The organism is Pseudomonas sp. GW821-FHT01C01, assembly GCF_059422645.1.
Genome location: NZ_JBWKXF010000023.1, coordinates 1 through 55,765 on the forward strand (window position 1 = coordinate 1; position 55,765 = coordinate 55,765).

56 protein-coding genes (1 of these 56 cut by a window edge) are annotated in these 55,765 nt (G+C 60.2%); 20 read left to right on the forward strand and 36 right to left on the reverse strand.

Going from position 1 to position 55,765, the window contains the following annotated elements; translation table 11 throughout:
- Positions 1–89: 89 nt before the first annotated feature.
- Entirely contained in the window at positions 90–998 is a 909-nt protein-coding gene (locus AC07XF_RS15630; RefSeq protein ID WP_495027185.1) for a LysR family transcriptional regulator, read from the reverse strand.
- Positions 999–1,129: 131 nt separating this feature from the next.
- Between AC07XF_RS15630 and AC07XF_RS15635 the strand changes: the two genes are divergently transcribed.
- Positions 1,130–2,149: a DUF4917 family protein gene (locus AC07XF_RS15635; RefSeq protein ID WP_495027186.1), complete on the forward strand. Its 1,020-nt coding sequence runs from the start codon at positions 1,130–1,132 to the stop codon at positions 2,147–2,149.
- 99 nt (positions 2,150–2,248) lie between these two features.
- Here AC07XF_RS15635 and AC07XF_RS15640 read toward each other — a convergent pair whose 3' ends face one another.
- A complete protein-coding gene (locus AC07XF_RS15640) occupies positions 2,249–2,791 on the reverse strand; it encodes a helix-turn-helix domain-containing protein (RefSeq protein WP_495027187.1) in 543 nt (180 codons plus the stop codon).
- 159 nt (positions 2,792–2,950) lie between these two features.
- Here AC07XF_RS15640 and AC07XF_RS15645 point away from each other — a divergent pair, with 159 nt between their 5' ends.
- Together AC07XF_RS15645 and AC07XF_RS15650 are read left to right on the forward strand one after the other, a co-directional pair.
- Complete coding sequence (locus AC07XF_RS15645) at positions 2,951–3,733, forward strand: aldolase (RefSeq protein WP_495027188.1); 783 nt, start codon at positions 2,951–2,953, stop codon at positions 3,731–3,733.
- A 26-nt stretch (positions 3,734–3,759) separates the two neighbouring features.
- Positions 3,760–4,647: a dihydrodipicolinate synthase family protein gene (locus tag AC07XF_RS15650; RefSeq protein WP_495027189.1), complete on the forward strand. Its 888-nt coding sequence runs from the start codon at positions 3,760–3,762 to the stop codon at positions 4,645–4,647.
- Between the two features lie 130 nt (positions 4,648–4,777).
- Here the strand turns inward: AC07XF_RS15650 and AC07XF_RS15655 are convergent, their stop codons facing one another.
- The 3 genes from AC07XF_RS15655 to AC07XF_RS15665 form a co-directional block, all read right to left on the reverse strand.
- Positions 4,778–5,122, reverse strand: a complete 345-nt coding sequence (locus AC07XF_RS15655) for a YegP family protein (RefSeq protein WP_495027190.1) — start codon at positions 5,120–5,122, stop codon at positions 4,778–4,780.
- 164 nt (positions 5,123–5,286) lie between these two features.
- Positions 5,287–5,592 (reverse strand): ribbon-helix-helix domain-containing protein, encoded by a 306-nt coding sequence (locus tag AC07XF_RS15660; RefSeq protein ID WP_007982997.1) that lies wholly within the window; start codon positions 5,590–5,592, stop codon positions 5,287–5,289.
- A gap of 14 nt (positions 5,593–5,606) precedes the next feature.
- Positions 5,607–6,188, reverse strand: a complete 582-nt coding sequence (locus AC07XF_RS15665; RefSeq protein ID WP_495027191.1) for a DJ-1/PfpI family protein — start codon at positions 6,186–6,188, stop codon at positions 5,607–5,609.
- A 278-nt stretch (positions 6,189–6,466) separates the two neighbouring features.
- Here AC07XF_RS15665 and AC07XF_RS15670 point away from each other — a divergent pair, with 278 nt between their 5' ends.
- Positions 6,467–7,384, forward strand: a complete 918-nt coding sequence (locus AC07XF_RS15670; RefSeq protein ID WP_495027192.1) for a DMT family transporter — start codon at positions 6,467–6,469, stop codon at positions 7,382–7,384.
- Between the two features lie 60 nt (positions 7,385–7,444).
- Here AC07XF_RS15670 and AC07XF_RS15675 read toward each other — a convergent pair whose 3' ends face one another.
- From AC07XF_RS15675 to AC07XF_RS15685, 3 genes are all read right to left on the reverse strand, one after another.
- Positions 7,445–8,659 carry a class I SAM-dependent methyltransferase gene (locus tag AC07XF_RS15675; protein ID WP_495027193.1) on the reverse strand — a complete coding sequence of 405 codons (1,215 nt, stop codon included), beginning with the start codon at positions 8,657–8,659 and terminating at the stop codon, positions 7,445–7,447.
- Between the two features lie 132 nt (positions 8,660–8,791).
- On the reverse strand, positions 8,792–9,154 hold the full coding sequence (locus AC07XF_RS15680) for a hypothetical protein (RefSeq protein ID WP_495027194.1): 363 nt from the start codon (positions 9,152–9,154) through the stop codon (positions 8,792–8,794).
- A gap of 2 nt (positions 9,155–9,156) precedes the next feature.
- Positions 9,157–9,435 carry an Ogr/Delta-like zinc finger protein gene (locus AC07XF_RS15685; protein WP_495027195.1) on the reverse strand — a complete coding sequence of 93 codons (279 nt, stop codon included), beginning with the start codon at positions 9,433–9,435 and terminating at the stop codon, positions 9,157–9,159.
- A 300-nt stretch (positions 9,436–9,735) separates the two neighbouring features.
- On the opposite strand from AC07XF_RS15685, the gene AC07XF_RS15690 reads away from it, so the two are divergent.
- The gene (locus AC07XF_RS15690; RefSeq protein WP_495027196.1) at positions 9,736–10,161 is read left to right on the forward strand and encodes a helix-turn-helix domain-containing protein; all 426 of its coding nucleotides are present in this window, start codon (positions 9,736–9,738) and stop codon (positions 10,159–10,161) included.
- Positions 10,162–10,182: 21 nt separating this feature from the next.
- Here AC07XF_RS15690 and AC07XF_RS15695 read toward each other — a convergent pair whose 3' ends face one another.
- From AC07XF_RS15695 to AC07XF_RS15720, 6 genes are all read right to left on the reverse strand, one after another.
- Entirely contained in the window at positions 10,183–10,467 is a 285-nt protein-coding gene (locus tag AC07XF_RS15695; RefSeq protein WP_495027197.1) for a phage holin family protein, read from the reverse strand.
- Entirely contained in the window at positions 10,464–10,820 is a 357-nt protein-coding gene (locus AC07XF_RS15700; protein WP_495027198.1) for a putative holin, read from the reverse strand. Before AC07XF_RS15700 ends, AC07XF_RS15695 begins: the two co-directional genes overlap by 4 nt.
- Positions 10,807–11,109: a helix-turn-helix transcriptional regulator gene (locus AC07XF_RS15705; protein ID WP_495027199.1), complete on the reverse strand. Its 303-nt coding sequence runs from the start codon at positions 11,107–11,109 to the stop codon at positions 10,807–10,809. Before AC07XF_RS15705 ends, AC07XF_RS15700 begins: the two co-directional genes overlap by 14 nt.
- A 130-nt stretch (positions 11,110–11,239) precedes the next feature.
- A complete protein-coding gene (locus AC07XF_RS15710) occupies positions 11,240–11,857 on the reverse strand; it encodes a TPM domain-containing protein (RefSeq protein WP_495027200.1) in 618 nt (205 codons plus the stop codon).
- 28 nt (positions 11,858–11,885) lie between these two features.
- Positions 11,886–12,641, reverse strand: coding sequence for a TPM domain-containing protein (locus tag AC07XF_RS15715; RefSeq protein WP_495027201.1), 756 nt, complete (start codon positions 12,639–12,641; stop codon positions 11,886–11,888).
- Positions 12,642–12,678: 37 nt separating this feature from the next.
- Positions 12,679–13,284: a LemA family protein gene (locus AC07XF_RS15720; protein WP_495027202.1), complete on the reverse strand. Its 606-nt coding sequence runs from the start codon at positions 13,282–13,284 to the stop codon at positions 12,679–12,681.
- Positions 13,285–13,533: 249 nt separating this feature from the next.
- Between AC07XF_RS15720 and bglX the strand changes: the two genes are divergently transcribed.
- Positions 13,534–15,825 carry a beta-glucosidase BglX gene (gene bglX / locus AC07XF_RS15725; protein WP_495027203.1) on the forward strand — a complete coding sequence of 764 codons (2,292 nt, stop codon included), beginning with the start codon at positions 13,534–13,536 and terminating at the stop codon, positions 15,823–15,825.
- 141 nt (positions 15,826–15,966) lie between these two features.
- Here bglX and AC07XF_RS15730 read toward each other — a convergent pair whose 3' ends face one another.
- The 5 genes from AC07XF_RS15730 to AC07XF_RS15750 form a co-directional block, all read right to left on the reverse strand.
- Entirely contained in the window at positions 15,967–17,124 is a 1,158-nt protein-coding gene (locus AC07XF_RS15730) for a phospholipase D-like domain-containing protein (RefSeq protein WP_495027204.1), read from the reverse strand.
- A 1-nt stretch (position 17,125) separates the two neighbouring features.
- Entirely contained in the window at positions 17,126–17,716 is a 591-nt protein-coding gene (locus tag AC07XF_RS15735) for a YceI family protein (protein WP_495027205.1), read from the reverse strand.
- A gap of 253 nt (positions 17,717–17,969) precedes the next feature.
- Positions 17,970–18,293 (reverse strand): amidase, encoded by a 324-nt coding sequence (locus AC07XF_RS15740; protein ID WP_495027206.1) that lies wholly within the window; start codon positions 18,291–18,293, stop codon positions 17,970–17,972.
- Complete coding sequence (locus AC07XF_RS15745; RefSeq protein ID WP_495027207.1) at positions 18,290–19,384, reverse strand: serine hydrolase domain-containing protein; 1,095 nt, start codon at positions 19,382–19,384, stop codon at positions 18,290–18,292. Before AC07XF_RS15745 ends, AC07XF_RS15740 begins: the two co-directional genes overlap by 4 nt.
- Positions 19,385–19,549: 165 nt before the next feature.
- Positions 19,550–20,437 (reverse strand): acyl-CoA dehydrogenase, encoded by an 888-nt coding sequence (locus tag AC07XF_RS15750; protein ID WP_495027208.1) that lies wholly within the window; start codon positions 20,435–20,437, stop codon positions 19,550–19,552.
- Between the two features lie 155 nt (positions 20,438–20,592).
- Between AC07XF_RS15750 and olsB the strand changes: the two genes are divergently transcribed.
- Positions 20,593–21,348, forward strand: coding sequence for an L-ornithine N(alpha)-acyltransferase (gene olsB / locus AC07XF_RS15755; RefSeq protein ID WP_007996073.1), 756 nt, complete (start codon positions 20,593–20,595; stop codon positions 21,346–21,348).
- The gene (locus AC07XF_RS15760) at positions 21,348–22,139 is read left to right on the forward strand and encodes a lysophospholipid acyltransferase family protein (RefSeq protein ID WP_495027209.1); all 792 of its coding nucleotides are present in this window, start codon (positions 21,348–21,350) and stop codon (positions 22,137–22,139) included. The genes olsB and AC07XF_RS15760 overlap by 1 nt, the downstream gene beginning before the upstream one ends.
- Before the next feature lie 108 nt (positions 22,140–22,247).
- On the opposite strand, the gene AC07XF_RS15765 is transcribed toward AC07XF_RS15760, so the two are convergent.
- Positions 22,248–22,826 carry an acyl carrier protein phosphodiesterase gene (locus tag AC07XF_RS15765; protein WP_495027210.1) on the reverse strand — a complete coding sequence of 193 codons (579 nt, stop codon included), beginning with the start codon at positions 22,824–22,826 and terminating at the stop codon, positions 22,248–22,250.
- Positions 22,827–22,996: 170 nt separating this feature from the next.
- On the opposite strand from AC07XF_RS15765, the gene AC07XF_RS15770 reads away from it, so the two are divergent.
- The 3 genes from AC07XF_RS15770 (at position 22,997) to AC07XF_RS15780 (ending at position 25,640) form a co-directional block, all read left to right on the forward strand.
- Positions 22,997–23,299 carry an ArsR/SmtB family transcription factor gene (locus AC07XF_RS15770; RefSeq protein ID WP_007976715.1) on the forward strand — a complete coding sequence of 101 codons (303 nt, stop codon included), beginning with the start codon at positions 22,997–22,999 and terminating at the stop codon, positions 23,297–23,299.
- 94 nt (positions 23,300–23,393) lie between these two features.
- Entirely contained in the window at positions 23,394–24,560 is a 1,167-nt protein-coding gene (locus tag AC07XF_RS15775) for an MFS transporter (protein ID WP_495027211.1), read from the forward strand.
- 30 nt (positions 24,561–24,590) lie between these two features.
- On the forward strand, positions 24,591–25,640 hold the full coding sequence (locus tag AC07XF_RS15780; protein ID WP_495027212.1) for an alkene reductase: 1,050 nt from the start codon (positions 24,591–24,593) through the stop codon (positions 25,638–25,640).
- 330 nt (positions 25,641–25,970) lie between these two features.
- Here the strand turns inward: AC07XF_RS15780 and emhR are convergent, their stop codons facing one another.
- Positions 25,971–26,603: an efflux system transcriptional repressor EmhR gene (gene emhR / locus AC07XF_RS15785; protein ID WP_007986303.1), complete on the reverse strand. Its 633-nt coding sequence runs from the start codon at positions 26,601–26,603 to the stop codon at positions 25,971–25,973.
- 276 nt (positions 26,604–26,879) lie between these two features.
- Here emhR and AC07XF_RS15790 point away from each other — a divergent pair, with 276 nt between their 5' ends.
- The 4 genes from AC07XF_RS15790 to AC07XF_RS15805 all read left to right on the forward strand — a co-directional run bounded on the left by AC07XF_RS15790 (position 26,880) and on the right by AC07XF_RS15805 (position 34,352).
- Positions 26,880–28,037 (forward strand): efflux RND transporter periplasmic adaptor subunit, encoded by a 1,158-nt coding sequence (locus AC07XF_RS15790; RefSeq protein ID WP_495027213.1) that lies wholly within the window; start codon positions 26,880–26,882, stop codon positions 28,035–28,037.
- A gap of 3 nt (positions 28,038–28,040) precedes the next feature.
- Positions 28,041–31,202: an efflux RND transporter permease subunit EmhB gene (emhB, locus tag AC07XF_RS15795; protein ID WP_495027214.1), complete on the forward strand. Its 3,162-nt coding sequence runs from the start codon at positions 28,041–28,043 to the stop codon at positions 31,200–31,202.
- Positions 31,202–32,662 (forward strand): efflux RND transporter outer membrane subunit EmhC, encoded by a 1,461-nt coding sequence (gene emhC / locus AC07XF_RS15800; protein ID WP_495027215.1) that lies wholly within the window; start codon positions 31,202–31,204, stop codon positions 32,660–32,662. The genes emhB and emhC overlap by 1 nt, the downstream gene beginning before the upstream one ends.
- Positions 32,663–33,092: 430 nt before the next feature.
- Positions 33,093–34,352: an OprD family porin gene (locus tag AC07XF_RS15805; protein ID WP_495027216.1), complete on the forward strand. Its 1,260-nt coding sequence runs from the start codon at positions 33,093–33,095 to the stop codon at positions 34,350–34,352.
- Positions 34,353–34,472: 120 nt separating this feature from the next.
- Here the strand turns inward: AC07XF_RS15805 and pcaC are convergent, their stop codons facing one another.
- The 11 genes from pcaC to pcaR form a co-directional block, all read right to left on the reverse strand.
- Positions 34,473–34,865 carry a 4-carboxymuconolactone decarboxylase gene (gene pcaC / locus AC07XF_RS15810; RefSeq protein ID WP_007986313.1) on the reverse strand — a complete coding sequence of 131 codons (393 nt, stop codon included), beginning with the start codon at positions 34,863–34,865 and terminating at the stop codon, positions 34,473–34,475.
- 10 nt (positions 34,866–34,875) lie between these two features.
- Positions 34,876–35,667: a 3-oxoadipate enol-lactonase gene (gene pcaD / locus AC07XF_RS15815; RefSeq protein WP_495027217.1), complete on the reverse strand. Its 792-nt coding sequence runs from the start codon at positions 35,665–35,667 to the stop codon at positions 34,876–34,878.
- Positions 35,668–35,678: 11 nt separating this feature from the next.
- Positions 35,679–37,043 (reverse strand): 3-carboxy-cis,cis-muconate cycloisomerase, encoded by a 1,365-nt coding sequence (locus tag AC07XF_RS15820; RefSeq protein ID WP_495027218.1) that lies wholly within the window; start codon positions 37,041–37,043, stop codon positions 35,679–35,681.
- Between the two features lie 45 nt (positions 37,044–37,088).
- Positions 37,089–38,393: an MFS family transporter gene (locus AC07XF_RS15825; protein ID WP_495027219.1), complete on the reverse strand. Its 1,305-nt coding sequence runs from the start codon at positions 38,391–38,393 to the stop codon at positions 37,089–37,091.
- Positions 38,394–38,598: 205 nt separating this feature from the next.
- Complete coding sequence (gene pcaG, locus AC07XF_RS15830; protein WP_495027220.1) at positions 38,599–39,165, reverse strand: protocatechuate 3,4-dioxygenase subunit alpha; 567 nt, start codon at positions 39,163–39,165, stop codon at positions 38,599–38,601.
- A 1-nt stretch (position 39,166) separates the two neighbouring features.
- A complete protein-coding gene (gene pcaH / locus AC07XF_RS15835) occupies positions 39,167–39,871 on the reverse strand; it encodes a protocatechuate 3,4-dioxygenase subunit beta (protein ID WP_108216752.1) in 705 nt (234 codons plus the stop codon).
- A gap of 36 nt (positions 39,872–39,907) precedes the next feature.
- The gene (gene pcaF / locus AC07XF_RS15840) at positions 39,908–41,113 is read right to left on the reverse strand and encodes a 3-oxoadipyl-CoA thiolase (RefSeq protein WP_495027221.1); all 1,206 of its coding nucleotides are present in this window, start codon (positions 41,111–41,113) and stop codon (positions 39,908–39,910) included.
- Complete coding sequence (locus tag AC07XF_RS15845; protein ID WP_495027222.1) at positions 41,110–41,889, reverse strand: CoA-transferase subunit beta; 780 nt, start codon at positions 41,887–41,889, stop codon at positions 41,110–41,112. Before AC07XF_RS15845 ends, pcaF begins: the two co-directional genes overlap by 4 nt.
- On the reverse strand, positions 41,889–42,746 hold the full coding sequence (locus tag AC07XF_RS15850; RefSeq protein ID WP_008054173.1) for a CoA transferase subunit A: 858 nt from the start codon (positions 42,744–42,746) through the stop codon (positions 41,889–41,891). Before AC07XF_RS15850 ends, AC07XF_RS15845 begins: the two co-directional genes overlap by 1 nt.
- A gap of 270 nt (positions 42,747–43,016) precedes the next feature.
- Positions 43,017–44,363 carry a 4-hydroxybenzoate transporter PcaK gene (pcaK, locus tag AC07XF_RS15855; protein WP_495027223.1) on the reverse strand — a complete coding sequence of 449 codons (1,347 nt, stop codon included), beginning with the start codon at positions 44,361–44,363 and terminating at the stop codon, positions 43,017–43,019.
- 124 nt (positions 44,364–44,487) lie between these two features.
- Positions 44,488–45,330 carry a pca regulon transcriptional regulator PcaR gene (pcaR, locus tag AC07XF_RS15860; protein ID WP_495027224.1) on the reverse strand — a complete coding sequence of 281 codons (843 nt, stop codon included), beginning with the start codon at positions 45,328–45,330 and terminating at the stop codon, positions 44,488–44,490.
- A 692-nt stretch (positions 45,331–46,022) separates the two neighbouring features.
- On the opposite strand from pcaR, the gene AC07XF_RS15865 reads away from it, so the two are divergent.
- Together AC07XF_RS15865 and AC07XF_RS15870 are read left to right on the forward strand one after the other, a co-directional pair.
- Positions 46,023–46,223, forward strand: coding sequence for a hypothetical protein (locus AC07XF_RS15865; protein WP_007986337.1), 201 nt, complete (start codon positions 46,023–46,025; stop codon positions 46,221–46,223).
- Between the two features lie 376 nt (positions 46,224–46,599).
- Positions 46,600–48,075, forward strand: coding sequence for an inorganic phosphate transporter (locus AC07XF_RS15870; protein ID WP_495027225.1), 1,476 nt, complete (start codon positions 46,600–46,602; stop codon positions 48,073–48,075).
- 271 nt (positions 48,076–48,346) lie between these two features.
- On the opposite strand, the gene ccoM is transcribed toward AC07XF_RS15870, so the two are convergent.
- From ccoM to AC07XF_RS15885, 3 genes are all read right to left on the reverse strand, one after another.
- On the reverse strand, positions 48,347–48,457 hold the full coding sequence (gene ccoM, locus AC07XF_RS15875; protein ID WP_007976669.1) for a cytochrome c oxidase subunit CcoM: 111 nt from the start codon (positions 48,455–48,457) through the stop codon (positions 48,347–48,349).
- 142 nt (positions 48,458–48,599) lie between these two features.
- On the reverse strand, positions 48,600–48,761 hold the full coding sequence (locus AC07XF_RS15880) for a hypothetical protein (RefSeq protein ID WP_007998358.1): 162 nt from the start codon (positions 48,759–48,761) through the stop codon (positions 48,600–48,602).
- Positions 48,762–48,861: 100 nt separating this feature from the next.
- Positions 48,862–49,203 carry an aspartate-semialdehyde dehydrogenase gene (locus tag AC07XF_RS15885; protein WP_310056556.1) on the reverse strand — a complete coding sequence of 114 codons (342 nt, stop codon included), beginning with the start codon at positions 49,201–49,203 and terminating at the stop codon, positions 48,862–48,864.
- 218 nt (positions 49,204–49,421) lie between these two features.
- On the opposite strand from AC07XF_RS15885, the gene rapA reads away from it, so the two are divergent.
- The gene (rapA, locus tag AC07XF_RS15890) at positions 49,422–52,268 is read left to right on the forward strand and encodes an RNA polymerase-associated protein RapA (protein WP_495027226.1); all 2,847 of its coding nucleotides are present in this window, start codon (positions 49,422–49,424) and stop codon (positions 52,266–52,268) included.
- Between the two features lie 169 nt (positions 52,269–52,437).
- Here the strand turns inward: rapA and AC07XF_RS15895 are convergent, their stop codons facing one another.
- Positions 52,438–53,787 carry a spinster family MFS transporter gene (locus tag AC07XF_RS15895; RefSeq protein WP_495027227.1) on the reverse strand — a complete coding sequence of 450 codons (1,350 nt, stop codon included), beginning with the start codon at positions 53,785–53,787 and terminating at the stop codon, positions 52,438–52,440.
- A 279-nt stretch (positions 53,788–54,066) separates the two neighbouring features.
- On the opposite strand from AC07XF_RS15895, the gene AC07XF_RS15900 reads away from it, so the two are divergent.
- Positions 54,067–54,432, forward strand: a complete 366-nt coding sequence (locus tag AC07XF_RS15900; protein ID WP_495027228.1) for a YkgJ family cysteine cluster protein — start codon at positions 54,067–54,069, stop codon at positions 54,430–54,432.
- Positions 54,433–54,578: 146 nt separating this feature from the next.
- Positions 54,579–55,765: the 5' portion of a putative bifunctional diguanylate cyclase/phosphodiesterase gene (locus AC07XF_RS15905; RefSeq protein WP_495027229.1), read on the forward strand. The gene runs 1,030 nt beyond the window's last position; only the first 1,187 of its 2,217 coding nucleotides appear in the window; its start codon is at positions 54,579–54,581; its stop codon lies beyond the right edge, outside the window.

Consider the following 55,765-nt stretch of genomic DNA (forward strand, 5'->3'; position numbering starts at 1 on the left):
GCGAGCAAGCCCGCTCCCACATTTGGAATGCGTTCCCCTGTGGGAGCGGGCTTGCTCGCGAAGAAGTCGGCCCAGCCAGCGAAGAACTTTCAGGCTGAACCCCGCAAATGCTCAAACAACATCCGGCTCACCGGCGACAGCAACGCCTCATCGCGCACCACTAGAATCAACGCCCGATCGGACCATTCGTCCGTCAACGGCACCGCATGCAAACCCAACGCCCGGCCAAACAGTTCATAGGCCTTGTGCGGCAAAATGCCGATGCCCATGTTGGCCTGGACCATCCGGCACATGGCATCGAACCCCGGCACATGGATACGCAGACGCAACACCTTACCGGCCTGGCGCGCCGCCGCATGGGTACGCATGTTGATCGAGCTGGCCGCATGCAGGCCGACGTAATCGCTGTCCAGCGTGTCGGCGAACGACAGGCTCGACCGGCTCGCCAATGGATGGTGCGGCGGCATCAACACCACCAGTTTGTCCTGGCGATACAGCACGCTGTGCAGGCCCTTGATGTCACTGTCGATGGAACAGATCCCGAGGTCGGCCACCCCGTCGAGCACGCCTTGAATCACCCCGGCGCTGGGGCGTTCTTCGAGGTCGGTCTTGACCTGTGGATGACGCTCGGAAAAATCCCGCAGGTCCTCAGGCAAAAACTGAATGATCGCCGACAGGTTGGCGAGCATCCGCACATAACCACGTACGCCGTGGCTGTGCTCGCCCAGCTCAAGACCCATTTTCTCGACGTTGAACAACATTTGCCGGGCGTGGTGCAGCAACGTTTCACCGGCCGGCGTGAGGGACATGCCCTTGGCCTGGCGCACGAACAGGCTGATGCCCAGCGCCTCCTCCAGCTCCATCAAGCGCTTGCTCGCCGCCGAGACGGCAATCGCTTCGCGCGACGCGGCACGGGTCAGCGTGCCCTCCTCATGGACGGCGACGAACAGTTGCAGAGTGATCAGGTCGAGACGGCGGATCAGGCTTTTTTGCAGCATCGGGTACTCGGCGAAGTCGGCTCAGGCGAAGTCGCAGCATAGCGTTCTTCGCCCGAGTCGTGCCGTGGTCCCGCAGCCGGTCGTGATAAAGTCGCCGCCCATAGACCTTTTGCCGTGAGACGAAGACCGCAATGACCGATTTCCAGGATGTCGATGCCCAACTTGAAGACTGGAACGTCTTGCGCAGCACCGCTTCGTTCAGTGGTTTGCTGGTGGGCAATGGTGCCAGTCGTGCGGTGTGGGACGATTTCGGCTACGAGTCGCTGTTCGAAAATGCCCGCACCGTTGAAGAAAAACCCCTGAGCCCGTCCGAGCTGAGTGTGTTCGATGCGATGCAGAGCCGCAGTTTCGAGCAGGTTCTGAGCGCGTTGAAAACCACCAGCCGGGTCAACAAGGCCCTGGCTGTCAGCTCCGCCGCCCCGCGCAATCGCTACTATGCGATCAAGGAAGCGCTGATCAACACCGTGCATGCGGTGCATATCCCGTGGCGGCTGGTGGTGCCTTCGACACTGGCGACGATCAATCAGGAACTGACCCGCTACCGCACGGTGTTCACCACCAATTACGACTTGCTCAACTACTGGGCGGTGCAACACCAGCCTGAGGCGATCAGCGATCTGTTCCAGGGGGCCGAACCCGCTTTCGACCTGAGCGACACGGCCACCGACAAAACCCGCTTGTTGTACTTGCACGGCGGCCTGCACCTGGTGCGCAACCAGGACGGCACGGCGCGCAAACTGATGTCGACCGAGGGCACGTTGCTGGGTAACTTTGCCATCAACAACACGATCAAGACCCTCGACGACGTGCCGTTGTTCGTCAACGAAGGGCCGAGCGCGGACAAGCTCAAGACCATTCGCAGTTCGGACTATCTGTCGTTCTGCTACGAGCAATTACTCGGTCACGGCCAGGCGCTGTGCGTCTTCGGCCATGCGCTGGGGGAGCAGGACAGCCACATCATTCACGCTTTGCGCCTGGCGAAACCGCAGGTGCTGGCGATCTCGATCTATCCGCGCAGCAAGGCGTTCATCCAGCATCAGAAGCGGCACTACGGGAAAGTGTTTGAGGGGACGGGAGTTGAGTTGCGGTTTTTTGATTCGAAGAGCCATGCGTTGGGTGGCCCCAAGTTATCGGTTCCAGTCGAAGTTTAGTACTGGTCGATCTGACGCTTTCGCGAGCAAGCCCGCTCCCACATTGGAATGCGTTCCCCCTGTGGGAGCAGGCTTGCTCGCGAAGCTTTTGCAGTCAGCTCATTCCTCGGTGCTATGCACCACCACCAGCAACTGCGCCTGAATATCCCCAACCGAACGAATCCGGTGCGGCTTTTGTGCATTGAAGTGCAGCGCATCGCCACGATCGAGCAGTACGCGCTCGTTCATGAAGTCCACTTCCACCTGCCCTTCGTGGACGAATAAAAACTCCTCGCCCAAATGCTCCTTGAAGGATTTGTCGGTGAATTCGGCCGGCGGGTAAATGATGAACGGCAGCAGGCTGCGCTCGCTCACCTGATGGGCCAGCACCGCGTAACCCGAATTGTTGTCACTGGCCCCCAAAGGTTGCCGTTCGTGGCTGCGCACCAGGCTGTAGCTGTCGAGGCTGACGTTGTCTTCAGAGAACAATTCCTCGACTTTCACGTTCAACGCCTTGGCCAGTTTCAGCGCGGCAGCAATCGACGGCGTGTTCAACCCGCGCTCGACTTTCGACAGGTAACTCTTGGTCATGCCGGATTTCTCGGCCAAGGCTTCCAACGTCACGCCAAGTTTTTTTCTGAGTAATTTCAAACGGATAGACATGTAGAGCGATTAATCCATCAAGGAGGCAACGATTTGTCCTTGCCAATGACACAATGTGTCATATAGCCTCTTTAGTGTCATTTGCAGTCACCGACGACTTTGCGAGGAACCGGTGAGCAGCAAACCCGACGTCCATTGAATCACCCAAAGGACACCGATATGGCCAAGACATTAGCACTGCCCAAAGAGCAACTGGTCAAGCACGCGCTGAGCCAAATGCAAAATACCCTGGCAGATAATACGTGGACCGCCCGGCAAAAGCTGGCCCTGACCTGCCGCATCCTGTTCGAACACGGTCACGATTCCGGCCTTGCCGGGCAAATCACCGCCCGTGGTCCGCAACCCGGCACTTACTACACTCAACAACTGGGCCTGGGTTTCGACGAAATCACCACGGGCAACCTGCTGCTGGTCAACGAAGACCTGGAGGTGCTCGAAGGCCACGGCATGCCCAACCCGGCCAATCGTTTTCACAGTTGGGTGTACCGCGCCCGACCGGATGTGAACTGCATCATCCACACCCATCCAACTCACGTTGCAGCGTTGTCGATGCTGGAAGTGCCGTTGCAGATTTCCCACATGGACCTCTGCCCGCTCTATGACGACTGCGCGTTTCTCGAAGGCTGGCCGGGTGTGCCGGTGGGTAACGAAGAAGGCGAGCTGATTGCCGGGGCTCTGGGCGACAAACGGGCGATCCTGCTTTCGCACCATGGCCAATTGTCCACCGGCAGCACCATTGAGGAAGCCTGTGTCATCGCGCAACTGATCGAACGCGCCGCGAAGCTGCAACTGCTGGCGATGAGCGCCGGGACCATCAAGCCGATCATTCCCGAACTGGGCCGCGAAGCCCATGACTGGATCGCGCGGCCGAAACGTCACGCCGCCGCTTTCAACTACTACGCCCGGCAGATCCTGCGCCAACACGCCGATTGCCTGAACTGAACCCATTGATAAAACGGAGAGACGCCATGTCCACCGCAAACATCCACGGCATTATCGGCTACACCATCACCCCTTTTACCGCCCATGGCGAAGGCGTTGACCTGGACGCCCTCGGGCGCTCCATCGACCGTCTGATCGAGGGTGGCGTACACGCCATCGCACCGCTGGGCAGCACCGGCGAAGGTGCCTACCTGAGCGACGCGGAGTGGGATCAGGTCAGCGAATTCAGTATCAAACACGTGGCCAAACGCGTACCGACCGTCGTCAGCGTGTCCGACCTGACCACCGCCAAAGCGGTGCGTCGCGCGCGTTTCGCCGAAGCCCATGGCGCCGATGTGGTGATGGTACTGCCCGCGTCTTACTGGAAACTCAGCGAAGCGGAAATCCTCGCCCATTACCGCGCCATCGGCGACAGCGTCGGCGTGCCGATCATGCTCTACAACAACCCGGCCACCAGCGGCACCGACATGTCGGTGGACCTGATCCTGCGCATCGTCAACGCCGTGGAAAACGTGACCATGGTCAAGGAGAGCACCGGCGACATCCAGCGCATGCATCAATTGCAACGCCTCGGCGAAGGCCAGGTGCCGTTCTACAACGGCTGCAATCCGTTGGCCCTGGAGGCCTTTGTCGCCGGCGCGAAAGGCTGGTGCACCGCTGCGCCGAACCTGATCCCGCAGCTCAACCTGGAGTTGTACGAAGCAGTGCTGGCCAACGATTTGCGCAAGGCACGCGAACTGTTCTATCGCCAGTTGCCGCTGCTGGATTTCATTCTCAAGGGTGGCTTGCCGGCGACGATCAAGGCGGGCTTGCGGGCGACGGGGCTGGAGGTGGGGGATCCGCGGCTGCCGGTGTTCCCGTTGAGTGAGGCCGGTTGCACTCAGTTGCAAGGGCTGTTGAAAACCCTGCGCTGATCTCCAGCCAAACACAGCCCCACTGTAGGAGCTGGCTTGCCAGCGAAAGCATCATGTCAGACGACATCATCGTTGGATGTGCCGGCCCCATCGCCGGCAAGCCAGCTCCTACAAGGGATTGGTGGTGGGATCAAAGCACCGGCAGCGTCTTGTCCTTGACCACTTTGGTCGAGCCGTTGGCCTTCACGCTGGCGATGCCTTTTTCCATGGCGGCAGCGGAGGAATAGGCCTCGCTGCTACCGATGATTTCGTGATTACCCGCCTTGAGGTTGAAATACGGATGGCCATCCTTGGTGGTTTTCTTCTCGTAACGCTCATCCAGCGGGCTGTTGGCCTGGACCGAGGCGATGCCTTTGTCGGCGGCGGCGTGGGTGGTGTACAGCTCGCTGGTCAGAATGGTCTCGGCGTTGGCCGCCTTGAGGACAAACCTGAACTGGCCATTGCTGCTTTTGCTCACTTCATACCATCCGGACATGCTCTTTCTCCTTGGCGATTGAGAGGTTGCGCGCTTCACAGTAAAGACCAGCCAGGTGTTTCTGTCGCCTGTACCGGCCCCTTCGCGAGCAAGCCCGCTCCCACAGGTTCAGCGTAATCCCTGTGGGAGCGGGCTTGCCCGCGAAGGAGTCGACGCAGTTTTGACTACTTCACCACTGCCCGCACCACCGACAATTCCGGCACTTGAGTCCGCCGCTGGCTCAAATACCGCGTACAACTCACCCGCAAGAACGAAGCGAAATTGACCACCTCGCCGCGATAGTCCATCACCTCTTCATATAGCTTGGCGATCAACTGATTGGTGGTCATGCCATCGACCTCGGCGATTTCGCTGAGGATGTCCCAGAACTGATTCTCCAGCCGCAGGGTAGTAACCACCCCGCAGATGCGCAGCGAGCGGGAGCGCGATTCGTAGAGTATCGGGTCGGCTTTGACGTACAGCTCGCACATGGAAACGTCCCTCGTTACAGCGTGATTTGGGTACCCAGCAACCCCAGAAAACCGGCCAGCCAGTTCGGGTGCGCAGGCCAGGCCGGAGCCGTGGCAAGATTGCCCTGAACATGGCCGTCCGTCACCGGAATGTCGATATACGTACCGCCCGCCAGTCGCACTTCCGGAGCACAGGCCGGATAAGCGCTGCATTCGCGACCTTCGAGAATACCCGCTGCCGCCAGCAACTGCGCGCCATGGCACACGGCAGCGATCGGCTTGCCGGCCTTGTCGAATGCGCGCACCAGGTCCAGAACTTTTTCGTTCAGGCGCAGGTATTCCGGCGCACGGCCGCCCGGAATCAGCACGGCGTCATAATCGGCGGCGTTGACCTTGGCGAAATCGAAGTTGAGGGCAAACAGGTGACCGGGTTTTTCGCTGTAGGTCTGGTCGCCTTCAAAGTCATGGATCGCCGTACGCACGGTCTGGCCGGCGGCTTTGTCCGGGCAAACGGCGTGCACCGTGTGGCCGACCATCAGCAGCGCCTGGAACGGCACCATCACTTCATAGTCTTCGACGTAATCACCAACCAGCATCAGGATTTTTTTCGCAGCCATGGGGAGGACTCCTCTGGAAGTGGGCGTGCAGGAATATTCAAGGTAGTCCTTATCCGGCGGGGCGGGTAACAACCGGCTACTACCTGATGGACCGCGTTATCGTTCTTCGCGAGCAAGCCCGCTCCCACAGGCGAATGCATTCCAATGTGGGAGCGGGCTTGCTCGCGAAGAGGCCCGCAAACTGTACGGATAAGTCTGTGCCTAGCTGTAACAGCGCAAACTCATGGTTTATGGCTTTATGGAGCCTTACCCCATCACCCCATATTCTGGTTGCCATCATGTCCTCGCGCGAAAACACCGGCATGGCCCTGGGCCTGCTCGGCGTTGTGATCTTCAGCCTCACCCTGCCCTTCACGCGGATCGTCGTGCAGGAACTCCACCCGCTGCTCAACGGCCTGGGCCGGGCACTGTTTGCGGCGGTTCCGGCCGCGCTGCTGTTGCTGTGGCACCGGGAGAAATGGCCGACCTGGAAGCAGGTCAAAGGCCTGACGCTGGTGATGGCCGGGGTGATCCTCGGTTTCCCGGTGCTGTCAGCCTGGGCCATGCAAACCTTGCCGGCGTCCCACGGTGCGCTGGTCAACGGTTTGCAGCCGCTGTGCGTGGCGCTGTACGCCGCATGGCTGTCCCATGAGCGACCGTCGAAAGCCTTCTGGGCCTGCGCCGCATTGGGCAGTGCGCTGGTACTCGGTTATGCACTGATCAGCGGTGCCGGCAGTATTCAGGCCGGTGACTTGCTGATGCTTGGCGCCATTGCAGTGGGCGGATTGGGGTACGCCGAGGGAGGCCGACTGGCCAGGGAAATGGGTGGCTGGCAGGTGATCTGTTGGGCGCTGGTGCTGTCGACTCCGTTGCTGATCGGCCCGGTGGTGTATCTGGCGCTGCAACATCAGGGCGACATTTCCGCCAAGACCTGGTGGGCCTTCGGCTACGTCTCGCTGTTTTCGCAGTTCATCGGCTTCTTCGCCTGGTACGCCGGGCTGGCCATGGGCGGCATTGCCCGGGTCAGTCAGATCCAGTTGCTGCAGATCTTCTTCACCATCGCCTTCTCGGCGCTGTTCTTCGGTGAACATGTGGAGCCGATTACCTGGCTGTTTGCGGCCGGGGTGATCGTGACAGTGATGCTGGGACGCAAGACCGCGGTCAGCCACTCTGTAGGAGCGAGCTTGCTCGCGAAGGACTTGAAACCGACGCGTTGAATCAGGAAGCACGCGTTATCGTTGACGTCCATCGCGAGCTAGCTCGCTCCTACAACAGGATCAGAGGTAGCCGTCAGCCCGGAGCAGGGTTTCCAGGCAATGCTCGCTGATGTGATAGAAATCCTTCAGCTCCTGAATCTTCGCCAGCAGCTGGGCCGGGTCCACCGGTTCGGCGCGTTTGACTGCCAGGATCATCTTGTTCTTGTTGGTGTGCTCCAGTGAGATGAACTCGAACACCTTGGTTTCGTAACCGCAGGCCTCGAGGAACAAGGCGCGCAAACTGTCGGTGACCATCTCCGCCTGCTGGCCCAGGTGCAAGCCGTATTGCAACATCGGCTTGAGCAACGCCGGGCTCTGGATTTGCAGGCGAATCTGTTTGTGGCAGCACGGTGAGCACATGATGATCGAGGCACCGGAGCGGATGCCGGTGTGGATCGCATAGTCGGTGGCGATGTCGCAGGCATGCAGGGCGATCATCACGTCCAGCTCGCTCGGCGCCACGCTGCGCACGTCACCGCACTTGAACACCAGGCCGGGGTGCTCAAGCCTGGCGGCTGCCGTGTTGCACAGGGTGACCATGTCTTCACGCAGCTCGACGCCGGTCACCTCGCCTTCGGCCTTCAAGGTGTTGCGCAGGTAATCGTGGATGGCGAAGGTCAGGTAGCCCTTGCCCGATCCGAAGTCCGCCACACGCACCGGTTTGTCCAGCGCCAGGGGCGACGAGGTCAGCGCATGGCTGAACACTTCGATGAACTTGTTGATCTGCTTCCACTTGCGCGACATCGCCGGAATCAGTTCATGCTGCTTGTTGGTTACGCCAAGGTCGGCGAGAAACGGCCGGCTCAAGTCCAGAAAACGGTTTTTCTCGCGGTTGTGCTCGGCGGACGGCACTTCACGTAATTGCTGAGGTTTACTCTTGAACAGCGATGACTTGCCCTTTTTGCTGTATTCGAGCTGGGCTTCGTCGGTCAATGCCAACAAATGCGCATTTTTGAACGACGCCGGCAGCAGCTCGGCAATGCTCGCCACGCCTTCGGCCAGCGGCAGGTTCTTGGTGATATCGCGGGTCTTGTAGCGGTAGACGAAAGACAGGCAAGGCTGCGCCTTGACCGTCACCGGTTTGATGATGATCCGCTGCAGCTCCGTTTCATCGCCCACGTACTTGGCCAGCACCAGCTTGATGAACGCATTGTGCTCGAGACTGGTTTGCAGCAGGTCGATGAACTGGGCGAGATGATCCGGCGCGAGGCTGGCGGGAGTGGCGGTGACGGACATGGAAAAACGGCCTCAGGCGATGCAAATCGGAGAATGCCGGTATTTTAAGGGGGACGGGGACTTTGGGCACGGGGTTATTTTGTGGCAGGTCCCAGTCATGCAGGCCAGGACCTCAATACAACCGTTGAAACCTCAGTGTTCCACCAGGCGAAGCCTGCGGCTGTTCGGCGAGTTGATGATGTGTTTGACGATCAGCCCCACTGGCACCGCCCAGGTCAGGCCATTGGCAGGGTCAGTCACCACGGCGACCGTTTCGGAACTGGCATCGATGTCCAGGCGCCGACGGTCATTGCACGATTTGAGTACGCCGTAGGCACGGCTAACCAGCCTTTCCGCAAGGTGCATCGGTACATCCAGATTCTGCAGATGCTTCACCGCGCGACAAAACAGGACTTGATCATCGATCCCCGCGTCACTTTCATGACGCCCCAGAAACGCCTGGGCAATAGCCAACAGCTCCTCATTCAGATCTGCATTTTCATCGATGAACTTCATGTTCACGTCTCCTGCGGCACTTCTTTCGTTGCAGGATTGACTGCAACAGGCCGGGCGGCACGGCGCAAATCGGGTCCGGCGCAAGGCAGGCGTACGGCCGGATTGGGCATGCCACTGGGCGAAAGTTCATGGGTCATTTCAAATTCGGCACGTACCGACCAACCGCACGCTTCCGACGTACATTGCAGATACGCCACCCGCAGGAAAATATGTCGGCCCTCACTGGTGCGGATGCGCATCCTGTTCAGGCAGTGCGGGCACACCATTTTATAAGTACTCATGCTGGATTCCCGGCGGTCATTGGGTGGCAATCGACCTGATCAAACGCAATACTGCTTGAGACATTCATCGCGGTGCTCCGGCCATGCGAACAGTGTCTGCCAGACATAAGGAAGTGCATCGGGCAGACGCGTAATGGGTTCGAGCCATGCTCGTAGGAAATCACCCTGATACCATTAGGAAGTTTCGACATCGTATTCTTCTGACTCATCTTTGATGATTGATTACTTACAAGAAAAAAAGTACTCATTACGCATAAATTAAGCACTCAAAAAGCATATGTCAAAAGGAAGAGGCTCAAATTGCGTAGCAAAAAATCACAAGCTGTTCTGGCTCGGCTAAAGCAAGTTACGGGTACAAAAACCGATGCTTCTTTATCTTCCGCGCTACAAATCAGCCCGCAAACCCTCAGTAGCTGGAGAGGCCGCGACAGCACGCCATACTCATTATGCGTAGAAATCGCTCAAGCCCGGGGTATCTCCCTTGACTGGTTGCTGCTGGGTGAAGGGCCGATCCTGAGACAAACCGTTACTGATTTTTCGGAGGGGAATCAGGAAAGCACAGCCCGGGAAAACACCATTCTCGCGCTCTGGCGGTTGCTCGACGAAGATGATCGCTGCGCCATACAAAACGCATTGGAGGAAAAGCAACGACTGCGTGATATGGAACTCAGGCTTGCCGAAATGGCCTCGATTCTGGCAACACTTAAACCGTCGAACGAAACGTGATGACCTGTGCAATCCGAAGTTTCATTGCTTCAGGGCATGCCACAAAACAATCAGGTTACCGCCACTGCGAACAATCAGTGCACATGACAAAACACTCACCACTGCATGCCCCGGACTAACAGGTAGAAATGTCAGCAACACATCGATGCCGGCTAGACAGAACAGCCCTCCACACAGGCTGATCACTAATCTGTCGCGCCAGCAATGATGTTGTTCATCGCGCTGATAACACGCCAGCCTGAATGCACTGACCAAGTGAGCCACGCCTGTCACCCACACCAGAGCAACCATTTCATGGGGCATCATCCTCGCCCCCTCAGGTGGCGAATGATTTCACCGATGCCGGCGCCATCGATCCATTGCATGAGTTTGATGCTGACAGGAATAACGATCAGTGCGCAAAGAAAGGCCGTTACACCGGCGGTCAGAAAAGGTGCCAGCGGATGTGCGACAGGCGTAAAGAGGTAACCGACACCTGCGGACAGCAACCAGGAACCGATGCGCTGCCAGGCCTTGAAGTTAGAGCGAGTGGTCGTGACCAGCCACGCTCCAAGCGATGCACCGAACAGTATCTCGCCATCAACAACTGGCAGCGTTGCAATACCCATTCCCAACATCAGCCCACTGATGCTGTTGTAGGTCGAATCAGTCAGGCTCATGCGCACCTCGCGCAACAACCGAATCGACGGTGATCGCTCCCGACTCGATCGCCTTGAGTAGTGCGGAACTGCGCGAGCTGACTTCGAACTTTCGGCGAATATTGGTGAAGTGAAAATTGACGGTCGATTCCGAGCAATTCTCGACCCTGGCGATTTCCCAGGAAGTTTTGCCCTTGAAACACCACATCAGGATTTGAATTTCTTTCGCCGTCAGCTTCACCGTGGGCGTATTTCCCTCTCTGCCGGGAGCTACCCGTGCCAAAGAGTCAATCGATTGTCGGGTTGACATAAAAATCCCTCTAAGCGGGAACACCCGTCGCTGGGCGTCCACTGTTAGAGAGAAATACTGACGACAAGGCCGCCCCCGGACAATCAACGGGAGTTGTAGCGGCGCGCGCTACACAACGCCATGAAAAGTCTTAGCCGAGCACCACCAACCGGTTCGGCAACTCATTGCGCACATGGGTCACTGGCACATGCACCTTGAGCAGCTCGCCACAGGCTTCGATACATTGGACGAACCCCTGCAGCGTCTGCCCCTGTTTCACCTGCTGGGTAAACGTGGCGACGATCGCGTCCCAGCTCTTGTTGTCCAGACGACTGGAAATCCCTTCATCCACCAGGATCTCCACATAACGCTCGGCCTCGGAAACGAAAATCAGCACGCCGGTGCTGCCTTCGGTGTGATGCAGGTTCTGCTCCAGAAACTGCCGGCGCGCCAGGTTCGAGGCGCGCCAGTGGCGCACCGAGCGCGGGATCAGATGGGTGGTGACTTTTGGCAGGCGGAACACCAGGCACAGCACGATGAAGATGGCCCATTGCACCAACAGCAGGCTGTGCATGGTCAGCCAACCGGTGAGGTAATGCACGATGCCCGGCACCAGCAGCGCCAGCAGGCTGGCCCACAGCAACGGGATGTACGCATAGTCGTCGGCGCGGGCCGCGAGCACGGTCACCAGTTCTGCATCGGTGTCGCGCTCGACCCGGGCAATGGCCTCGGCCACTTTGCGTTGCTCGTGTTCAGTCAGTAATGCCATGTCGTGAATTGCCTGCTCATTTTTATTATCACCAGCCGCCGGACGAACCGCCCCCGCCGAAACTGCCCCCGCCGCCGCTGAAGCCTCCACCTCCACCGCCGCCGCCAAATCCACCACCGCCAAAGCCGCCTCCGGATCCACCCGAGCCGCCCCGGCCGGCGGGAAGGATACCGAGCATCTGGCACACAAAAACAGTCAGGATGAACAACATCAGCAAAAACACGAACAACCCGGGATGCCGCGAGACGAAATCATCCCCCGGATCGCCTCTGGATTCATACGCCGTGGAGGGTTCGTCCAAGGGGTTGCCGCCCAGCACAACCAGCATCGCCGCCACACCGTCACTGATGCCTTTACTGAAATTGCCGGCCTTGAACGCCGGGGTGATGACCTGATTGATGATCACTGAACTCTGGGCGTCAGTCAGGCGATCCTCCAGGCCATAACCGACTTCGATGCGCAGTCGGCGCTCATCCCGGGCGATGATCAGCAAGGCGCCGTTGTTCTTGTCCTTCTGCCCGATGCCCCAGTGGCGGCCGAGCTGGTAACCAAAATCGGCGATATCGGTGCCTTGCAAGTCCGGCAAAGTCACTACCACAAGCTGCTCGCCGGTGGTTTGTTCATGGGCCTGAAGTTGTTGGGTGAGCTGCTCGCGCACCGATGGCTCGATCATCTGCGCGTTGTCGACCACCCGCCCGGTCAGCGTCGGAAAGCTCAGCTCGGCCCGGGCCGTGATTGTCACCACCCACAACAACAGCAACAGGCCCGCTTTCAGGACGCGCATTGGCAACCTCTTCCGTGGTGACGCCGATAACCGCTTTTCAGAATTTGACCTCGGGAGCCTTTTCCGAACCTGGTGTGGCTTCGAAGGTCTCGCGCACCGGCAGGTCGCTGTACATCACGCTGTGCCACAAACGGCCGGGGAAGGTACGGATCTCGGTGTTGTATTTCTGCACCGCGAGGATGAAATCGCGCCGGGCCACACTGATGCGGTTCTCGGTGCCTTCAAGCTGCGATTGCAAGGCGAGGAAGTTCTGGTTGGCCTTGAGGTCCGGATAACGCTCGGAGACCACCATCAACCGGCTCAAGGCGCCGCTGAGCTGGTCCTGAGCCTGCTGGTACTGCTTGAGTTTTTCCGGGTTATCGAGGGTCGAGGCATCCACCTGAATCGAAGTCGCTTTGGCTCGGGCTTCGATCACAGCGGTCAGGGTCTCCTCCTCATGTTTGGCGTAGCCCTTGACGGTTTCCACCAGGTTGGGAATCAGGTCGGCACGGCGCTGATACTGGTTCTGCACCTGGCCCCAGGCGGCCTTGGCCTGCTCGTCGAGGGTCGGGATGTTGTTGATGCCGCAGGCAGTCAGCAATGTGGCCAGCATCAGCAGCGTGGCGACCTGCAGGTGCGAGCGGTAGGTTGGACTTACATTCATCAGGATGATGCTCCCTTGTACATTTCATGAAAAAACCGACCGTGAATCCTTCTGAGCCGGCTCTTGGGGCATAATCGCCCGCGCCTCTGGATTGCAGCGGGCCAATGGGCTAAAAAGAGGCCCTGCGCGAAAACGCATCCGCCATTTGGCTGTCGTATTCCGAGCCTGCATCCGAACAACAATAGTCGCTCCCTAAATTTTGGCTGGCCGGCGTCTGCATCGCCGTTTGGGCCCTTGAGAAAACTATTCATGAAGAAGCTGTGTTTGCTGGGCCTGTTCGTCAGCCTGGCCAGTCATAACGTATTGGCCGCCACGACCCCCGCACCTCTGGAGAACAAGGACGCCTTCATCAGCAACCTGATGAAGCAAATGACCCTCGATGAAAAAATCGGCCAGCTGCGCCTGATCAGCATCGGCCCGGAAATGCCCCGGGAGATGATCCGCAAGGAAATCGCGGCGGGTAACATCGGTGGCACGTTCAACTCGATCACCCGCCCGGAAAACCGGCCGATGCAGGATGCGGCCATGCGCAGCCGCCTGAAGATCCCGATGTTCTTCGCCTACGACGTGATCCACGGCCACCGCACCATTTTCCCGATCCCGCTGGCCCTGGCCTCGAGCTGGGACATGGACGCCATCGGCCTGTCCGGGCGCATTGCCGCCAAGGAAGCCGCGGCTGACAGCCTCGACATCACCTTCGCGCCAATGGTCGACATCTCCCGTGATCCGCGTTGGGGCCGCACCTCCGAAGGCTTCGGCGAAGACACCTACCTGGTGTCGCGGATTGCCGGCGTGATGGTCAAGGCGTTCCAGGGCACCGGCGCCAATGCCGCCGACAGCATCATGGCCAGCGTCAAGCACTTCGCCCTGTACGGCGCGGTCGAGGGTGGCCGCGACTACAACATAGTCGACATGAGCCCGGTCAAGATGTACCAGGACTATCTGCCGCCGTACCGCGCCGCCATTGATGCCGGCGCTGGCGGGGTGATGGTCGCGCTGAACTCGATCAACGGCGTGCCGGCCACCGCCAACACCTGGCTGATGAACGACCTGCTGCGCAAGGAGTGGGGCTTCAAGGGCCTGGCCGTCAGCGACCACGGGGCGATTTTCGAACTGATCAAGCATGGCGTCGCCGCCGACGGCCGCGAAGCAGCGAAGCTGGCGATCAAGGCCGGCATCCACATGAGCATGAACGACACCCTGTACGGCAAAGAGCTTCCTGGGCTGCTGAAGTCCGGCGAAATCCAGCAGAGCGACATCGATAACGCCGTGCGTGCGGTACTCGACGCCAAGTACGACATGGGCCTGTTCAAGGACCCGTACCTGCGCATCGGCAAGGCCGAGGATGACCCGGTCGACACCTACGCCGACAGCCGCCTGCACCGCGCCGAGGCCCGTGATGTGGCGCGTCGCGGCCAGGTACTGTTGAAGAACCAGAACGAAACCCTGCCGCTGAAGAAAACCGCGAAAATCGCCCTGGTCGGCCCGCTAGCCAAGGCGCCAATCGACATGATGGGCAGTTGGGCCGCCGCGGGTAAGCCTGCGCAGTCCGTAACCCTGTTCGACGGCATGACCAACGCGCTGGGCGACAAATCGACACTGATCTACGCCCGTGGCGCCAACATCACCAGCGACCCGAAAATTCTCGGCTACCTGAACTTCCTCAACTTCGACGCCCCGGAAGTGGTAGATGATCCGCGCCCGGCGAACGTGCTGATCGACGAAGCGGTGAAAGCGGCCAAGGATGCGGATGTAGTCGTTGCCGCCGTTGGCGAATCCCGTGGCATGTCCCACGAATCGTCGAGCCGCACCGACTTGAACATCCCGGAAAACCAGCGTGAGCTGATCCGGGCCCTGAAAGCCACCGGCAAACCGCTGGTGCTGGTGTTGATGAACGGCCGTCCACTGACGATCCTCGAAGAGAAAGAACAGGCTGACGCGATCCTCGAAACCTGGTTCACCGGCACCGAAGGCGGCAATGCCATCGCCGACGTGCTGTTCGGCGACTACAACCCGTCGGGCAAACTGCCGATCAGTATCCCGCGTTCGGTCGGCCAGATTCCGACCTACTACAACCACCTGACCATTGGCCGGCCGTTCACACCGGGCAAACCAGGCAACTACACCTCGCAGTATTTCGATGACACCACAGGTCCCCTGTACCCGTTCGGCTATGGCCTGAGCTACACCGAGTTCAACCTGAGCGACATGGCCCTGTCGTCGACCACGCTGAACAAGACCGGCAAGCTCGACGCCAGCGTCACGGTGAAAAACACCGGCAAGCGCGACGGCGAAACAGTGGTGCAGTTGTACATCCAGGACGTGGCCGGCTCGATGATCCGCCCGATCAAGGAACTGAAGAACTTCCAGAAAGTAATGGTCAAGGCTGGCGAGCAAAAAGTCGTGCACTTCACCATCACCGAGGACGATCTGAAGTTCTACAACTCCCAGCTCAAGTACGCGGCGGAACCGGGCAAGTTCAACGTGCAGATCGGCCTGGATTCCCAGGACGTGACACAGCAGAGTTTTGAGTTGCTCTAATCCCGGCACAACGCAATACAAATGTGGGAGCGGGCTTGCTCGCGAAGACGGAGTGTCAGTCAACGATGATTTCGACTGACAGACCGTCTTCGCGAGCAAGCCCGCTCCCACATTAGGTTTCTGGTACCTGAAAGATCGGGTTCATCCCCTCCGATCCAGCAGATTCACCACCACCCGATCCACCCATCCCCACACCCGCTGCTTGACCCGGCGCCACAATGGCCGGCGCTGCCATTCCTCCAGGCTCACTTGCTGGCTCAGGGCGAAGTCGCGCTCGAAACTCGCCGCCACCGACCGGGTCAATCCGGAGTCCAGTGCTTCCAGATTGGCTTCCAGGTTGAAGCGCAGATTCCAGTGATCGAAGTTGCATGAGCCGATACTCACCCAGTCATCGATCAAGACCATTTTCAGGTGCAGGAAACACGGCTGGTACTCGAAAATCTTCACCCCGGCCTTGAGCAGTCGCGGGTAGTAACGATGCCCGGCATAGCGCACGGACGGGTGATCGGTACGCGGGCCGGTCAGCAGCAACCGCACATCGACACCACGGGCAGCCGCCCGACGCAGGGAACGGCGAACTTTCCAGGTCGGCAAAAAGTACGGCGTGGCCAGCCAGATCCGTCGCTGGCCGCTGTTCAAGGCGCGAACCAGCGATTGCAGAATGTCCCGGTGTTGACGGGCGTCGGCATAGGCCACCCGGCCCATGCCCTCGCCACTGGTCGGTACACGGGGTAACCGCGGCAAGCCGAAATGCGAGGCAGGTCGCCAGGCGCGGCGATGGCGGTTGGCGATCCATTGCCGGTCGAACAGCAACTGCCAGTCGAGCACCAGCGGCCCGGTGATTTCCACCATCACCTCATGCCATTCACTGACATCTTCGCCCGGGGTCCAGAACTCGTCAGTGACACCCGTGCCGCCGACCACGGCCAGGCTCTGGTCCACCAGCAACAATTTACGGTGATCGCGGTAGAAGTTGCCGACCCAGCGCCGCCAGCTCAGGCGATTGTAGAAACGCAGCTCTACCCCGGCGGCCATCAGTCGCTGGCGCAAGGTCAGGGTGAAGGCGAGGCTGCCGTAATCATCGAACAGGCAGCGCACCCGCACACCGCGCTCGGCGGCCTGCACCAATGCCTGGACCATGGCTTCGGCACAGGCGCCGGCCTCCACCAGGTACAGCTCCAGCTCAACCTGTTCTTCGGCGCGGGCAATCGCCACCAACATGCGCGGGAAAAACTGCGGACCATCGACCAGCAGTTCGAAGTGGTTGCCTTCACGCCATGGAAAAACCGCACCGGCCATGTCAGCGCGCCGTGAAAATCAGCACCGCACCCACCGGCACTGAAAGACTGATCGCCGATAAACCGGCCATTTTGCGCAACGTTTCCAGGCCGGGAGCCAAATCGAAATCTTCGGCGTTGATCACCAGCGGTTCGAGGGTCACCACCTGGAAGCGCCGGTCATCGAGACGGGTCGCCAGCAGTTCGGCGTGGTACTCGTGTTGTTTGCCGTGCAGGTCGACGGTCAGCGGCAGGCGCAATTCCAGCTGCGCGCCGGGAGCGAGGTCGTTGATCGGGCGCAAATCGATTTTCGTGGTGATCAAGGCGTCGGGAAACTGGTCGATCTGGAACAGTTCCTTGCGCATGCGTTCATCGCGCAACGGGACGCCGCTGTTGATCGACTCCAGCTCGACTTCCACCTGCGCCAGCCCTTCGGGGTCGACCTTGCCGTGCAGCACCAGAAAACGCTGCACCTCGGAAACATGGGCGTTTTTGGTGCTGACGAAGGACAGACGCGAGGATTCACCATCCAGGTACCAATCGGCCCGGGCCGACAACGCGGCACCGGCCAGCAGCAGGAAAGCGAGGGTTTGCAGGGTGGAGCGCCTGGACATAGAGACTCGTGGGGCAGATAAACCTGTGCTGAACCTTAACCGGCCTTCAGCGCATTGCAAGCCGTGCGTTACTCCAGACCTGCCTTTGTGGCGAGGGCGCTTGCTCCCGCTCGGCTGCGAAGCAGTCGCAAAACCGCCACCCGCATACAGTCTGAAGAAACCAATTGGCTGAGTTTGGGAGCGCTTCGCACTCCAGCGGGAGCAAGCTCCCTCGCCACAAAAGCCCTCCCCTCACCGAGGAACTTCATCGTGCTCAAGGCTGCAAGCGACAACCCTGGTGCTCACCGATCCACACGGCGCTATTGGTGCGCCCCATGCCGCTGACCGTGACACGCTTGCCGGCAGCGTCATCGCTAAAGCCGCTGGCGGGCAGCCACTGCTTCACATAGCTATGGCAGTACCCGGTGTCGTTACCCATCACATAGCGGCACGAACAATATTCCTTGGCGGTGTAAGCGCTGATGATGTCGGGGAACGCCCACAGCGCCACCCGCTCGTGCCAGATCCAGCCCAGCAGGGCTATCAGCACGATCAACAACAGCGAACCGAGCGGTCGGCGGCGAAGGAAATGGATCATGGCTGTACCTTCCCGGCAAACGCCTTGAGCGCGAGTTGGAGCAACTCGTTGTGCCGGTAACTGCCGTCGCGGTCATCGCCGTAGCGGACGATCACCAGCTGTTCGCTGGGGATCACATACATCGCCTGCCCCCAATGTCCCAGTGCGGCGAAGGTGTCGGCGGGGGCATCGGGCCAGGGGCGTGCTGCCCCCTCAACGGCTCGATTGAGCCACCACTGACCACCGGGGACAGCATCGTCTTCATCGGCGTGATAGCGAGCGAACGGCTCGCGATTGAACGCCACCCAGTCCTTGGGCAGCAGTTGCTTGTCTGCCCAGCGACCATCGCGGGCCATCAACAGACCGACCCGGGCCAGATCCCTTGCAGTGAGATAGGCATAGGAGGAAGCGACGAAAGTGCCCGTGTCATCGGTTTCCCAGACGGCATGGCGAATGCCCAGCGGCTCGAACAACGCAGTCCACGGATAGTCGGGATAGCGGCCGGGGCCAACGATGTTTTTCAATGCGGCGGCCAACAGATTGCTGTCACCGCTGGAGTAGCGAAAAGCCTGGCCCGGTGCCGCGTACTCGGCATGCGCCGCGGTGAACGCGGCCATGTCGCGGTGACCGCGGGTGTAGAGCATGGCCACCACCGAAGACTTCAGCGGTGCGTATTCATAGTCTTCCTGCCAGTCGATGCCCGAGGCCCAGTGCAGCAGGTCGGCCATTCTCATGTCGGGGTGTTTTTGCAGTGGCGGATAAAACGTTGCTACCGGATCCCCGAGCTTGAACAAACCTTCGCCATAGGCCACGCCGAGGACAGTGGCCATCAGGCTTTTGCTGATCGACCAGGTCAGGTGCGGTGTCTCGGCCGTCGTCGGGCCGGCGTAGCGTTCGTAGATCAACTGGCCGTCGCGGATCACCAGCAAGGCATCGGTGCGAATGCCCTGGCGAGTGGTGTCATCGCGGGATGGGAAGGCGTAGGCCTCCAAAGCCTGAAGTCCCGGGCCGGCGGGCGTGGGGGCGGTCGGCCATTGCTCGGCGGGCCAGTTTTCGGCTTGGGCCGTGAAGCTGAGCAACAGCAGGAAAATCAGGGACAAGCCTTTGGGCATGGCGGGGGCTCGGAGATTGAAATTGCTGAGCCTAGTCGAGGTTGATGACAGTTCTGAAATTTGTAGCGCCATTAAAGACGTCTTCGCTGGCAAGCCAGCTCCTACAGGGATCTCGCTCACACCAAAGATCCATTGTGGGAGCGGGCTTGCTCGCGAAGGGGCCAGTCAATTCAACGAAAATTCCGCCAATGCCTTGGCCAACCTCTTCCCCCGAGCCCCCGCCGCCAACTCCATCACCGCCTGATCCCGCTGCCACATCATCGCCCACTCTGGAGGCCCTCCAGCCAGTGCCTCATTCACCTCAGCCTTGAGCCCTTCGAACTGCGCAAACAACCCACCAAGCAACACATGCCCGGCCGGATGGGTCGGTGGCTGACGGCTGGACTCTGCACACCCCGCCAACAACCCCAGCAACCGCAATTGCAAGAATTGCGGCCAACTGCACTCCTGGCCGACGCCATACAACCACGCCGTCATGGCGCTCAATACATAGACATCTTCCAGGGTGCGAAACGGTTTGACGTAGGCATCCCAGCCATCCCCAGCGAGCAACTCGCACAACGCGTTATCCAGAATCAATCGACCATGGCTGATATCCGATATCAACGGAATCGGCGCCAGTTTTTCCACCCGTACACCCGGCTCATCGCGATAGATCACTGCCAGGCTCAAGCGCGGATCGGCACCGGGCACTTCGTTGCGCGCCGCTACCAGCAACCAGTCGGCCGCATCGCCGGCGGTGACGAAATCCTTGCTTCCGCTCAGGCGCAATCCGCTCAGTCGGGTTTGCATGTCGGCCGGACGCAGGCTGCGTTGTTCGGTGGCACACAACGCGCCGAGGCTCAGTGGCGCGCTCGGCCAGAGCATGCGCAATGCCGCTTGATACCCCACCAGAAACGCCAGCCCCGGCGTCGCCATCAACCGCCCGCCGAGCACTGCCAATTCGAACGGCGTGACCGTGCCCAACTGCTGCAACAAGGTCGCGAAACCTTCGGCCAGGTCCGGGTTGGCGGGCAAGCGATCACGGCGGTTCAACAGGGTTTGCCAGGGCATAAGAGGCTCCTCGAGGGCTGTCATATAAGCATCACCAAAGCTTAATGGCGATGACACCGGGGCTACATAGCCTGACTTTGCACAACACGGCTAGATAAAGAAAGTCGATCCGCTGTAACCCAAAGACGGGTGAGCAGCCCGCACGGAGATTCGCCATGACTCAGATCGCCCGTATCAGCGACACCGGCAACGAACGCCGCCTGCAAGCCGAACGCCTGGTGGGCGCCGAGGCGTTGCAGGAGGCCCAGGCCTTGCGTTTCAACGTGTTCAGCGGCGAATTCAACGCCAAGCTCAAGGGTGCTGAACTGGGTCTGGACATGGATGACTACGACGTTCACTGCGCCCACATCGGTGTGCGTGACCTGAACACCGGGCGCCTGGTGGCGACCACCCGTTTGCTCGACCACACGGCTGCCAGCAGCCTGGGCAAGTTTTACAGCGAAGAAGAATTCAGCCTTCACGGCCTGGTGCACCTGCAAGGCCCGATCCTGGAAATCGGTCGTACCTGCGTCGACCCGGCCTACCGCAACGGCGGCACCATCGCCGTGCTCTGGGGGGAGCTGGCCGAAGTCCTGAACCAGGGCGGCTACAGCTACCTGATGGGTTGCGCGAGCATTCCGATGCAGGATGGCGGCGTGCAGGCACACGCAATCATGCAGCGTCTGCGCGAACGCTACCTGTGCACCGAACACCTGCGCGCCGAGCCGAAAAATCCACTGCCGAGCCTGGACATCCCGTCGAACGTGATTGCCGAAATGCCACCGCTGCTCAAGGCCTATATGCGCCTGGGCGCGAAGATCTGCGGCGAGCCCTGCTGGGACGAAGACTTCCAGGTCGCCGACGTGTTCATCCTGCTCAAGCGCGACGAGCTCTGCCCGCGCTACGCCAAACACTTCAAGGCGGCTGTGTAATGAGCCGGTTGCGGGTGTACGCGCGAATCGCGCGAGTGCTGATGGTGGTGACGCTGGGCTTGGGCATGGCCAGTGTGTTCGGGGTGTTCGAGCGCCTGGGCCTGGCCCATTCGATGGCGCGTCGTCAGCGCTGGTCGCGGTTTTTCATGGCCCGCCTGAGCAACGCCCTGCCCTTTGACGTGACCGTCCACGGTGAGCTGCCGAAGGCACCGATGCTCTGGGTCAGCAACCACGTGTCCTGGACTGACATCCCGTTGCTGGGCATGCTCACGCCGCTGTCGTTCCTGTCCAAGGCCGAAGTGCGCACCTGGCCGGTGGCCGGCTGGCTGGCGGCCAAGGCCGGTAGCCTGTTTATCCGCCGCGGTTCGGGTGACAGCCAGTTGATCCGCAAGCAGATGACCCGTCACCTGGAACAAGCCTACCCGCTGCTGATGTTCCCGGAAGGCACCACCACCGATGGCCGCTCGCTACGTACCTTCCATGGTCGCCTGCTGTCCGCCGCCATCGATTCCGAAGTGGCGATGCAGCCAGTGGCGATCCGTTATGTACGCGACGGCGAGCCCTGCACACTGGCACCGTTCATTGGCGACGATGACCTGCTCTCGCATCTGATGCGACTGTTTGCCAATGATCGCGGTGGTGTAGAGATTCATCTGCTCAAGCCAATTGAATGCGAGGGCCGGGAACGTGCGGCGCTGGCGTTCGAGGCACAGCAGGCGGTGCAGAAGGCGTTGTTTGGCGCTGTCGTTGAACCTCAGCGCGCACCGATGCGCCCCGCTATCGCAGCATAAACACAGACCCCCTGTGGGAGCGGGCTTGCTCGCGAATGCGGTCTGTCATTCAGCTCAGATGTCAGCTGATACACCGCATTCGCGAGCAAGCCCGCTCCCACATGGGTTTCATGTCGCAGGATAGTTCCGGGCAAAATCCTGAAGCTGCGGATAGAACAACCGAAAGTCCTCGCTCAACGGTTCATACAACCGCCGCAACTCCTGCATCGCCGCCGCCAGTTCCTCCGGCCGGGTCAGGCGCCGCGAGATCCCCCGCAGCACCTGCTCCAGTACTTCGAATTCCTGATACGAACCCAACCAGTCATTGGCCACCATGTGCGGCGCAATCTTCGCCAGTCGTTCCGGCAGTTGCCGTTCGCTGGACAGCACCCGGTAAACGTCCGAGGTGAACAACGCCAGGGGCCGGTCGGCATATAGCGTCCAGTCCCGGGCCAGGCAATGGTCGAAAAACACGTCGAGCACGATCCCCGCGTAGCGACGACGGGTCAGGGAGAAACGCGATAACGCGACGTCCACCAGCGGATGGCGATCGGTGAACACGTCGATACTGCGGTGCAACTGGATCGCCCTCTCGATTTCCGGAGCGAACTGCCCTTGCAGCCGTCCCTTGACGAAATCGCCATACAGACTGCCGAGCAATTGGCCGGGGCGCTGGCCACCGAGGTGAAGATGTGCGAGATAGTTCATGGGCGCAGCTTAGCATCGCCCCATTGCATTGTTACACTCACCATATCGTTATAACCCGATATACCGAAATGTGAGTTGGTCAGAGCCAAATCATATTTGTATATCGCGAAATACCGATTTAAAGTTCGCCTCATCGCGATATAGCGTTTTAAACATCACGAGCCCACATCATGACCATCAATCTCGACGAAATAATAAAAGCCCTGGCACACCCAGTACGGCGAGAAATCCTGCACTGGCTCAAGGACCCGACCGTCGAATTTCCCGACCAGTCCCACAGCAACGAGCACGGCGTTTGCGCCGGGCAGATCGATCAACGTTGCGGTCTGTCGCAGTCCACGGTGTCTGCACACCTGGCGACCCTGCAACGCGCCGGCCTGATCAGCAGCCGCAAAGTCGGCCAGTGGCATTTTTTCAAACGCAACGAGGAAACCATTCAGGAGTTCCTCCGCATCTTCAACAAAGAGCTCTGACCCTGTGGGGGCGTTCTCAATTGGTTTTCACACAGCGCCGGGAAAACCAATTGAGAACGCCCCCCAGGTCAGCCAGCCGAAAAGGAATTAAACAATGCCTCTCTCGCTACTCATCCTGGCCTTGAGCGCCTTCGCCATCGGCACCACCGAGTTCGTCATCATGGGCCTGCTGCCCAACGTGGCGGCTGACCTCGGTGTATCGATTCCCGGTGCCGGCTGGCTGGTGACCGGTTACGCCCTGGGCGTGGCCATCGGTGCGCCGTTCATGGCGCTGGCCACCGCCCGGCTGCCGCGCAAGGCCGCCCTTGTGGCGTTGATGGGCATCTTCATTGTTGGCAACCTGCTCTGCGCGGTGGCCGGCGACTACAACGTGCTGATGTTCGCCCGTGTGGTCACCGCCCTGTGCCACGGTGCCTTCTTCGGCATCGGTTCGGTGGTGGCTGCCGGCCTGGTGCCTGCCAACAAACGTGCCTCGGCCGTGGCCCTGATGTTCACCGGCCTGACCCTGGCCAACGTCCTTGGCGTACCGCTGGGCACCGCCCTCGGCCAGGAAGCCGGCTGGCGTTCGACCTTCTGGGCGGTGACCGTGATCGGTGTCATTGCGCTGATCGGCCTGATCCGCTTCCTGCCGGCCAAGCGTGATGAAGAAAAACTCGACATGCGCGCCGAACTGGCCGCACTCAAGGGTGGCGGCATCTGGCTGTCCCTGAGCATGACCGCGCTGTTCGCTGCCTCGGTGTTCACCCTGTTCACCTACGTCGCGCCGCTGCTGGGCGAAGTCACCGGCGTCTCGCCCCGTGGCGTGACCTGGACCCTGATGCTCATCGGCCTGGGCCTGACGGTCGGCAACATCATCGGCGGCAAGCTGGCCGATAAAGGCATGGCCGCGACGCTGATCGGTGTGTTCATCACCATGGCCGTGGTGTCCACCGTTCTGACCTGGACCAGCGTCGCGCTGATCCCGACCGAAATCACCCTGTTCCTCTGGGCCACCGCGTGTTTCGCCGCCGTACCGGCGCTGCAAGTGAACGTGGTGACCTTCGGCAAAGCCGCACCGAACCTGGTGTCGACCCTGAACATTGGCGCTTTCAACATCGGCAATGCCTTGGGTGCCTGGGTCGGCGGCAGTGTGATCGCCCATGGCTTCGGCCTGACCAGCGTGCCGCTCGCCGCAGCCGTACTGGCGGTACTCGCCCTGCTGGTCACCCTGATTACCTTCCGTCAGAGCGGCAATCCCGAACTGGCTCCTGCTACCAACTAATCACCTGAAACCTCACGAGGGTTGTACTTCATGACGACTATTTTCGATCCAATCAAACTGGGCGACCTCGAGTTGGCCAACCGCATCATCATGGCGCCACTGACCCGCTGCCGCGCCGACGAAGGCCGTGTCCCCAACGCGCTGATGGCCGAGTACTACGTGCAGCGTGCCTCCGCCGGGCTGATCCTCAGCGAGGCCACTTCGGTGACACCGATGGGCGTCGGCTACCCCGACACCCCGGGCATCTGGTCCAACGATCAGGTACGTGGCTGGTCCAACGTGACCAAGGCCATCCATGGCGCGGGCGGCAAGATCTTCCTGCAGTTGTGGCATGTGGGTCGCATTTCCCACGGTTTGTACCTGAACGATGAAGCCCCGGTCGCCCCGAGCGCCATCCAGCCCAAGGGTCACGTCAGCCTGGTTCGTCCGCTGGCCGACTTCCCTGTTCCGCGCGCCCTGGAAACCGCTGAAATCGCCGACATCGTCGACGCTTACCGCGTCGGTGCCGAGAACGCCAAGGCCGCCGGCTTCGACGGTGTGGAAATCCACGCTGCCAACGGTTACCTGCTCGACCAGTTCCTGCAAAGCAGTACCAACCAGCGCACCGACAACTACGGTGGCTCCCTGGAAAACCGTGCCCGCCTGCTGCTGGAAGTGACTGACGCCGCCATCGAAGTCTGGGGCGCCGGCCGTGTCGGTGTGCACCTGTCGCCACGCGCCGACCTGCATGACATGGGCGACGACAACCTGGCTGAAACCTTCACCTACGTCGCTCGCGAACTGGGCAAACGTGGCATCGCCTTCATCTGCTCGCGCGAGAAAGAAGGTGCCGACAGCCTCGGCCCACAACTCAAGGAAGCCTTCGGCGGCCCCTACATTGCCAACGAGCGTTTCACCAAGGACAGCGCCAACGCGTTGCTCGCCAGCGGCAAGGCCGATGCAGTCGCCTTCGGCGTACCCTTCATTGCCAACCCTGACCTGCCGGCACGCTTGCAGGCTGACGCGCCGCTGAACGACGCGCGTCCGGAACTGTTCTACGCCAAGGGCCCGGTCGGCTACATCGACTACCCGACGCTGTAATCAGCAACCGTGGAAACGCAAAAGCCCCGACTCGAATGAGCCGGGGCTTTTTTATACCTGACGGTTTAACACTATCCACTAATGTGGGAGCGGGCTTGCTCGCGAAGGCGGTGTGTCAGCCGACATAGATACTTAATGACAGACCGCCTTCGCGAGCAAGCCCGCTCCCACAAGGTCGAAATGGATTTCGCACAGTCTCGACACAAATTCCCTACAAAATACTGAGCTTGCTACCTGTTATCCCGCCAAGGGTGCGTATATAAAAGCACCCCATTACGGCACATCAAGTGACAAAAGGGTTCACACGCGGAGCCAGTTAAGCATTTTGTTTCATTTGCGCAGGCTGGGGCTCAAGCGCAGCATATCCAAACCGGTATCGACCCAACGCTCGGCTTCGGTGTGCAATTCAAAACCGTCGGGGGCCAGCAACCACTGGTACAAGATGCCATCAATATAAGCATGCAAGCTGATGGCGGCGCGGGCGGTGTCGAGGTTTTCCGGCAACTGGCCGCGATTCACTGCATTACTCAGGGCCAGGCCGATCCGCACATTGCATTCGAGGCTGGCTGACACGCGCTGTTGGCGCAGGTCGCACATTTCATCGGTGAATTCGCACTTATGAAACAGAATCTCATTGATGCGTCGGGTTTTCGGGTCCAGCGCAATTTGATGAAACAAATGAATCAACAGCTTGCGCATGCAGCCCAAGGGATCGAGCTCGTCTTCGCTTTCGCTGGCCTTGGCCATTTCTTCCAGCGGCTCGTGCAAGGTGTCGAGCATGGCCTGCACCAGATCCGCCTTGTTGCTGAAATGCCAGTAAATGGCCCCACGAGTGACGCCGGCCAGAGTGGCGATGTCCGCCAGGGTCGTACGTGCCACGCCTCGCTCGTAAAAGGCCTTTTCGGCCGCCACGAGAATTTGCGCGCGGGTTTCCTGAGCTTCCTCTTTGGTACGACGGACCATGGCAGTACAACCTCAATCAGGGTGCTTCAGCGATGTCTGAACATCAGCTGAATAAAAGTGGGGCGAACGTTCTGGGGGGTCGTCCCCGGCCTACAATTCCAACCTTTCAACGGCTTGTGTAACGGCTGTGTGACGACGTTGATACGCAGTCTGGGTATTTACAAACAGCCATGTACGTAAGTATATTACTTAGCAAGCTACTTATCCACTCGGCAAACAAATTTCAACCTTCCACCTTTCTAGTGCGCACGTTGCGCGCCTGACCCGAGGATTTTCATGCAATTCAAGCCAGCTGTTACCGCTCTGGTCGCCGCCGTCGCCCTGGCATCGCTGCTCAGCGGATGCAAAAAGGAAGAGGCAGCACCGGCCGCCCCACCGCCTCAGGTCGGCGTCGTGACTCTGCAACCGCAAGCTTTCACCCTGACATCCGATCTGCCAGGTCGTACCAGTGCGTTCCGCATTGCCGAAGTTCGCCCGCAGGTGAATGGCATCATTCTCAAACGCCTGTTCAAGGAAGGCAGCGACGTCAAGGCCGACCAGCAGCTGTACCAGATCGATCCGTCGGTCTATGAAGCGACGTTGAAAAGCGCTGAAGCCAACCTGCGTTCGACCAAGTCGATTTCCGACCGCTACAAGCAATTGGTCGACGAACAGGCCGTAAGCCGTCAGGAGTACGACACCGCGGTGGCCAACCGCCTGCAATCGGAAGCGGCGCTGCAGACCGCCCAGATCAACGTGCGCTACACCAAGGTCTACGCCCCGTTGACCGGCCGCATCGGCCGCTCCTCGGTGACCGAAGGTGCATTGGTCAGCAATGCCCAGGTCGACGCGATGGCGGTGATTCAGCAAATCGACCCGATCTACGTCGACGTGACGCAGTCCTCGGTCGAGCTGTTGCAACTGCGCCGTGAGCTGGAAAGCGGTCGCCTGCAAAAGGCTGGCGATAACGCGGCATCGGTCAAACTGACCCTCGAAGACGGCAGCGAGTACAAGCTGGACGGCAAGCTGGAATTCTCCGAAGTCTCGGTTGACCAGACCACTGGTTCCGTCACCCTGCGCGCCATTTTCCCGAACCCTGATCACACCCTTCTGCCAGGCATGTTCGTTCACGCCAAGTTGCTGGCCGGTGTCAACAGCGCGGCGATCCTGGCCCCGCAGCAAGGCGTGACCCGCGACCTCAAGGGAACCCCGACCGCACTGGTTGTCGGCCCGGACAATAAGGTCGAACTGCGTCAACTCAAGGCCAACCGCACCGTCGGCAATCAATGGCTGATCGAAGACGGCCTGAAGGCCGGCGATCGCCTGATTACCGAAGGCTTGCAATTCGTCAAACCTGGCATCGAAGTCAAAGCCAGTGAGGCGACCAACGTTGGCGCAAAGAACCCGGCCCCCGCGAAGACAGCTGAACAGGCTTCCAGCGGCAAAGGGGAGTAAACCATGTCGAAATTTTTTATCGACCGTCCGATTTTCGCCTGGGTAATTGCCCTGGTGATCATGTTGGTCGGGGCACTATCGATCCTCAGACTGCCGATCAACCAGTACCCGAGCATTGCGCCTCCAGCGATCGCCATCTCCGTGGCTTACCCGGGCGCGTCTGCGCAAACCGTGCAGGACACCGTGGTGCAAGTGATCGAGCAACAGCTCAACGGTATCGACAACCTGCGTTATGTCTCGTCGGAAAGTAACTCCGACGGCACCATGACCATTACCGCGACCTTCGAGCAAGGCACCAACTCCGATACCGCGCAGGTTCAGGTCCAGAACAAGCTGAACCTGGCCACCCCGCTGCTGCCACAAGAAGTGCAGCAGCAAGGTATCCGTGTCACCAAGGCCGTGAAGAACTTCCTGTTGGTGATCGGCGTGGTGTCGCGTGACGGCAGCATGACCAAGGACGACCTGTCCAACTACATCGTGTCGAACATGCAGGACCCGATCTCGCGGACCGCCGGTGTCGGCGACTTCCAGGTGTTCGGTTCCCAGTACGCCATGCGGATCTGGCTCGACCCGGCCAAGTTGAACAAATACAACCTGACCCCGATCGACGCCAAAACCGCCATCGCTGCGCAGAACGTCCAGGTGTCGTCCGGCCAGCTCGGCGGCCTGCCGGCCCTGCCCGGCACCCAGTTGAACGCGACGATCATTGGCAAGACCCGCCTGCAGACCGCTGAGCAATTCGACAAGATCCTGCTCAAGGTCAACAAGGATGGCTCCCAGGTACGCCTGAAAGATGTCGCCGACGTCGGTTTGGGTGGTGAAAACTACAGCATCAACGCCCAGTTCAACGGTGCACCGGCATCCGGCCTGGCCGTGAAACTGGCCACCGGTGCCAACGCCCTGGATACCGCCAAGGCCCTGCGCGCGACCATCGACAACCTCAAGCCGTTCTTCCCGCAAGGGATGGAAGTGGTGTTCCCGTATGACACCACCCCGGTGGTGACCGAATCGATCAAGGGCGTGGTTCACACCCTGGTCGAAGCGGTCGCGCTGGTGTTCCTGGTGATGTTCCTGTTCCTGCAGAACTTCCGCGCCACCATCATCACCACGATGACCGTGCCGGTGGTATTGCTCGGTACATTCGGGATCCTCGCGGCAGCCGGCTTCAGCATCAACACCCTGACCATGTTCGGTATGGTGCTGGCCATCGGCTTGCTGGTGGACGACGCCATCGTCGTGGTGGAAAACGTCGAACGGGTGATGAGCGAAGAAGGCTTGTCACCGAAGGAAGCCACCAAGAAATCCATGGGACAGATCCAGGGTGCACTGGTGGGTATTGCCCTGGTGCTGTCGGCGGTTCTGCTGCCAATGGCGTTCTTCAGCGGTTCCACCGGCGTGATCTACAAGCAGTTCTCGATCACCATCGTTTCGGCCATGGCCCTGTCGGTACTGGTTGCACTGATCTTCACCCCGGCGCTCTGCGCGACCATGCTCAAGGCGATTCCGAAAGGCGAACATGGCACTCCGAAACGCGGCTTCTTCGGCTGGTTCAACCGCAACTTTGACCGAGGCGTACGCAGCTACGAGCGCGGCGTGGGCAACATGCTCGCGCAAAAGGCTCCGTACCTGCTGGCCTACCTGATCATCATCGTCGGCATGATCTGGCTGTTCACCCGCATTCCAACGGCGTTCCTGCCGGAGGAAGACCAGGGCGTACTGTTCGCCCAGGTGCAAACCCCGGCCGGCTCCAGTGCCCAGCGCACCCAGGTGGTCGTGGACGAGATGCGTGAATTCCTGCTGCGTCCGGGCAAGGATGGCGGTGAAGGCGATGCGGTGAACTCGGTGTTTACCGTGACCGGCTTCAACTTCGCCGGCCGTGGCCAGAGTTCGGGTATGGCGTTCATCATGCTCAGACCATGGGACGAGCGTAATGCCGACAACAACGTGTTCAAGGTAGCGGCCCGTGCCCAACAGCACTTCTTCACCTTCCGTGACGCCATGGTGTTCGCCTTCGCGCCACCGGCGGTACTGGAGTTGGGTAACGCCACCGGTTTCGACGTGTTCCTTCAGGACCGCGCCGGTATCGGTCACGACAAGTTGATGGAAGCGCGCAACCAGTTCCTCGGTATGGCCGCGCAAAGCAAGATTCTGACCCAGGTGCGTCCGAACGGCCTGAACGACGAGCCGCAATACCAGCTGGAAATCGATGACGAGAAGGCCAGTGCCCTGGGCATTACCATCGCCGACATCAACAACACCCTGTCGATTGCCTTGGGCAGTAGCTACGTCAACGACTTCATCGACCGCGGTCGCGTGAAGAAGGTTTACGTGCAAGGCCAGCCAGGCGCTCGAATGAGCCCTGAAGACCTGCAAAAGTGGTACGTGCGCAACAGCGTCGGCACCATGGTTCCGTTCTCGGCGTTCGCCAAGGGCGAGTGGATTTACGGTTCGCCGAAACTGGCTCGCTACAATGGCGTGGAAGCGATGGAAATCCTCGGCGCCCCGGCACCGGGTTACTCCACGGGTGAAGCCATGCTCGAAGTCGAAGCCATTGCCAAGAAACTGCCGGCGGGTGTCGGTATTTCCTGGACCGGCCTGTCGTACGAGGAACGTCTGTCCGGTTCGCAAGCGCCAGCGCTGTACGCGTTGTCGCTGCTGATGGTGTTCCTGTGTCTGGCGGCGTTGTATGAGAGCTGGTCGATTCCGATCGCGGTGATGTTGGTGGTACCGCTGGGGATCATCGGTGCATTGATGGCCACCAGCCTGCGCGGTTTGTCCAACGACGTGTACTTCCAGGTAGGTCTGTTGACGACCATCGGTCTGGCGGCGAAAAACGCCATTCTGATTGTCGAATTTGCCAAGGAACTGCACGAACAAGGGCGTAGCCTGCGCGATGCGGCAATTGAAGCCAGCCGCATGCGTCTGCGACCGATCATCATGACCTCGCTCGCCTTCGTCCTCGGTGTGGTACCACTGGCGATATCCACCGGTGCGGGTTCCGGTAGCCAGCATGCAATCGGTACCGGCGTGATCGGCGGTATGATCACGGCTACTGTCCTGGCGATTTTCTGGGTCCCGCTGTTCTTCGTCACCGTGTCGTCCATTGGCCAGCGCAAAATCGCCGACCAGGACGCTGCCATTGAACCTTCTAAAGAGGCTGGCTAATGAGCAAGTCGCTACTCTCCCTGGCAGTTGCCGCCTTCGTGCTCGGTGGCTGCTCGCTGATACCTGATTATCAGCAGCCCGAAGCACCGGTGGCGGGCCAGTACCCGCAGGGTCCGGCGTACTCGCCGGCCCAGGCGCCGGCACAGGCCGCCGCCGAACAAGGCTGGAAGCAGTTTTTCCAGGACCCGGCGCTGCAACAGCTGATCCAGGTTGCCCTGGAAAACAACCGTGACCTGCGTGTCGCGGCCCTGAACATCGACGCGTTTGCGGCTCAGTACCGCATCCAGCGCGCCGACCTGTTCCCGGCCGTTTCGGCCAACGGAACCGGCAGCCGTCAGCACGTTCCGGCCAATGCGTCGCAGACCGGTCAGTCTGGCATCACCAGTTCCTACTCGGCCACCGTCGGCATCAGCGCTTATGAACTCGACCTGTTCGGTCGGGTTCGCAGCCTGAGCGAAGAAGCCCTGCAGAAGTACTTCGCCACTGAAGAAGGCCGCCGCAGCACCCAGATCAGCCTGGTGGCCAGCGTGGGCAATGCCTACCTGACCTGGCAGGCCGACAAGGAACTGTTGAAAGTCACCCAGGACACCCTTGCAGCGTTCGAGGAGAGCTACAAGCTCACCGCGCGCAGCAACGAAGTGGGGGTCGCCTCGGCCCTGGACCTGGCGCAGTCGCGGACCTCGGTGGAAAACGCCCGTGCGCAATTGGCCCGTTACACCCGCCAGGTCGCCCAGGATGAAAACAGCCTGGTGCTGCTGCTCGGCACCGGCATTCCGGCCAACCTGCCAGCGGCCAAACCGTTGAACGACGATCTGCTGGCCGAAGTGCCGGCCGGCCTGCCGTCGGACTTGCTGCAACGTCGTCCGGATATCCTCCAGGCCGAGTACAACCTCAAGGCCGCCAACGCCAACATCGGCGCGGCACGGGCAGCGTTCTTCCCGAGCATCAGCCTGACCGCCAACGCCGGCACCCTGAGCCCGGACCTGTCCGGTCTGTTCAAGGGCGGTTCGGGTACCTGGCTGTTCCAGCCGCAGATCAACCTGCCGATCTTCAACGCCGGCAGCCTGAGCGCCAGCCTGGATTATTCGAAAATCCAGAAAGACATTGGCGTGGCGAACTACGAGAAGTCCATTCAAACGGCCTTCCAGGAAGTCGCCGACGGCCTGGCCGCACGCGGAACCTACACCGATCAGGTACAGGCACAGCGTAATCTGGTCAGCGCCAACCAGGACTACTACCGCCTGGCCGAGCGTCGTTATCGCATCGGTGTCGACAGCAACCTGACATTCCTCGATGCCCAGCGTCAGTTGTTCAACTCCGAACAGAATCTGATTACCGATCGCCTGGCGCAGCTGATCAGTCAGGTCAACCTGTACAAGGCACTGGGTGGTGGCTGGAACGAGCAGACGGCGAAGAACGAGCCGTTGAAAGAAGAAGCGCCGAAGATGAAGTATTTCTGATAGCGCTGTGAAAACACGAAGCCCACCGATTGGTGGGCTTTTTGTTGCCTGCCGGGAAAGTTGTGGCGTCAGTAATGCCCCCGTTCGCGAGCAAGCCCGCTCCCACATTCGATCGCATTCTTTCTGGAAAAAATCGGTTAAATGTGGGAGCGGGCTTGCTCGCGAAGAGGCCCGTACAAACACTACAAAACCCTGCCCAATGTTGCGTTCGATAATCGCCCAAAACCCGCTTTCAGCAATTGAACCATCCAGTCCATTCCCCGCACCATCCGAACCACAAAACCAATAACAACAGGTTCGACACCATGCCCCCGCACCCTGCCCTCTCCGGCTGATCCGCTTCACTTTTGATGATTTCGCATATTCGTCTGCAACCCCGGGTTGCGGCATTACCCCGTTTCATCCCCAATAATTAGAGAGACCCGAGACCATGACGCCTTCTCCCGCGCAGTACTTCGTTCCCGGCCTGATCGCCATTGCCCTGGCCAGTGCGGCCTTGCCCGCCAGCGCCGAGGAATCGGGTTTTGTCGAAGGGGCCAAGGTCAACCTGAACCTGCGCAACTTCTACATCAACCGCAACTTCACCAACCCGACCAAGGCCCAGGGCAAGGCTGAAGAGTGGACGCAAAGCTTCATTCTCGATGCCAAATCCGGCTTCACCCAAGGCACCGTCGGATTCGGCATGGATGTGCTGGGTTTGTATTCGGTGAAGCTCGACGGCGGCAAAGGCACCGGCGGTACGCAGCTGCTGCCGCTGGATCATGACGGACGCCCGGCAGACAACTTCGGGCGCACTAACGTGGCGCTCAAGGCCAGGCTGTCGCAGACCGAAGTGAAGGTTGGGGAATGGATGCCAGTGTTGCCGATCCTGCGCTCGGACGATGGTCGCTCGTTGCCGCAAACCTTCCGTGGCGGCCAGATCACGTCGAAGGAAATCAGCGGCCTGACGCTCTATGGCGGCCAGTTCCGTCAGAACAGCCCGCGCGACGACAGCAGCATGAGCGACATGTCGATGACCGGCAAAGCCGCGTTCACCTCCGATCGCTTCAACTTTGAGGGCGGCGAGTACGTGTTCAACGACAAGCGCACCCAGATAGGTCTGTGGAATGCCGAGCTCAAGGACATCTACAGCCAGCAATTCATCAATCTGATCCACAGCCAGCCGATGGGCGACTGGACCCTGGGCGCCAACCTCGGTTACTTCTATGGCAAGGATGACGGCAGCGCCCGGGCCGGCGAGCTGGACAACAAAACCATGTACGGATTGTTCTCGGCCAAACACGGCGGCAACACGTTCTACGTCGGCCTGCAAAAACTCACCGGTGACAGCGCCTGGATGCGGGTCAACGGCACCAGCGGCGGCACGCTGGCCAACGACAGCTTCAACTCCAGCTACGACAATGCCCGGGAAAAGTCCTGGCAGGTACGCCACGACTACAACTTCGTCGCCCTTGGCGTGCCGGGCCTGACCCTGATGAACCGCTACATCAGTGGCGATAATGTGCACACCGGCAGCATCACCGACGGCAAGGAATGGGGACGTGAAAGTGAACTGGGCTACACCGTGCAGAGCGGTGCGATGAAAGACCTGAACGTGAAATGGCGCAACTCGACCATTCGCCGCGACTACAGCAACAACGAGTTCGACGAGAACCGGTTGATCATCAGCTATCCAATCAGCCTGCTTTAAGCTCAATGCACGCCTTCGCTGTAGGAGCTGGCTTGCCAGCGAAGGCGGCCTCAACAATGTCACAACATTCGAAGGCCCCTTCGCTGGCAAGCCAGCTCCTACAGGTGTCAGGCGATCACTCTACTCCCGCGATTCGACTCCCAACTCATCCCAAACCGACTCGGCCAAATGGAACGTTGCATTGGCCGCCGGAATCCCGCAATAGATGGCGCTCTGCATGATCACTTCCTTGATCTCGCCACGGCTGACACCGTTGTTGGCGGCAGCGCGCAGGTGCAACTTGAGTTCCTCGTTGCGGTTCATGCCGATCAGCATGGCAATGGTGATCAGGCTGCGGGTGTGGCGCGGCAGGCCCGGGCGGGTCCAGATGTCGCCCCAGGCGTGGCGGGTGATCATCTCCTGAAACTCCGAGTTGAACTCGGTCAGGGCGTTCAGGCTGCGGTCGACATGCGCGTCTCCAAGGACCGCGCGACGGACCTTCAGGCCCTCGTCATAACGTTGTTTTTCGTCCACGAAAATCCCCTCAATCAGCCGACAGAAACGCCAGCACGCGCTCACTGAACGCATTGCCTGCCTGGACGTTGGACAAGTGCGCGGCGTAGAACTCGGCGTACTCGGCCCCGCGCACATGCTCCTGAATGAAATGCCCACCGGATGGCGGCGTCACCGCATCTTCGGTCCCGGCAATCACCAGCAACGGCACCTTGATCGAAGACAACTGATCACGGAAATCGGCATCGCGCACCGCCGCACAGTTGGCCGCGTAACCTTCGGGCGAAGTGGCCGCGAGCATGTCGGTAATCTGCTTGGCCGCCGCCGGGTTGGCGGCGGAGAAGTCCGGGGTGAACCAGCGAGCAATCGATGCATCACGCAAGGCGACCATCGCGGCAGGACCATCGCGCAGCACCGTTTCAATGCGCGGGTTCCACACCGACGGGTCGCCAATTTTCGCCGCTGTGTTGCACACGATCAGCTTGTTCAGGCGTTCGCCGGCATTGATCCCCAGCCACTGGCCAATCAGCCCGCCCATGGACAAACCGCAGAAATGCGCACGCTCGATGTGCAAGGCATCCAGCAAGGCGAGCACGTCGTGGCCCAGTTGCTCGATGCTGTAAGGCCCTGGCGTCACCAATGACTGGCCATGACCGCGGGTGTCGAAGCGCAACACGCGAAAATGCTCGGAGAACGCCGGGATTTGCGCGTCCCACATGTGCAGGTTCGTGCCCAGGGAGTTGGACAGCACCAGCACCGGCGCATCGACCGGTCCATCGAGTTGGTAATGCAGTTCGCCCTCGGCGAGTTGTACAAAAGCCACAGCAGTCTCCTTCAGGCAGTCAATGCAGAATGTTCAGCCACCGCCCGCTCGACCCAGTTTTGGGCCTGGCCGAGGTAATGGGCGGGGTCCAGCAGATGATCGAGTTCAGTCGCCGACAGTTCGGCGGTCACTTGCGGTTCGTCGCCGAGCACCGCACGCAGATGACGCTGTTCGGCCACGGCACGTTTGCAGCAGAGTTCGAGCAGATGGTGTGCGGTATCGCGGCCGACCCGTTGAGCGAGGACGATGCTCACCGCTTCGGCAAGCACCAGGCCCTGGGTCAAATCGAGGTTGCGCGCCATGCGCCCGGCATCCACTTCCAGCCCCTGGGCGATCAACATCGCCTGCTGCAGGCTGCCCGACACCAGGCAGCAAATCTCCGGCAGGGTTTCCCACTCGGCATGCCACAGGCCGAGGCTGCGCTCGTGCTCCTGAGGCATGGCGCTGAACAGCGTCGAGAGCAAACCGGGTACACGCGTCGCCGCGCCGATCAGCACCGCCGCGCCCACTGGATTGCGCTTGTGCGGCATGGTCGAAGAACCGCCCTTGCCCGGCGCCGAAGGCTCGAACACTTCGGCGGCTTCGGTTTGCATCAGCAGGCTGACGTCGCGACCGAGCTTGCCAAGACTGCCAGCGATCAGGCCGAGCGCGGCGCCGAACTCCACCACGCGGTCACGCTGGGTGTGCCACGGCTGCTCAGGCAAGGTCAATTGCAGTTCTTCGGCCAGCGCCCGGGCAATCGGCATGGCCTGTTCGCCAAGGGCCGCAAGGGTTCCGGACGCACCGCCGAATTGCAGCACCAGCAGGCGCGGCTTGAGTTCGCCCAGGCGTTGGCGGCTGCGCGTCACCGCCCCCAGCCAACCGGCGATTTTCATGCCGAGGGTGACCGGCGTCGCATGCTGCAACCAGGTGCGTCCGGCCAAAGGCGTGGTCGCGTATCGCCGGGCCTGGGACGCGAGGGTCTGCCCCAGTTGTGCCAGGTCGCTTTCGATCAGGTCCAGAGCACGACGCAATTGCAGCACCAGGCCGCTGTCCATCACGTCCTGACTGGTCGCGCCCAGATGCACATAGCGTTCGGCTTCGGCATCGGTGGCCGCGATCTGTTTGCCCAGTGCCTTGACCAACGGAATCGCCGAGTTGCCCGCCGTGGCAATCGCCTCGCCCAACGCCGCAAAGTCGTAAAGCCCGGCGCGGCAAGCCGCTTCAATCGGCGCGACAGCACTCGATGGAATCAACCCGACCCGCGCTTCAGCCCGGGCCAGTGCCGCTTCGAAATCGAGCATGGCCTGGACCCGGCCCTGATCGCAAAACACATCACGCATATCGCGGGCAGTGAAATAGGCATCGAACAATTGATTGCCCGGTCGCTGGTTCATAAACAGTTCCTGAAGGCGCGGGCCTTTGCGACCCGCGCGTGAAAATCATAGGTCGTGATGCAGATACGCGGCCTGTTTCGGCAGGCGCAGGCTGAACAGGAAGGCCACCGCCATCATCACCGTGACATACCAGTAGAAGGAGTTTTCCATGCCCACGGCCTTGAGACTCAGGGCCACATATTCCGCCGAACCACCGAAGATCGCATTCGCCACCGCGTAAGCCAGGCCAACGCCCAAGGCACGCACTTCCGGTGGGAACATCTCGGCTTTTACCAAACCGCTGATCGAGGTGTAGAAACTGACAATCGCCAGCGCCACGGTAATCAACGCAAAAGCCAGGAGCGGACTGCCGACGCTTTTCAGGCTCAACAGGATCGGCACGGTGAACAGCGTACCGAGGGCGCCGAACCAGAGCATCGAGTTACGCCGGCCGATTTTGTCGGCGAGCATGCCGAAAACCGGTTGCATGCACATATAGAGGAACAGCGCGCCGGTCATGATGTAACTGGCGGTCTTGGCCGGCATTCCGGCGGTGTTCACCAGGTACTTCTGCATGTACGTGGTGAAGGTGTAGAAAATCAGCGAGCCACCGGCGGTGTAACCGAGCACGGTGATGAACGCGGCTTTATGGTCGCGAAACAGGGCGCTGATGCTGCCGGCGTCCTTGTTTTCGCGCATTTCCTTGCTGGAGGTTTCTTTCAGCGAACGACGCAGATACAGCGAAACCAGCGCCGCCATGGCCCCCGCCACGAACGGTATCCGCCAGCCATAGGCACGCAGGTCATCTTCGGTGAGGAACTGTTGCAGGATCACCACCAGCAATACCGCGAGCAACTGGCCGCCAATCAGGGTCACGTACTGGAACGAAGCGAAGAACCCACGCTGCCCCTTGAGCGCCACTTCGCTCATATAGGTCGCGGTAGTGCCGTACTCACCGCCCACCGACAAGCCTTGCAGCAAACGGGCGAACAGCAGCAGGACCGGTGCCCAGACCCCAATGCTGTTGTAGGTCGGCAGGCAGGCGATAAGCAACGAGCCGAAGCACATCATCAGAATCGAGATCAACATCGAATTCTTGCGTCCGTGCCTATCCGCCACCCGACCGAAAATCCAGCCGCCAATCGGCCGCATCAGGAACCCGGCGGCGAACACACCGGCGGTGTTGACCAGTTGCACCGTGGGGTTATCGGACGGAAAAAACGCCGGGGCGAAATAGATCGCACTGAAGGCGTAGACGTAGAAGTCGAACCATTCGACCAGGTTGCCGGACGAGGCACCGACAATGGCGAAGATCCGCTTGCTGCGCTCTTCGCCGGTGTACAGCGCAGGTGAAGCAGTGGGAGTAGTCATTGTTTTTTTCACTCAATGGGGACAGTGAGAGTCTAGACACACTTTGCAACAATCCCGTTCCACAAAAGCATTCGCGACGTAGATCCCATGTAGGAGCTGGCTTGCCAGCGAATGACGCAAGAGCGACCCGGTTAACCAATCAATACGCGTAATCGTTAACGACCATCGCTGGCAAGCCAGCTCCTACAGGGATTTCGGTGTTCACTCAATAATCGAAGAACACCGTCTCGGCATCAGTGCCTTGCAGAATCACATTCCACTGATAAACACCCGACGCATCCTGCCTGGCGATCAACGTGCCGCGACGATCCGCCGGCACGCACTCCAGCAGCGGATCATTCACGTTGGCCGCCTCGCCTTCAAAGTAAATCCGCGTCAGCAAATGCTTCACCAGGCCACGGGCAAACACCAGCACCACCAGGTGTGGCGCCTGGGTCGTGCCTTTGAGCCCCTCAACCGTCCCCGGCTTGATGGTGGTGAACCGGAAGCGCCCTTCGGCATCCACCGGCACCCGGCCAAAGCCTTCGAAGTTCGGGTCCAGGGGTTTGTCCTGGTCGTCTTCCGGGTGGTCGTATTTGCCGGCGGCGTTGGCCTGCCAGACTTCCAGCATCGCGTCGTTGACGATGTCGCCATTGCCGTCGACCACTTGGCCGGTGATCGCCACGCGCTCGCCCAGGGTTTGTTCGACGGTCAGGTTTTCGCGGTTCAGCCAGGTCAGGCCGATGTGGTAGTACGGCCCGACGGTGTGGGACGTGGTCGCAGTCAGCGTCATCTTATTTCTCCATCGGCGTGGCGTCGCGGCCGCGCAATACGATGTCCCAGCGATAACCGAGGGCATAGGAAGGGATGGTTTTTTCCAGGTCGAACGTGGCGATCAAACGCTCCTTGGCGCTGGTATCGGGCACGCAGTTGTAGATCGGGTCGTACGCCAGCAGCGGGTCGCCCGGGAAATACATCTGCGTCACCAGGCGCGTCAGGATACTCGGGCCGAACAGCGAGAAATGGATGTGCGCCGGGCGCCACGCGTTGTGGTGGTTGCCCCACGGATAGGCGCCGGGCTTGATGGTCTGGAACTGATACCAGCCATCGGCGTCGGTCACTGTGCGGCCGGTACCGGTGAAATTCGGGTCCAGCGGTGCGTCGTGCAGGTCGCGGGCATGTGCATAGCGACCGGCGGCGTTGGCCTGCCAGATCTCCACCAGAATCCCTGGCACCGGCAGACCGTTTTCATCCAGTACACGGCCGTGAATGATGATGCGCTCACCCTGTGGCTGCCCCTCGTGCTGGGCGGTCAGGTCGTTGTCTTTCTCGTTGACCCGCTCGGCGCCGATGGTCGGCCCGGTGATTTCCGACAACGAATGCGGCAGGAACACCAATGGCTTGGACGGCGAGCGCAGGTTGGTGGATTGATAGGTCGGGTGCAGGTATTCCGGCTGAGTGCCCGCCTGCGGGCGGCGGTATCCAGGCTTGTCAGTCATTACACTTTCCTCAGTTCTTGTTAGCCGACGGGGCGCTCAAACGCGCTCGATCGCCAAGGCCAGACCCTGGCCAACGCCGACGCACATGGTCGCCAAACCTTTCTTGCCGCCGTTTTTTTCCAGCTGATGCAATGCAGTCAACACCAGTCGCGCGCCAGTCATGCCCAACGGATGGCCCAAGGCAATCGCGCCACCGTTCGGGTTGACCTGGGCCGCGTCGTCCGCGATCCCCAGTTCACGCAGCACTGCCAAGCCTTGGCTGGCGAAGGCTTCGTTGAGTTCGATCACGTCGAAATCGCTGACTGCCACGCCGAGGCGTTCGGTCAGTTTACGCACCGCCGGCACCGGGCCGATGCCCATCACCCGAGGGGCGACACCGGCGCTGGCCATGCCCAGCACTTTCGCGCGGGCGGTCAGGCCATGTTTCTTCACCGCTTCGGCTGAGGCCAGGATCAATGCGGCTGCACCGTCGTTTACACCCGAGGCATTACCGGCGGTGACAGTCTTGTCCGGGCCGTTGACCGGTTTCAGTTTGGCCAGCGCTTCCAGGGTGGTGTCGGCGCGAGGATGTTCGTCCTGGCTGACCACGGTTTCGCCCTTCTTGTGGGCAATGCGCACTTCGACGATTTCTTCGGCGAAGAACCCGGCGGCTTGTGCGACGGCAGTACGCTGCTGGCTGCGCAGGGCAAAGGCGTCCTGATCTTCGCGGGAGACGTTGTAATCGTCGGCCACGTTGTCACCGGTCTGCGGCATCGCATCCACACCGTATTGGGCTTTCATCAACGGGTTGATGAAGCGCCAGCCGATGGTGGTGTCTTCAAGCTTCATGTTGCGCGAGAACGCAGCGTCTGCCTTGCCCATCACGAACGGCGCACGGGACATCGACTCGACGCCACCGGCAATCGCCAGTTCCATCTCGCCGCTGGCGATGGCGCGGAACGCGGTGCCGATTGCATCCATGCCCGAAGCGCAGAGGCGGTTAAGGGTCACGCCGGGAATGGTTTCCGGCAGGCCCGCCAGCAGCAGCGCCATGCGCGCGACGTTGCGGTTGTCTTCGCCGGCCTGGTTGGCGCAGCCGAGGAACACCTCGTCCACCGCGTTCCAGTCCACCGACGGGTTACGTTCCATCAACGCCTTGATCGGCACGGCGGCCAGGTCGTCGGCGCGAACCGTCGACAGGCCGCCGCCAAACCGGCCGATGGGGGTGCGAATCGCGTCGCAGATATAAACGTCACGCATCATGCTTCTCCCGGGGCTTGGCCGTGGGCGGCGGCGGTGCGAGCTTCGAGATCACGCAGTGCAGTCAGCTCGACTTCGGTTGGTTCAGCGGTGGTTGCAACACTGTCGGCGAAGCGAATCGGCCAACCGGTGGCGGCGACCACTTGTTCACGGGTCACGCCCGGGTGCAGCGCGGTGACCACGAACTCGTGGGTGCCCTCCTCCGGCTCCATGATGCACAGGTCGGTGATGATCCCGACCGGACCGGCGCCCGGCAGACCCAGACGCTTGCGCGAATCACCGCCCTCGCCATGACCGACGGAAGTAATGAAATCCAGTTTGTCGACAAACGAACGCGCCGACTGCTTGAGGATGATCAGCACACTCTTGGCGGAACCGGCAATTTCCGGCGCACCACCGGCACCTGGCAGGCGGACTTTCGGCGCGTGGTAATCGCCGACCACGGTGGTGTTGATATTGCCAAAACGGTCGACCTGCGCCGCGCCGAGGAAACCAACGTCAATTCGCCCGCCCTGCAGCCAGTAGCGGAAAATCTCACCGGTCGGAACCACCGTGTCAGCGGTTTCCGCCAGCTCACCGTCACCGATCGACAGCGGCAGTACACTCGGCTTGGCACCGATCGGACCCGATTCATAGATCAGGACCACATCCGGCGAGGACGTCAGGCGCGCCAGGTTGGCCGCTTTCGAAGGCAGGCCGATGCCCACGAAGCACACCGAACCGTTCTTCAGACGGCGGGCAGCAGCGACGGTCATCATTTCATTGGTGGTGTAAGTCATTACTTCGCCTCCGAAGCGGCGGCCAGTTTGGCCTGGAACTCGCTGAAGTCAGCGCTGCCGTGGATGTATTCGTTGATCCACGCGGTGAAGGTTTCACGGTCGCGGGCAATCGGGTCCCAGGCCTGGTAGAAGCGGTTGTCGCGCTCGTTGTAGCCGTGGGCGTAGGACGGATGCGCGCCGCCAGGCACGTGGCAAACGGCGCTCAAGGCCCAGGTTGGCAGTACACAGGAGTTCATCGGTGCATTGAGGTCGTCGACGATTTCCTCAACGGTGACGATGCAACGCTTGGCGGCCAGCGCGGCTTCTTTCTGCACGCCGAGAATGCCCCAGAGCAGCACATTGCCTTTGCGGTCGGCTTTCTGCGCGTGAATCACGGTAATGTCCGGGCGTACCGAAGGCACGGCGGCCAGCACCTCGCCAGTGAACGGGCAGGTGACGGATTTGATCAGCGGGTTGACCTTCGGCAAGTCGGAACCGGCGTAGGCACGCAGTACCGCGAATGGCAGACCAGAGGCGCCGGCGACGTAGGCATTGGCCAGGTCGGCGTGACTGTGCTCTTCGATCTCCAGCGCATGCGGCCACTGTTTCTCCACCGCGTCACGCAGGCGATGCAGGGAGCCGACACCCGGGTTGCCGCCCCAGGAAAAAATCAGCTTGCGGGCACAACCGGCACCGATCAACTGGTCGTAGATCAGGTCAGGCGTCATCCGCACCAGCGTCAGATCTTTCTTGCCCTGACGAATGATTTCGTGACCCGCCGCCGTCGGGATCAGGTGGGTGAAGCCTTCGAGCGCGACCGTATCGCCGTCGTTTACGAATTGCTTCACCGCGTCGTGCAGCGAAAGGATTTCAGCCATGGGGCAGGCTCCCGTTTGTTGTTAACCGACAGTGTGGGGAAAAGGCGCCGATGCGCAGCGCCGGAATGACTGAAGATTAAGCCCCTGAAAAAAGCCAAACAATCCGATAATCGACTAAGCGTTCGATTATCGAACACATTGTTGTTTGGCTAACTACCTCACAAAGCTTCGCGGGCAAGCCCGCTCCTACAGGTAAATACGCCATCCTTGTAGGAGCGGGCTTGCCCGCGAAGAGGCCCTCAACCTCGCTGAAAATTCTGAACCTTGGAATCAGGTCGCATCCGCATAACTGACCATGCCCTTGATCACCACCGCCGTAGTCGCCAAAGCCGCCGGGATCACCAGCGCCGTCAGCACTTGCTCGAAGTTCCAGCCAAGCCCCAACAGCGTCGCGCCCATCCAGGCGCCGAGGATGGCGCCGAAACGGCCGATCCCGAGCATCCACGACACCCCGGTGGCACGCCCCTGGGTCGGATAAAACCGCGCAGCCAGCGACGGCATCGCCGATTGCGCACCGTTGACGCACATCCCGGCCACCAGTACCAGCGTCGCCAGCAGCGTGATATTTCCCAGGCTCTGCCCTACCGCGTAGGCAAACACCCCGGCCAGCAAATAGAAAGTACCGATGACCTTGTGCGGATTGAACCGGTCCATCGCCCAACCCACACCGACGGCACTCAACACACCACCGAACTGGAACAGCGCGCCGATAAAAGCTGCTTGCTCCATGCTCGCGCCACTGTCACGCATCAGCGTCGGCAGCCAACTGGTCAGCAGATAAACGATCACCAGGCCCATGAAGTAGGTCAGCCACAACAGCAAGGTGCCGACGCTGCAGGTGCCAGAGAAAATCACCGCAAACACGTTGCGCGCCTTCACGGTTTTCTGTTCCGGCACGCTGAAGCTGGAGGCCTGGGCCACCACTGTCGGGTCGATGGGTGCCAGGGTCTTGCGCACTTTGTCGGTGCCACGGTTACGGACTACAAGATATCGCGCCGATTCCGGCAGCCAGATCAGCAGGACCACAGCAAGGATCAACGGCAGAATCCCGCCGATCAGCAACAGGCTGTGCCAGCCAAAGGCCGGAATCAGCTTGGCCGAAATGAATCCGCCGCCAGCCATGCCGAGGTTGAAACCGCAGAACATGCTGGTCACCAGCAGGGACTTTTTGCGCTCCGGGGTGTACTCCGACAGCAGGGTCGTGGCGTTCGGCATACCGGCGCCCAAACCCAGGCCGGTCAGGAAGCGCAACACCAGCAATTGATCGACATTGGTGCTGTAGGCCGAGGCCAGGCTGAAGGCGCCGAACAACAACACCGCACCGACCAGTACGACTTTTCTCCCGAAGCGGTCAGCCAATGGCCCCGAACCGAGTGCGCCGAACACCATGCCGATCAGGGCCGCGCTCATCACCGGCCCAAGGCTGGCGCGATCGATCCCCCAATCCTGAGACAGCGCCGGCGCAATGAAACCCATGGCCGCGGTATCGAGGCCGTCGAGGAAGACAATCAGGAAACACAGGATCACCACCCGCCACTGATAGCGCGAAATAGGTTGAGCATTGATGAAGGACTGCACGTCGAGGCAGTTTCCTACAGCAGACTGAGGCTGGTTCATTATTTTTATTCCATGGATCACAGTCGAAAAGGAGCCAGCCGGGGCTGACGCAGTCGCGACATTAATGATCCACAGGAAACAGCGTCAATTCGCCAGACGCGACTCTGTGCGTTTATCGAACACCTTAGGTGAACAGCTGGGTACTGAGATCGCGGCTGGCACTCAGCAGGCCGGGCAGAAAACGCTGTTCCAGCTCATTGCGGCTGACTCGCCCGGCATGGGTGCTGACATTGAGGGCCGCAACCACCTGGCCAGAGGCGTCATACACTGGAACGGCAATCGAACGCAGCCCTTGCTCGAGTTCCTGGTCGACGATGCACCAGCCTTGCTGTCGCACCTCTTGCAGGCATTCGAGCAATGCCTCGGGAGTGTGAATCGTGCGGCTGGTCTTGGCCTGCAATTCGGCGCGATCGAGGTATTCGCCCAGCGACGTGTCATCCAGCGCGGCCAGCAGAATCCGCCCCATCGACGTGCAATAGGCCGGCAAGCGCCCGCCCACCGACAGGTCCACCGAAATCAGTCGTTGGGTGGTCGCGGAGCGGGCGATGTACAGAATGTCATCACCTTCCAGCGTGGCCATGTTGCAGGCCTCGTGCAGTTGCTCGCTCATGCGGTCCAGATAAGGCTGGGCGGAAACCGCCAGCGGTGTTGATGACACATAGGCGTGGCCGAGGGTCAGCACTTTGGGCAACAACGAATAGGTGCGGCCGTCGGTGGTGGCGTAGCCGAGTTTGATCAAGGTGTGCAGGCAACGTCGCACGGCGGCGCGGGGAATTTCCGTGCGGTGGCTGATCTGGGCAATGGTCAGGTGCCGTTTGCGCTCCTGGAACGCTTGCACCACGGCCAGGCCACGGGCCAGAGACGTCATGAAATCCGGGTCGCCAGTCAGAGCCTGGATCCGCTTGGCCGGAGAAGCAACGATGGGCGGAGCCACTGAAGCGAAGGAATTGCGCATCTGATCATTCATACAAGGTCCTTTTTTCCCCACTCGGATCAGCGACTATTACAGAGGGCAACCGCCTGGCACTCAAGCCCGGCCTGCCAACTCCGGGCGATTATCGAACGCTTGCCCGATAATCGCAATCCGCCGCGTCACCCGCCAAATCCGCCGATACGCGGTTTTTCGCCGACTCACTAACCTATGTTTACAACGTCTCGACCCAGGACTTAATGGGGCAATCTAATTAACGTAACTTGCTCGACTTAATGGCATCAGGAAGGCATCGCAGCTATGTGGTATCCGTCGACGTTCTAGTTCATCGTAATGTTTCGAGCAACAAAATCGTCACACACCAAGATCCACTTTTAACTTTTTGGAGATAGTGTTCTTCAAATCGGCCGCTATAATACAATTCAGTAGCGCTTCGGTTTTTTACTTGCCGAACCCGCTGCCCGGTAACGCGATTTTCCGTCGCCGTTGCCCGTTGCGAGCGCCAGACCCGCACTGCACAGCTTTGCCGGTGCGCTTGCTGAAAAAGGAAACTGAAGCTACGACAGCTGTTTATCTCTGGTGCCGTGGCCGCCTGCGACATGGAAGTATTGATCACCCTGTTGCCTAAACGATGCCTTCACGGGCATTGTCCATTCGACGAATGTGATCAATCGATTTGATGCAGCGCGTTTTCACCAGAATTTATCCCAACTCAATCAGGTAGCACTGTGACGAAAGACGAACTGCGCGCGGAACTAGAGCGCCAGGAACAACGTTACAAGGAAGTTTACGGCGGAGAAGTCACCACTTACGCCGCTCAACCCGAACCGGAACGCAAACCCTGGCGTAAACGCGCCACCGTTCAGGATCAGGTTTTCCAGCAAGAACTTCAAAAAATGGAAAAGGAACTCAAAGCCGAAGAGCCGTGACTGCTTCGGCCTGATCCTGACAAGGGCCTGCCTCTGCACCCGTTAAAAGCGGGATGTATTGATGTTGCCTTGCGCGCCCGCTACGAGCGGGCAGCGGCCATCACCGTCGCCGAATCCGGCAGATTTCCTGTATCTGACCTATTTCTCAGATTTTTCGCACAACCGTTCAAGCCCCTCTTACCGGGCTGTGAAGGTTTTGTTACAGCTATTTTCTTCAATAAAATCAATGACTTAAAAAACACAGCAAAACCGTGGGTTTTCAGGTGCTGCGGCAAAAAAAATCGTTGAAGAATGTTACCGACGAGCAGCTAGTGCATTGATTAGCAGTCTTTTCTGGCATAATCGCGCCCCCTTATGACCGGGTCAGAAAACCTTCATGATCGATTTATTCAGCGGACTGGATGCTTGGGTGCTTGTGAGCCTCTTGCTCGCCCTGGCCTTTGTCCTCGCCTTCGAGTTCATCAACGGCTTTCATGACACCGCTAACGCGGTGGCGACCGTTATCTACACCAAGGCCATGCCGCCTCACCTGGCGGTGTTCTTCTCCGGTGTGTTCAACTTCCTCGGCGTGCTGCTGGGCGGGGTCGGTGTGGCGTATGCCATCGTCCACCTGCTGCCGGTAGAACTGCTGATCAATGTGAACACTGGTCACGGACTGGCCATGGTGTTCTCGTTGCTCGCCGCCGCCATCACCTGGAACCTGGGCACCTGGTACTTCGGTATTCCCGCTTCCAGTTCCCACACGCTGATCGGTTCGATCCTCGGTGTCGGCCTGGCCAACGCCCTGATCAACGATATCCCGCTGGCTGACGGTGTGAACTGGCAGAAAGCGATCGATATCGGCGCCTCCCTGGTGTTCTCGCCAATGGCCGGTTTCCTGATCGCCGCGTTGATCCTGATCGCACTTAAATGGTGGCGTCCGCTGTCGAAGATGCACAAGACGCCGGAACAGCGTCGCAAGATCGACGACAAGAAACACCCGCCGTTCTGGAATCGCCTGGTACTGGTGATCTCGGCCATGGCCGTGAGTTTCGTGCACGGTTCCAACGATGGCCAGAAAGGTATCGGCCTGATCATGCTCGTCCTGATCGGTATCGTGCCAGCGCAGTTCGTCCTCGACCTGAACAGCACGACCTATCAGATCGAGCGTACCCGCGACGCCACCTTGCATCTGAGCCAGTTCTACCAGCGTAACTCTGCAACCCTGGGTGAGTTCCTGGCCCTGGGCAAGAGTGTGGAAGGCGATCTGCCGGAGAAATTCCGTTGCAACCCGCAACAGACCGAACCGACCATCACCGCCCTGCTCGGCACCCTCAAGGGTGTAGAGGACTACCACTCGCTATCGGCGGAAAGCCGTATCGAAGTACGTCGTTACCTGCTTTGCCTGGACGACACGGCGAAGAAAGTCAGCAAGTTGCCAAGCCTCGGGGCGCGTGAAAAGGCGGACCTGGACAAACTGCGCAAGGACCTGACGACGACCACCGAATACGCTCCGTTCTGGGTGATCCTGGCGGTTGCACTGGCCCTGGGCCTGGGCACCATGGTCGGCTGGAAACGCGTGGTACTGACCATTGGCGAGAAGATCGGCAAGCAGGGCATGACCTACTCCCAAGGCATGTCGGCACAGATCACCACCGCCAGCCTGATCGGCATGGCGAACATCTTCAGCCTCCCGGTTTCCACCACCCACGTACTGTCCTCGGGCGTGGCGGGCACCATGGTCGCCAACAAAAGCGGCCTGCAAGGCGGCACCGTCAGAACCATCCTGCTGGCCTGGGTATTGACCCTGCCAGCCACCGTGGCCCTGTCGGCCGGGTTGTTCTGGCTGGCCTCGAAGGCGCTTGGCAGCTGATACGCAGCCAAACCAAAAAAGGCGCGCTCCGCAAGGAACGCGCCTTTTTTATTGCTGCAATCTTCTTAACACCATAGAACCAATGTGGGAGCGGGCTTGCTCGCGAAGGCGGTGTGTCAGTAAACATAGATACCGACTGACACGGCCTCTTCGCGAGCAAGGCCGCTCCCACATTTATCTTCTGTACTTCCTCAAAAGACAGGCAAAAAAAAGGGCAACCGAAGTTGCCCAAAATGCCTTGCGTGCTCATTACATCCAGAAAGAACCACGGTTATTTCCGCTTGTGCGAATCCTTCCAGATAAAAAGTCCGAACCCTGCAAAAAACACAAACATGAGGCTGACAGTCAGCACTCCGGCGATCACCACGTTGTCGAAAAACATGACGCGTCTCCTGCACTTGCCCTGTTGCGATAGGGCTAAGTTAACCAAACGGGCAGGAGAGAATATTGACCGGGATCAATGTCGCCCGAGACTGGGCAAGAGGAAGGGGAAAATTTGACCCGCATCAATAAATACGGGGGATTCAGCGCTTTTTCGGTTTGTTCTTCGGCTTTTTCTTGGCCTTGCCCAACGGCATGGCCTGCTCGAACGCCTGGCGAACTTCATTGAGCCGCTTGTCATTGAGGTCATGAATACGCTTGGCGCGCTCAGCGTTGAGGTCAATCAGTTTGTCGTCTTGGCTCATGGCGGTCAGTGCATCGTTTGAAATGAATTTCAGCCACCGTAGCGTTCGGCAACCCTGCGCCAATAATGCAGCCTGACGGCCGTGCTGACCAGCCGTGCAGTCAAATCTCGATATCGACCCACAGCCCTTGCCGCGGCTGATCTTCCATCAGCGGCGCCACCGGCACGGTGTTGTCGGCATTGAGTTCATCCCCGGGAATCGCCATATGTGCCTCGGGGTCATGGTCGGCTTCACGGCGGCGCCGTTCCTGCTCCTGCCTGCGACGCTGTTCCTCGCGCAGCACTAACCCGTCCTCTTCAGGATTGCGCTTTTGCAGGTCAATGGTGCTTTCACTGGAGCTTTCCTGCACCGGCACCACCGGTGGAATATCCGGACGCTGACGGATCGGGTCAGTCTGTGAAGTGATCGGCACGGCACTCAGGGGGAGCATCGGTGGCAGCATGGTTTTCAGTCTCCTGTCAGCAAGCTGTCGGCTGCGGGGATGGCGACTTGAGCCATCGGTCGCAAACTGTGACTCAATTGGCACTCAAAGGTGCACTTAGGGGCGATCCCTGCGTAGGTGGGCTAACGTAAGACTGTGAGTTTTTCTGAGAGTCCTTTGGCCCTGAAGCGCTCATTCCGTTAAGATAGCCCGCTTTTTCAAGGTGGGAGTCAGGCAGCATGGCGCAGCAGTATCAACCGGGGCAACGCTGGATCAGTGACAGCGAAGCCGAGCTGGGTTTAGGCACCGTTCTGGCACAGGACGGCCGCTTGTTGACCGTGCTCTACCCGGCCACTGGCGACACCCGCCAGTACGCGTTACGGAATGCGCCCCTCACCCGCGTGCGGTTTTCGCCGGGTGACACCATCACTCACTTCGAAGGCTGGAAACTGACCGTACGCGAAGTCGACGACATTGATGGCCTGCTGGTTTACCACGGCCTCAACGGGCAGAGCGAAGTGGTCACCCTGCCGGAAACCCAGCTGTCGAACTTCATCCAGTTCCGCCTGGCCAGCGACCGTCTGTTCGCCGGCCAGATCGACCCGCTGGCCTGGTTCTCCCTGCGTTATCACACCCTGGAACACACCAGCCGCCAGTTGCAGTCTTCGCTGTGGGGCCTGGGCGGCGTGCGTGCGCAACCGATCGCGCACCAGTTGCACATTGCCCGCGAAGTCGCCGACCGTATCGCGCCACGGGTTCTGCTGGCCGACGAAGTGGGCCTGGGCAAAACCATCGAAGCCGGCCTGGTGATCCATCGCCAATTGCTCTCGGGCCGCGCCAGTCGCGTGCTGATCCTGGTTCCGGAAAACCTGCAGCACCAGTGGCTGGTAGAGATGCGCCGCCGCTTCAACCTGCAGGTCGCGCTGTTCGACGAAGAGCGCTTCATCGAAAGCGATGCCAGCAACCCGTTCGAAGACACCCAACTCGCGCTGGTAGCGCTTGAGTGGCTGGTGGACGACGAAAAAGCCCAGGACGCGCTGTTCGCGGCGGGCTGGGATTTGATGGTGGTCGACGAGGCGCACCACCTGGTGTGGCACGAAGATCAGGTCAGCCCTGAGTATTCCCTGGTCGAGCAACTCGCCGAAACCATTCCTGGCGTGCTGCTGTTGACCGCCACCCCGGAACAACTGGGCCAGGACAGCCACTTCGCCCGTCTGCGCCTGCTCGACCCGAACCGTTTCCATGACCTGCAAGCCTTCCGCGCCGAGAGCGAAAACTATCGTCCGGTGGCCGAGGCCGTTCAGGAGTTGCTGGACCAGGGACGCCTGTCGCCGCAAGCTCACAAGACCATCCACGGTTTCCTTGGCAACGAAGGCGAAGCCCTGCTGGCCGCCGTCAACGATGGCGACACCGAAGCCAGCGCCCGCCTCGTGCGTGAACTGCTCGACCGTCACGGCACCGGCCGCGTGCTGTTCCGCAACACTCGCGCCGCCGTGCAAGGCTTCCCGGAGCGCAAGCTGCACCCGTACCCGCTGCCGTGCCCGGACGAATACCTCGAACTGCCGCTGGGCGATCACGCCGAGCTGTACCCGGAAGTCAGCTTCCAGGCCCAGCCGGATGCCAGCGAAGAAGATCGCTGGTGGAAATTCGACCCGCGCGTCGAGTGGCTGATCGATCAGCTGAAGATGCTCAAGCGCACCAAAGTGCTGGTGATCTGCGCCCACGCCGAAACCGCCATGGACCTTGAAGACGCCCTGCGCGTGCGTTCCGGCATCCCGGCCACGGTGTTCCACGAAGGCATGAACATCCTCGAGCGTGACCGCGCTGCCGCCTACTTCGCCGACGAAGAGTTTGGCGCGCAAGTGCTGATCTGCTCGGAAATCGGCAGTGAAGGTCGCAACTTCCAGTTTTCCCATCACCTGGTGCTGTTCGACCTGCCGTCCCACCCGGATCTGCTGGAACAACGCATCGGTCGTCTGGACCGGATCGGCCAGAAGCACATCATTGAACTGCACGTGCCGTACCTGGAAACCAGCCCGCAAGAGCGTCTGTTCCAGTGGTACCACGAAGCGCTGAATGCGTTCCTCAATACCTGCCCGACCGGCAACGCCCTGCAGCACCAGTTCGGCCCGCGCCTGCTGCCGCTGCTCGAAGAAGCCGACGATGGCGAGTGGCAAGCGCTGATCGACGAAGCCCGCACCGAGCGTGAGCGTCTGGAAGCCGAGTTGCACACCGGCCGTGACCGTTTGCTGGAGCTGAACTCCGGTGGCGCGGGCGAAGGCGATGCGCTGGTGGAAGATATCCTTGAGCAAGACGATCAGTTCGCGCTGCCGATTTACATGGAAACCCTGTTTGACGCCTTTGGCATCGACAGCGAAGACCATTCGGAAAACGCCCTGATCCTCAAGCCGAGCGAAAAAATGCTCGACGCCAGCTTCCCGCTGGGCGATGACGAAGGCGTGACCATTACTTACGACCGCAACCAGGCGCTGTCTCGCGAAGACATGCAGTTCATCACCTGGGAGCACCCGATGGTTCAGGGCGGCATGGATCTGGTGCTGTCCGGTTCCATGGGCAACACCGCTGTGGCGCTGATCAAGAACAAGGCGCTGAAGCCGGGCACCGTGTTGCTGGAACTGCTGTATGTCAGCGAAGTGGTTGCCCCGCGCTCGCTGCAACTGGGTCGCTACCTGCCACCGGCCGCCCTGCGCTGCCTGCTTGATACCAACGGCAATGACTTGTCGGCACGCGTTTCGTTCGAAACCTTGAACGATCAGCTTGAAAGCGTTCCGCGTGCCAGCGCCAACAAGTTCATCCAGGCCCAGCGTGACCAGTTGACGCCACGGATCAACGCCGGTGAAGCGAAGATCCTGCCTCGCCACACTGAACGTGTCGCCGAGGCGCAGCGTCGCCTGGCCGCCGATACCGAAGAAGAACTGGCGCGCCTGACCGCGTTGCAAGCGGTCAACCCGACCGTGCGCGACAGCGAACTGGTGGCCCTGCGCAAACAACGCGAACAAGGCCTGGCCATGCTCGACAAGGCTGCGCTGCGACTGGAAGCGATTCGGGTGCTGGTGGCGGGTTAATCCCGCTCCTCCACCGCTATAAAAAGAAGGCCCGCAGTGATGCGGGCCTTTTTGTTTACTTCAATTTCAGTAGTGCTGTTGATGGCCTCTTCGCGGGCAAGCCCGCTCCCACAGGGATCTCATATGCACTGAAGATCCAATGTGGGAGCGGGCTTGCTCGCGAAAGCGATCAGGCAGTCACCGCAGAACCTTCAGGCTCACCCACCGCCACCAACCCGGCCTTCATCCTCTTGGCATCGCGCACAAAACACCGCGAAGCCAGGAACAGAAACACCACGGTGAACAACAGCGCCACCGGAATCAGGTACATCGCATCATGCAAGCCGACTGCCTTGAAGGCTTCGGTCATCTGCCCGGCACCGGCCGCGAGCATCGCCGAGTGGGCAAAATGATCTGACAAGGCCCCGACCACCACCGGCCCAAGACCACCGCCCAACAGGTACAGCCCGGCAAAGAACAGCGCCATCGCCGTTGCCCGCAACCGCGGCTCGACCACATCCTGAATCGCCGTGTACACGCAGGTGTAGAAGTTGTAGGCGAACAACCAGCCGACGCTGAATACGGCGACAAACACTCCGATTTCGATTCGCCCGGAATGCAGCGCCCACGCAGTGCAAACCGTCGAAATCATCAGACTGAAAGCCGCAAACAACAACCGCCCATTGGCAACCCGTTGGTGAATCTTATCCGCGATCCAGCCCCCCAGGGTCAGGCCGACCAACCCGGTCACGCCGACAATAACCCCGGTGGCAACCGCGGCATCCTGCAATGGCATCAGGAAATACCGTTGCAGCATCGGCACCAGAAACGAGTTGCAGGCATAAGTGGCGAAGTTGAAACACAGGCCGGCCATCACCAGCCACAGGAAGGTCGGCACGGCCAATACCCGGCGGATCGGCCGATCGATCTTTTCCTGCGAAACCTGAACGCTCTCGGCGGCGCCGCGTTTCGGTTCCTTGATGAAAAACATGAAGATCGCGAGGATCAGCCCGGGCACCGCCGCGATAAAGAACGGTGCGCGCCAGCTATCGAAGGCCTTGACCATCGCGCCGATGGTGAAGAACGCCAGCAACAGCCCCAATGGCAGCCCCAGCATGAAAATCCCCATGGCCCGCGCCCGGCGGTGAGCCGGGAACAAGTCGCCGATCAGCGAGTTGGCGGCCGGCGCATAACTGGCCTCGCCGATGCCGATGCCCATGCGCACGATCAGGAAACTCCAGAAACTGCCCACCATGCCGTTGACGGCCGTCAGCCCGCTCCACACCGCCAGCCCCCAGCCCATCAGCTTGCTGCGCGAGCCGGTATCGGCCATGCGCCCCAGCGGCAGGCCGGCAATCGCGTAGACGATGGTGAATGCCGTACCGATGATCCCCAACTGGAAATCACTGAGGTGCCATTCCATGCGAATGGGCTCGATGATGATGGCCGGGATGGTGCGGTCGAAAAAATTGAACAGGTTGGCCAGGAACAACAGGAACAGAATGCGCCAGGCATTCGCCGCTTGGGTCGAGTTCTGCATGGGTCCGTCTCTTTTATTGTTTTTGGGGCGTCACTGCCCCCGGACTTTGCAATCTAGACAGGCCGGCCAGAACTGTCTTTCATTATTCGCCAGGCTGATACCAACCCATGGTGCACAGCCCGCTCCCACAGGGTCGCAGCGTTCGCCGGATGGGTATCCAGCAGCTCGTCCGGCCGATGAAAAATACCTTTCGCCCCCCCTTCCCAAGCCGTTGGCGAAGCCTAGAATAGCGGCCTTGTTTCCCCCCTGCGTCTCCACTCCTCCTTACGATAATCGCCCATGTCCGAAGCCAGTCCGTGTCTGAATTGCGGTGCCTGCTGTTCTCATTTTCGCGTGTCATTTTTCTGGGGTGAATGCGCTTCGTCCGGGGGAACGGTACCCGATGAGCTTGTCGAGCAGATCAGCCCCAGTCGGGTCGCGATGCTCGGCACCGGCTGCAAACCCGTACGCTGCACCAGCCTGCAGGGAGACGTGGGCAGTACGGTGGAATGCTCGATTTACGAAAAACGTTCCAGCACCTGTCGGGAGTTCGAGGCCTCATGGGTCGATGGCGTGGCCAATCCCGATTGCGATGCGGCCCGTGCCGCTTTCGGCTTGCCCGCCCTGCAACCCGCGTTCGAGACGCCTCAAAAGCAAATCGCCTGAGCAATAGCACTAATCGCTATTAGGCTAATGCCAAAATCATTAGTGCCAATGTGCCACTACCGCTTGCGCTCCATCCATGCCCTCTATACTCCAAGGCATTCGCCGGCGCTCCTTGCGCCAGCCTGAGGATAACAATGGGGCATGCTATGGAATGGCTTGGTTTGCATTTCCTTACCGAGCTACCAGAGAGTGGGCAGGTCATACTTAATTGCACACATGACCCTTTTCTGGTGCTGCTGGCTTATCTGGTCGCCTGTGTCGGCTGTTTCGCGACGCTGGACATGGCCGAACGGGTTGCTCACGCTGAAAAATCCGCTTCCCAGTCGCGCTGGCGCTGGGTTGGCAGCGGGTGCCTGGCTGGCAGTATCTGGGCCATGCACTTCGTCGCGATGCTGGCATTCCAGGCGCCGATCGATCTTCACTACCAACTGCCTGTCACGGTGTTCTCACTAACCATCGCGCTGCTCGCCGCATGGCTGGCAATGCATACCCTCAGCCTCCCTGATTTGAGTTTGCCACAGTGTCTCAAGGCATCGATCGGGATCGGCCTGGGTATCGCGACCATGCATTACGTGGGCATGACGGCCATGCACTCCAATGCCGACGTCTATTACCATCCGGGCCTGTTCGCCCTTTCCATCGCGATCGCGATCGGTGCCGCGCTGGCAGCCTTGTTGCTGGCATGGTATCTGCGCGACGGCACCGGCATGCTGCATCAGCTCTTCAAATACAGCGCCAGCCTGTTGCTCGGGGCTGGCATCCTCAGCATGCACCTCACTGCGATGGCCGCCTTCAACATGGTCCTGCCCGGCGACAGCCTGCCAGCGCAAACCGGCGAACACAGCCAAATGCAACTGGCACTGACCGTAACGGTCATGGCCCTGCTGATCATCGGCAGCAGCATCAGCGCGGCATTGGCGGACAAGAAACTGCAACATAAGGACCACGACCTGCAGCGGGTCAACTCCCTGGTCAGCCAACTGGACCAGGCGCGCATGTCACTGCAACAGGTGGCGCACTACGACCCGCTGACCAACCTGATCAACCGCCGCGGGTTCAACCAGATCTTCGCCGAAAAACTCATGGAGAAAACCAACGAAGGCGGGATGCTGGCGGTCATGTTCCTGGACATCGACCACTTCAAGCGGATCAACGACAGCCTTGGTCACGATGCCGGTGACGATCTGCTCAAAGTGCTTGCCCAACACATCAAGAGCTCGATTCGCAGTCACGAGGATGTGGTCGCGCGCTTCGGTGGTGACGAGTTCTGCCTGCTCATCAACCTGCATGATCGTGAAGAGGCGCGGCATATGGCCCAACGCATCATGCTGAA

Bases quoted from the DNA above. Each gene is read 5' to 3' on its own strand.
- AC07XF_RS15630 (WP_495027185.1), bottom strand. From the start codon at position 998: ATGCTGCAAAAAAGCCTGATCCGCCGTCTCGACCTGATCACTCTGCAA.
- AC07XF_RS15635 (WP_495027186.1), top strand. From the start codon at position 1,130: ATGACCGATTTCCAGGATGTCGATGCCCAACTTGAAGACTGGAACGTC.
- AC07XF_RS15640 (WP_495027187.1), bottom strand. From the start codon at position 2,791: ATGTCTATCCGTTTGAAATTACTCAGAAAAAAACTTGGCGTGACGTTG.
- AC07XF_RS15645 (WP_495027188.1), top strand. From the start codon at position 2,951: ATGGCCAAGACATTAGCACTGCCCAAAGAGCAACTGGTCAAGCACGCG.
- AC07XF_RS15650 (WP_495027189.1), top strand. From the start codon at position 3,760: ATGTCCACCGCAAACATCCACGGCATTATCGGCTACACCATCACCCCT.
- AC07XF_RS15655 (WP_495027190.1), bottom strand. From the start codon at position 5,122: ATGTCCGGATGGTATGAAGTGAGCAAAAGCAGCAATGGCCAGTTCAGG.
- AC07XF_RS15660 (WP_007982997.1), bottom strand. From the start codon at position 5,592: ATGTGCGAGCTGTACGTCAAAGCCGACCCGATACTCTACGAATCGCGC.
- AC07XF_RS15665 (WP_495027191.1), bottom strand. From the start codon at position 6,188: ATGGCTGCGAAAAAAATCCTGATGCTGGTTGGTGATTACGTCGAAGAC.
- AC07XF_RS15670 (WP_495027192.1), top strand. From the start codon at position 6,467: ATGTCCTCGCGCGAAAACACCGGCATGGCCCTGGGCCTGCTCGGCGTT.
- AC07XF_RS15675 (WP_495027193.1), bottom strand. From the start codon at position 8,659: ATGTCCGTCACCGCCACTCCCGCCAGCCTCGCGCCGGATCATCTCGCC.
- AC07XF_RS15680 (WP_495027194.1), bottom strand. From the start codon at position 9,154: ATGAAGTTCATCGATGAAAATGCAGATCTGAATGAGGAGCTGTTGGCT.
- AC07XF_RS15685 (WP_495027195.1), bottom strand. From the start codon at position 9,435: ATGAGTACTTATAAAATGGTGTGCCCGCACTGCCTGAACAGGATGCGC.
- AC07XF_RS15695 (WP_495027197.1), bottom strand. From the start codon at position 10,467: ATGATGCCCCATGAAATGGTTGCTCTGGTGTGGGTGACAGGCGTGGCT.
- AC07XF_RS15700 (WP_495027198.1), bottom strand. From the start codon at position 10,820: ATGAGCCTGACTGATTCGACCTACAACAGCATCAGTGGGCTGATGTTG.
- AC07XF_RS15705 (WP_495027199.1), bottom strand. From the start codon at position 11,109: ATGTCAACCCGACAATCGATTGACTCTTTGGCACGGGTAGCTCCCGGC.
- AC07XF_RS15710 (WP_495027200.1), bottom strand. From the start codon at position 11,857: ATGGCATTACTGACTGAACACGAGCAACGCAAAGTGGCCGAGGCCATT.
- AC07XF_RS15715 (WP_495027201.1), bottom strand. From the start codon at position 12,641: ATGCGCGTCCTGAAAGCGGGCCTGTTGCTGTTGTTGTGGGTGGTGACA.
- AC07XF_RS15720 (WP_495027202.1), bottom strand. From the start codon at position 13,284: ATGAATGTAAGTCCAACCTACCGCTCGCACCTGCAGGTCGCCACGCTG.
- bglX (WP_495027203.1), top strand. From the start codon at position 13,534: ATGAAGAAGCTGTGTTTGCTGGGCCTGTTCGTCAGCCTGGCCAGTCAT.
- AC07XF_RS15730 (WP_495027204.1), bottom strand. From the start codon at position 17,124: ATGGCCGGTGCGGTTTTTCCATGGCGTGAAGGCAACCACTTCGAACTG.
- AC07XF_RS15735 (WP_495027205.1), bottom strand. From the start codon at position 17,716: ATGTCCAGGCGCTCCACCCTGCAAACCCTCGCTTTCCTGCTGCTGGCC.
- AC07XF_RS15740 (WP_495027206.1), bottom strand. From the start codon at position 18,293: ATGATCCATTTCCTTCGCCGCCGACCGCTCGGTTCGCTGTTGTTGATC.
- AC07XF_RS15745 (WP_495027207.1), bottom strand. From the start codon at position 19,384: ATGCCCAAAGGCTTGTCCCTGATTTTCCTGCTGTTGCTCAGCTTCACG.
- AC07XF_RS15750 (WP_495027208.1), bottom strand. From the start codon at position 20,437: ATGCCCTGGCAAACCCTGTTGAACCGCCGTGATCGCTTGCCCGCCAAC.
- olsB (WP_007996073.1), top strand. From the start codon at position 20,593: ATGACTCAGATCGCCCGTATCAGCGACACCGGCAACGAACGCCGCCTG.
- AC07XF_RS15760 (WP_495027209.1), top strand. From the start codon at position 21,348: ATGAGCCGGTTGCGGGTGTACGCGCGAATCGCGCGAGTGCTGATGGTG.
- AC07XF_RS15765 (WP_495027210.1), bottom strand. From the start codon at position 22,826: ATGAACTATCTCGCACATCTTCACCTCGGTGGCCAGCGCCCCGGCCAA.
- AC07XF_RS15770 (WP_007976715.1), top strand. From the start codon at position 22,997: ATGACCATCAATCTCGACGAAATAATAAAAGCCCTGGCACACCCAGTA.
- AC07XF_RS15775 (WP_495027211.1), top strand. From the start codon at position 23,394: ATGCCTCTCTCGCTACTCATCCTGGCCTTGAGCGCCTTCGCCATCGGC.
- AC07XF_RS15780 (WP_495027212.1), top strand. From the start codon at position 24,591: ATGACGACTATTTTCGATCCAATCAAACTGGGCGACCTCGAGTTGGCC.
- emhR (WP_007986303.1), bottom strand. From the start codon at position 26,603: ATGGTCCGTCGTACCAAAGAGGAAGCTCAGGAAACCCGCGCGCAAATT.
- AC07XF_RS15790 (WP_495027213.1), top strand. From the start codon at position 26,880: ATGCAATTCAAGCCAGCTGTTACCGCTCTGGTCGCCGCCGTCGCCCTG.
- emhB (WP_495027214.1), top strand. From the start codon at position 28,041: ATGTCGAAATTTTTTATCGACCGTCCGATTTTCGCCTGGGTAATTGCC.
- emhC (WP_495027215.1), top strand. From the start codon at position 31,202: ATGAGCAAGTCGCTACTCTCCCTGGCAGTTGCCGCCTTCGTGCTCGGT.
- AC07XF_RS15805 (WP_495027216.1), top strand. From the start codon at position 33,093: ATGACGCCTTCTCCCGCGCAGTACTTCGTTCCCGGCCTGATCGCCATT.
- AC07XF_RS15820 (WP_495027218.1), bottom strand. From the start codon at position 37,043: ATGAACCAGCGACCGGGCAATCAATTGTTCGATGCCTATTTCACTGCC.
- AC07XF_RS15825 (WP_495027219.1), bottom strand. From the start codon at position 38,393: ATGACTACTCCCACTGCTTCACCTGCGCTGTACACCGGCGAAGAGCGC.
- pcaG (WP_495027220.1), bottom strand. From the start codon at position 39,165: ATGACGCTGACTGCGACCACGTCCCACACCGTCGGGCCGTACTACCAC.
- pcaH (WP_108216752.1), bottom strand. From the start codon at position 39,871: ATGACTGACAAGCCTGGATACCGCCGCCCGCAGGCGGGCACTCAGCCG.
- pcaF (WP_495027221.1), bottom strand. From the start codon at position 41,113: ATGATGCGTGACGTTTATATCTGCGACGCGATTCGCACCCCCATCGGC.
- AC07XF_RS15845 (WP_495027222.1), bottom strand. From the start codon at position 41,889: ATGACTTACACCACCAATGAAATGATGACCGTCGCTGCTGCCCGCCGT.
- AC07XF_RS15850 (WP_008054173.1), bottom strand. From the start codon at position 42,746: ATGGCTGAAATCCTTTCGCTGCACGACGCGGTGAAGCAATTCGTAAAC.
- pcaK (WP_495027223.1), bottom strand. From the start codon at position 44,363: ATGAACCAGCCTCAGTCTGCTGTAGGAAACTGCCTCGACGTGCAGTCC.
- pcaR (WP_495027224.1), bottom strand. From the start codon at position 45,330: ATGAATGATCAGATGCGCAATTCCTTCGCTTCAGTGGCTCCGCCCATC.
- AC07XF_RS15870 (WP_495027225.1), top strand. From the start codon at position 46,600: ATGATCGATTTATTCAGCGGACTGGATGCTTGGGTGCTTGTGAGCCTC.
- ccoM (WP_007976669.1), bottom strand. From the start codon at position 48,457: ATGTTTTTCGACAACGTGGTGATCGCCGGAGTGCTGACTGTCAGCCTC.
- AC07XF_RS15880 (WP_007998358.1), bottom strand. From the start codon at position 48,761: ATGAGCCAAGACGACAAACTGATTGACCTCAACGCTGAGCGCGCCAAG.
- AC07XF_RS15885 (WP_310056556.1), bottom strand. From the start codon at position 49,203: ATGCTGCCACCGATGCTCCCCCTGAGTGCCGTGCCGATCACTTCACAG.
- rapA (WP_495027226.1), top strand. From the start codon at position 49,422: ATGGCGCAGCAGTATCAACCGGGGCAACGCTGGATCAGTGACAGCGAA.
- AC07XF_RS15895 (WP_495027227.1), bottom strand. From the start codon at position 53,787: ATGCAGAACTCGACCCAAGCGGCGAATGCCTGGCGCATTCTGTTCCTG.
- AC07XF_RS15900 (WP_495027228.1), top strand. From the start codon at position 54,067: ATGTCCGAAGCCAGTCCGTGTCTGAATTGCGGTGCCTGCTGTTCTCAT.